The 57,671-nt window shown below is 74.9% G+C and carries 37 protein-coding genes (1 of these 37 running past the window's edge); 23 read left to right on the top strand and 14 right to left on the bottom strand.

Features of this window, described 5'->3' with window-relative positions:
* The 4 genes from ACZ6O2_RS26120 to ACZ6O2_RS26105 form a co-directional block, all read left to right on the top strand.
* Positions 1 to 960: the end of a type I polyketide synthase gene (locus tag ACZ6O2_RS26120; protein WP_466024672.1), read on the top strand. 4,515 nt of this gene lie to the left of the window's left edge; the window shows 960 of its 5,475 coding nt (coding positions 4,516–5,475); its start codon lies off the left edge, out of view; its stop codon occupies positions 958 to 960.
* 86 nt (positions 961 to 1,046) lie between these two features.
* Positions 1,047 to 2,099, top strand: coding sequence for an ABC transporter ATP-binding protein (locus ACZ6O2_RS26115; protein WP_350711461.1), 1,053 nt, complete (start codon positions 1,047 to 1,049; stop codon positions 2,097 to 2,099).
* Positions 2,096 to 2,935, top strand: a complete 840-nt coding sequence (locus ACZ6O2_RS26110; protein ID WP_350711463.1) for an ABC transporter permease — start codon at positions 2,096 to 2,098, stop codon at positions 2,933 to 2,935. The genes ACZ6O2_RS26115 and ACZ6O2_RS26110 overlap by 4 nt, the downstream gene beginning before the upstream one ends.
* Before the next feature lie 476 nt (positions 2,936 to 3,411).
* Complete coding sequence (locus ACZ6O2_RS26105; RefSeq protein WP_466024671.1) at positions 3,412 to 4,827, top strand: glycosyltransferase; 1,416 nt, start codon at positions 3,412 to 3,414, stop codon at positions 4,825 to 4,827.
* Between the two features lie 62 nt (positions 4,828 to 4,889).
* Here ACZ6O2_RS26105 and ACZ6O2_RS26100 read toward each other — a convergent pair whose 3' ends face one another.
* Positions 4,890 to 7,706, bottom strand: a complete 2,817-nt coding sequence (locus tag ACZ6O2_RS26100; RefSeq protein ID WP_466024670.1) for a helix-turn-helix transcriptional regulator — start codon at positions 7,704 to 7,706, stop codon at positions 4,890 to 4,892.
* A gap of 540 nt (positions 7,707 to 8,246) precedes the next feature.
* The gene (locus ACZ6O2_RS26095; RefSeq protein ID WP_466024669.1) at positions 8,247 to 11,093 is read right to left on the bottom strand and encodes an AAA family ATPase; all 2,847 of its coding nucleotides are present in this window, start codon (positions 11,091 to 11,093) and stop codon (positions 8,247 to 8,249) included.
* Between the two features lie 1,422 nt (positions 11,094 to 12,515).
* On the opposite strand from ACZ6O2_RS26095, the gene ACZ6O2_RS26090 reads away from it, so the two are divergent.
* On the top strand, positions 12,516 to 13,898 hold the full coding sequence (locus ACZ6O2_RS26090; RefSeq protein WP_350711470.1) for an AMP-binding protein: 1,383 nt from the start codon (positions 12,516 to 12,518) through the stop codon (positions 13,896 to 13,898).
* 104 nt (positions 13,899 to 14,002) lie between these two features.
* Here the strand turns inward: ACZ6O2_RS26090 and ACZ6O2_RS26085 are convergent, their stop codons facing one another.
* Positions 14,003 to 14,464: a cold-shock protein gene (locus ACZ6O2_RS26085; RefSeq protein WP_350711472.1), complete on the bottom strand. Its 462-nt coding sequence runs from the start codon at positions 14,462 to 14,464 to the stop codon at positions 14,003 to 14,005.
* A gap of 168 nt (positions 14,465 to 14,632) precedes the next feature.
* Here ACZ6O2_RS26085 and ACZ6O2_RS26080 point away from each other — a divergent pair, with 168 nt between their 5' ends.
* Entirely contained in the window at positions 14,633 to 15,292 is a 660-nt protein-coding gene (locus ACZ6O2_RS26080; RefSeq protein ID WP_466024668.1) for a 4'-phosphopantetheinyl transferase family protein, read from the top strand.
* Between the two features lie 37 nt (positions 15,293 to 15,329).
* Here the strand turns inward: ACZ6O2_RS26080 and ACZ6O2_RS26075 are convergent, their stop codons facing one another.
* Positions 15,330 to 16,739 carry an acyl-CoA synthetase gene (locus ACZ6O2_RS26075; RefSeq protein ID WP_466024667.1) on the bottom strand — a complete coding sequence of 470 codons (1,410 nt, stop codon included), beginning with the start codon at positions 16,737 to 16,739 and terminating at the stop codon, positions 15,330 to 15,332.
* Between the two features lie 220 nt (positions 16,740 to 16,959).
* Here ACZ6O2_RS26075 and ACZ6O2_RS26070 point away from each other — a divergent pair, with 220 nt between their 5' ends.
* The 5 genes from ACZ6O2_RS26070 to ACZ6O2_RS26050 all read left to right on the top strand — a co-directional run bounded on the left by ACZ6O2_RS26070 (position 16,960) and on the right by ACZ6O2_RS26050 (position 20,499).
* Entirely contained in the window at positions 16,960 to 17,673 is a 714-nt protein-coding gene (locus ACZ6O2_RS26070) for an HAD-IA family hydrolase (RefSeq protein WP_466024666.1), read from the top strand.
* Between the two features lie 249 nt (positions 17,674 to 17,922).
* A complete protein-coding gene (locus tag ACZ6O2_RS26065) occupies positions 17,923 to 18,864 on the top strand; it encodes an ABC transporter ATP-binding protein (RefSeq protein ID WP_466024665.1) in 942 nt (313 codons plus the stop codon).
* Complete coding sequence (locus ACZ6O2_RS26060; RefSeq protein WP_350711481.1) at positions 18,861 to 19,598, top strand: ABC transporter permease; 738 nt, start codon at positions 18,861 to 18,863, stop codon at positions 19,596 to 19,598. The genes ACZ6O2_RS26065 and ACZ6O2_RS26060 overlap by 4 nt, the downstream gene beginning before the upstream one ends.
* 250 nt (positions 19,599 to 19,848) lie before the next feature.
* Positions 19,849 to 20,094 carry a DUF5988 family protein gene (locus ACZ6O2_RS26055; protein WP_466024664.1) on the top strand — a complete coding sequence of 82 codons (246 nt, stop codon included), beginning with the start codon at positions 19,849 to 19,851 and terminating at the stop codon, positions 20,092 to 20,094.
* Positions 20,095 to 20,115: 21 nt separating this feature from the next.
* Positions 20,116 to 20,499 carry a VOC family protein gene (locus tag ACZ6O2_RS26050; protein WP_466024663.1) on the top strand — a complete coding sequence of 128 codons (384 nt, stop codon included), beginning with the start codon at positions 20,116 to 20,118 and terminating at the stop codon, positions 20,497 to 20,499.
* Between the two features lie 256 nt (positions 20,500 to 20,755).
* Here the strand turns inward: ACZ6O2_RS26050 and ACZ6O2_RS26045 are convergent, their stop codons facing one another.
* The 8 genes from ACZ6O2_RS26045 to ACZ6O2_RS26010 all read right to left on the bottom strand — a co-directional run bounded on the left by ACZ6O2_RS26045 (position 20,756) and on the right by ACZ6O2_RS26010 (position 32,243).
* Positions 20,756 to 21,589, bottom strand: coding sequence for a glycosyltransferase family 8 protein (locus tag ACZ6O2_RS26045; protein WP_466024662.1), 834 nt, complete (start codon positions 21,587 to 21,589; stop codon positions 20,756 to 20,758).
* Between the two features lie 382 nt (positions 21,590 to 21,971).
* The gene (locus ACZ6O2_RS26040; protein ID WP_466024661.1) at positions 21,972 to 23,702 is read right to left on the bottom strand and encodes a hypothetical protein; all 1,731 of its coding nucleotides are present in this window, start codon (positions 23,700 to 23,702) and stop codon (positions 21,972 to 21,974) included.
* Between the two features lie 5 nt (positions 23,703 to 23,707).
* Positions 23,708 to 25,159, bottom strand: coding sequence for a VWA domain-containing protein (locus ACZ6O2_RS26035; RefSeq protein WP_466024660.1), 1,452 nt, complete (start codon positions 25,157 to 25,159; stop codon positions 23,708 to 23,710).
* 35 nt (positions 25,160 to 25,194) lie between these two features.
* Positions 25,195 to 27,363 carry a serine/threonine-protein kinase gene (locus ACZ6O2_RS26030; protein ID WP_466024659.1) on the bottom strand — a complete coding sequence of 723 codons (2,169 nt, stop codon included), beginning with the start codon at positions 27,361 to 27,363 and terminating at the stop codon, positions 25,195 to 25,197.
* Positions 27,360 to 28,229: a hypothetical protein gene (locus tag ACZ6O2_RS26025; protein WP_466024658.1), complete on the bottom strand. Its 870-nt coding sequence runs from the start codon at positions 28,227 to 28,229 to the stop codon at positions 27,360 to 27,362. Before ACZ6O2_RS26025 ends, ACZ6O2_RS26030 begins: the two co-directional genes overlap by 4 nt.
* Positions 28,230 to 28,242: 13 nt before the next feature.
* Entirely contained in the window at positions 28,243 to 29,277 is a 1,035-nt protein-coding gene (locus ACZ6O2_RS26020) for a transporter substrate-binding domain-containing protein (RefSeq protein ID WP_466024657.1), read from the bottom strand.
* 50 nt (positions 29,278 to 29,327) lie between these two features.
* On the bottom strand, positions 29,328 to 30,719 hold the full coding sequence (locus tag ACZ6O2_RS26015; RefSeq protein ID WP_466024656.1) for a hypothetical protein: 1,392 nt from the start codon (positions 30,717 to 30,719) through the stop codon (positions 29,328 to 29,330).
* Between the two features lie 285 nt (positions 30,720 to 31,004).
* A complete protein-coding gene (locus ACZ6O2_RS26010) occupies positions 31,005 to 32,243 on the bottom strand; it encodes a PucR family transcriptional regulator (RefSeq protein WP_466024655.1) in 1,239 nt (412 codons plus the stop codon).
* An 84-nt stretch (positions 32,244 to 32,327) separates the two neighbouring features.
* Between ACZ6O2_RS26010 and ACZ6O2_RS26005 the strand changes: the two genes are divergently transcribed.
* The 11 genes from ACZ6O2_RS26005 (at position 32,328) to ACZ6O2_RS25955 (ending at position 56,240) form a co-directional block, all read left to right on the top strand.
* Positions 32,328 to 33,416, top strand: coding sequence for a ferredoxin reductase (locus tag ACZ6O2_RS26005; RefSeq protein WP_466024654.1), 1,089 nt, complete (start codon positions 32,328 to 32,330; stop codon positions 33,414 to 33,416).
* 14 nt (positions 33,417 to 33,430) lie between these two features.
* On the top strand, positions 33,431 to 34,573 hold the full coding sequence (locus ACZ6O2_RS26000) for a fatty acid desaturase family protein (RefSeq protein WP_350711502.1): 1,143 nt from the start codon (positions 33,431 to 33,433) through the stop codon (positions 34,571 to 34,573).
* 262 nt (positions 34,574 to 34,835) lie between these two features.
* Positions 34,836 to 35,336, top strand: coding sequence for an alanine--tRNA ligase-related protein (locus ACZ6O2_RS25995; protein WP_466024653.1), 501 nt, complete (start codon positions 34,836 to 34,838; stop codon positions 35,334 to 35,336).
* A gap of 5 nt (positions 35,337 to 35,341) precedes the next feature.
* A complete protein-coding gene (locus ACZ6O2_RS25990; RefSeq protein ID WP_466024675.1) occupies positions 35,342 to 35,959 on the top strand; it encodes an IS607 family transposase in 618 nt (205 codons plus the stop codon).
* Positions 35,956 to 37,374 (top strand): RNA-guided endonuclease TnpB family protein, encoded by a 1,419-nt coding sequence (locus ACZ6O2_RS25985; protein ID WP_466024652.1) that lies wholly within the window; start codon positions 35,956 to 35,958, stop codon positions 37,372 to 37,374. Before ACZ6O2_RS25990 ends, ACZ6O2_RS25985 begins: the two co-directional genes overlap by 4 nt.
* A 50-nt stretch (positions 37,375 to 37,424) precedes the next feature.
* The gene (locus tag ACZ6O2_RS25980; RefSeq protein ID WP_466024674.1) at positions 37,425 to 38,090 is read left to right on the top strand and encodes an alanine--tRNA ligase-related protein; all 666 of its coding nucleotides are present in this window, start codon (positions 37,425 to 37,427) and stop codon (positions 38,088 to 38,090) included.
* A 249-nt stretch (positions 38,091 to 38,339) separates the two neighbouring features.
* Positions 38,340 to 40,136 carry a non-ribosomal peptide synthetase gene (locus ACZ6O2_RS25975; protein ID WP_466024651.1) on the top strand — a complete coding sequence of 599 codons (1,797 nt, stop codon included), beginning with the start codon at positions 38,340 to 38,342 and terminating at the stop codon, positions 40,134 to 40,136.
* A complete protein-coding gene (locus ACZ6O2_RS25970) occupies positions 40,133 to 43,282 on the top strand; it encodes an AMP-binding protein (protein WP_466024650.1) in 3,150 nt (1,049 codons plus the stop codon). Before ACZ6O2_RS25975 ends, ACZ6O2_RS25970 begins: the two co-directional genes overlap by 4 nt.
* A complete protein-coding gene (locus tag ACZ6O2_RS25965; protein WP_466024649.1) occupies positions 43,218 to 44,039 on the top strand; it encodes a hypothetical protein in 822 nt (273 codons plus the stop codon). The genes ACZ6O2_RS25970 and ACZ6O2_RS25965 overlap by 65 nt, the downstream gene beginning before the upstream one ends.
* Positions 44,036 to 44,380 (top strand): phosphopantetheine-binding protein, encoded by a 345-nt coding sequence (locus tag ACZ6O2_RS25960; protein ID WP_466024648.1) that lies wholly within the window; start codon positions 44,036 to 44,038, stop codon positions 44,378 to 44,380. Before ACZ6O2_RS25965 ends, ACZ6O2_RS25960 begins: the two co-directional genes overlap by 4 nt.
* The gene (locus tag ACZ6O2_RS25955; RefSeq protein ID WP_466024647.1) at positions 44,373 to 56,240 is read left to right on the top strand and encodes an amino acid adenylation domain-containing protein; all 11,868 of its coding nucleotides are present in this window, start codon (positions 44,373 to 44,375) and stop codon (positions 56,238 to 56,240) included. The genes ACZ6O2_RS25960 and ACZ6O2_RS25955 overlap by 8 nt, the downstream gene beginning before the upstream one ends.
* A 117-nt stretch (positions 56,241 to 56,357) precedes the next feature.
* Here the strand turns inward: ACZ6O2_RS25955 and ACZ6O2_RS25950 are convergent, their stop codons facing one another.
* Entirely contained in the window at positions 56,358 to 57,110 is a 753-nt protein-coding gene (locus tag ACZ6O2_RS25950) for a hypothetical protein (protein ID WP_466024646.1), read from the bottom strand.
* Positions 57,111 to 57,211: 101 nt separating this feature from the next.
* Here ACZ6O2_RS25950 and ACZ6O2_RS25945 point away from each other — a divergent pair, with 101 nt between their 5' ends.
* Entirely contained in the window at positions 57,212 to 57,364 is a 153-nt protein-coding gene (locus tag ACZ6O2_RS25945) for a hypothetical protein (RefSeq protein WP_466024645.1), read from the top strand.
* A 100-nt stretch (positions 57,365 to 57,464) separates the two neighbouring features.
* On the opposite strand, the gene ACZ6O2_RS25940 is transcribed toward ACZ6O2_RS25945, so the two are convergent.
* Positions 57,465 to 57,671: zinc ribbon domain-containing protein (locus ACZ6O2_RS25940; protein ID WP_466024644.1), on the bottom strand; the 207-nt coding region annotated here is incomplete at its 5' end.

Raw genomic sequence — 57,671 nt, 5'->3', positions numbered from 1 at the left:
CTGTCCGCCACCCTGCTCTTCGACCACCCCACCCCGACGGCGCTGGCCCACCACCTGCTCGGCCAGCTCGTCGGCGCGGACGAGGCCGAAGCCGTCCCGGACGCTGCCGGGGAGCCCGCCCCGGGAGGCGCCGGCGGTGGACTGCTCGGTGGGCTGTTCAACCAGCCCAAGGCGCGCGAGGATCCGGCCGGGTACGCCGAACTCCTGGTCAAGCTCGCCCAGTTCCGGCCCAGCTTCAGCGAACCCGCGCAGCTCACCCGCCCGGCCGGCATCCTCCGGCTGGCCGGGGGCGGCGCCGGGGCGCCGCTGGTGTGCTGCTGCACCATGTCCCTGCTCTCCGGGGCCCACGAGTACGCCCGACTCGCCTCCGGTTTCCGTGGAGTGCGGGATGTCTGGGCCCTGCCCAACCCGGGCTTCGGGGTGGGCGAGGAACTGCCCGCCGACCTCGACGCCCTGCTGCGGGTGCACGCCGACACGGTGCTGCGCACGGTCGGCGCCGGCCCGTTCGTGCTCGCCGGCCACTCCGGCGGTGCGATGGTGGCAAACCTGCTCGCCGGCGAGCTGGAACGCCAGGGCCGATCGCCGGCCGCGGTCGTGCTGATGGACACCTACCCGGCCAACAGCGAGGTGCTCGGCCGGTGGGTGCCGCAGCTGCTCGACGGGATGATCGACCGGGACAGCGCGTACACGCCGATGGACGACTGGCGGACGACGGCCTGGGCCGGATACCTGCCGCTGTTCCTGGACTGGCAGCCCGCCCCGATGGCGGCGTCGACGCTGCTGGTCCGGGCCAGCGAGCCGCTGGGGGAGTGGGACGGCGAGGAGGGCGGCTGGCGGTCCCGCTGGCCGTACCCGCACGAGGCGGTGGACGCGGCCGGTGACCACTTCAGCATGGTCGCCGACCGGGGGCCGGAGCTCGCCGGCACGGTGCAGCGGTGGCTGACCGGGCAGCGCCTCTGACGTTCCCGCCCCTGGCGTGCCCCTAGCGCCCCCTATCGGCGCACGCACATCTATCGGATCCACGAACAGGACGGGAGCATGACGACGTGGACGAGGCAGTGGTGGTCACGGAGCTGGTCAAGCAGTACCAGCCCAACATGCCGCCGGCGGTGGACGGACTGAGTTTCTCCGTCGCCGCGGGTGAGGTGTTCGGTCTGCTCGGGCCGAACGGCGCGGGCAAGACGACGACGATCGGGGTGCTGACCACACGGGTGCGGGCCACCTCCGGCCGGGCCACCGTGTGCGGCGCGGACGTGATCGGCGCCCCGGCTGTAGCCCGACAGATGCTGGCGGTGGTACCCCAGCGGGTGAACCTGGACCGGGCGCTGACCGTCCGGCAGAATTTGCTGTTCCACGCGGCGTACCACCGGGTGCCCCGGGCGGAGCGCATCCGCCGCGCCGACGAACTGCTGGAGCAGATGGGGCTGAAGGAGTTCGCCAACTCCCGCACCGACTTCCTCTCCGGCGGCCTCGCCCAGCGCACCATGATCGCGCGGGCGCTGATGCACTCGCCCCGGGTGCTTTTCCTCGACGAGCCGTCCGGCGGCCTCGACCCGCAGTCCCGGCTCTTCGTGCACGACCGGGTCGCCGAGTTGAAGCAGGCCGGGGTGACCGTGGTGGTCACCACCCACGACATGGACGAGGCGGAGAAGCTCTGCGACCGGGTCGGCATCATCGACCACGGCAAGCTGCTCACGTTGGACACCCCCGCCGCGCTGACCCGTACCCTGCCCGGCAGCAGCACGCTGACCCTCGTAGTGACCCCCGGTGCCCCCGCCGAGGAGGTGCGGGTCGCACTGGGTGCCATCCCGGACGTGGAGCAGGTGGAACACTTCCAGGTGAAGAACCCCGCCCCCGCCGCGGCGCCGACATTCCCCGGCATGCCGGCGATGCCGTTGCCGGCACCGGCCGCGGAGGCGCCCGCTGATCCGGACGCCCCGCTCTCCTTCCGGGTCTACACCAGCACCCAGCCGGCAAACGCGATTCCAATGGCGATGAAGATCCTCGCCGACCTGGGATGCGAGGTCCGGGACCTCAACATCGGCCAGCCCAGCCTGGAAGACGTCTTCATCCACCTGACCGGAAGGGAACTTCGGTGAGCGTCACCGCCCCCGCCACCCCGTCCGCGCCGTCGACGGCCGCGGCGCCGCCGCCGGTGCGCGCGATGGACCAGTTCGCCACGTTCCGCGCGGTGCTCTCGCGGGACCTGTTCGTCACCGGCCGGGAACTGGTGGGCTTCCTGCTCCAGGTCTTCATCCAGCCGCTGTTCATGCTGCTGATCTTCGGCAAGGTGCTCGGCGACCTGGGGTACGCCAGCGACGACTTCACCAACGTGCTGCTGCCCGGCGTGATCGCGCTGAACGCCTTCCTGATCGGGCTCGAGAACACCGCGCTGCCGATGGTGATGGACTTCTCCTTCACCCGCGAGATCGAGGACCGCCTCCTGTCGCCCATGGCGATCCCGCTGGTGGCCTTGGAGAAGATCGTCTTCGGCGGCATCCGCGGGCTGATCGCGGGCGTGGTGCTGATCCCGGTCGGCATGCTCATGCTCGACGTCACCTGGCCCTGGGCGGTGGTACTCAAGGTGATCGGGGTGCTGGCGGTCGGCGCGCTGGTCGGCGCTGCGGTGGGCCTGACCTTCGGCACCCTGGTCCCGACGCAGCACATCCAGATCATGTTCACCGTGGTGATGACCCCGCTGATGTTCACCGGCGCGACGCAGTTCCCGCTGCTCGGCCTGGACGGGCTGCGCTGGTACCAGGTGATCTGCTCGCTCAACCCGCTGACCTACATCAGCGAGGCGACCCGGTCGCTGGTCGCCCCGCCGGGGGTCGAGTCCGTGCCGCTCTGGCTGTGCATGACCGTCCTCGCCGGTGTCTTCGTGGTGTTCTCGGCCATCGGCATGCGCGGCTTCATGAAGCGCTCGATGGACTAGTTGTCCTTCTCCGCCGATGATCCGGCGGTGACCGCGAGGTGGTGGGAGACCTCCGGGTGGGGTGGGGCCTGTCAAGGCTCCGCCCCACCCGGAGGTCTTTCGTGTTTCCGGAGGCCGTAGGGCCGCGCCTCCGCGTTGCCGCGCGGACCGGGCCGATTCGCCCGGACAAATCAGTGTGGACCGCACCGCCACGCCATCGTCTTCATGTAAGTTATGACTATCTATATAGATAGCGGTAACAGAGGGTGCCGGGCTGCCAAGGAGTGGTAAACCCTCGCCTCGACGCTCCGCCGACCCGTGTGCCGCATCGACACGCCTTGACAGCCGACCCCGCTCGCCTGGCTGAACGGCTCCACCATCAGCCCGCCTGTGCCCGACCGCACGCGACCGCACCGTGTGCCGCCGGGAGACCGCCGAACGGCGGCCCAGGTAACGGGACGGCGCGAGCCGCCAGATGGCGGGAAGGAGTGCTGGCGATGGTGGTCAGAACCGGAGACGACCGCGGCCGAGCCGTGCTGGTGGTCGCCTACAACAGCGCCGGGCTGTTCAACCCGCTGCTCAGCATCGTGGGCGAGTTGAAGGCCCGGGGCGTCCGCAACGTGTGCTTCGCGTCCACGGAGGACCGCCGGGCGGACGTGGGGGCGCTGCCCGGCCCAGGCGAGGTCTCGTTCGTCTCGCTCGGGCCGGCCCGCCCGCAGTCGTCACCGCACGCCTGGGACGACGCGACGTACCGGGCGCTGACCACCGGCGACCGGGTGGACAGCTTCGCGCGCTACGTCGATCTCTGCACCGACTACGACTACCTCCAGCAGCTCTACCGGCGCTGCCTCGACATGATCGACGAGATCGGGCCGGCGCTGGCCGTGGTGGACAGCCTCGCCACCTATGCCATGGACGCCGCGCAGACCCGGCAGGTGCCCTTCGTGGTCAGCATCTCGCTGCCGCCGTCCAACTTCCTCCAGGAGTTGCTGCCACCCCGCTATCCCACCCCGTTCTCCGGGATGCCGGAGCGGATGACGCCGCAGCAGCAGGCGACCAACGCGCGCTTCCGCAACCGGCTGGTCCGGGCGCTGACGCGGCCGGAGCGGTTGCGGCGGAACCTCGCCGCTGTGGCCGCCCGCAGGGCCGCCGGCCTGCACAACCCGGAGATGCGGCCGGCGCTCTACGCCGAGGCCGCCGCGGCGCTCATGTCGTACACGGTCTTCGGCTTCGAGTACCCGTTCCCGACCGCCCCGGCGACATTGCGGATGCTCGGTCCGGTGGTGCCCCGGGAGCTGCCGCCGGCCGACGGGGACGACGAGCTGACCCGGTGGCTGGACGACCACCCCTCGGTGGTCTACGTGGGGTTTGGCACGATCATGCGACTGTCTCCCGGGCAGGTGAGGGCGATCGTCGAGGTCGCCGACCGGCTCGGGCCCGAGCACGCCGTGCTGTGGAAACTGCCCGCAGGCCAGCAGCAGTTCCTCCCGCCCGCCGAGCGGCTGCCGGGCAACCTGCGGGTGGAGGCGTGGCTGCCCTCGCAACTGCGGGTGCTGGCCCACCCGCACGTGCGCGCCTTCTTCAACCACGGCGCCGCCAACGCCGTCCACGAGGGCGTCCACTTCGCCACGCCGCAGCTGGTGATGCCGTTCTGGCTGGATTGCCCGGACGGCGCGGCGCGCGCGGTCGACAGCGGCGTGGCGCTGGCCGTCGAGCACACCGACGCCCTGGACGTCGAGGACATCGTCGCCAAGCTCACGCGCCTGCTGCGCGAGGACTCGTTCCGGGAGCGGGCCGAGCTGTGGAGCCGGCGGATGCGACGGGCCGGCGGGGTCGTCGCCGCCGCCGACCTCGTGCTGCGGCACCGCGACGAGGCCCCGGCCCGCCGACCCGCCGGGGTCGCCGTCGGCTGAGCCTGCGGCTGTCGTACGCGCCGAGGGGCGCCGTGCGTGGGCGCGGCGCCCCTCGGCGTGGGTCAGGAGGCGGCGCCCTGCGTCTCCTCGGCCAGCCCCTCCGCGTACGCGACGAGCCGGGACGGCAGGTCGGTGCGTCGCTTCACGTCGAGCTTGCGGTAGACCCGCGTCAGGTGCTGCTCGACCGTGCTCACGGTGATGAACAGTTTGCTGGAGATCTGCCGGTTGGTGTGCCCCTGGGCAGCCAGCGCGGCCACCCGACGCTCGGCGTCGCTCAGCCCGTCGTCCGGCTCCTGCATCTCGGCGGCCGTCGGGTACGCCGGCAGTCCGCTGCCCGGCTCCCGCCGGATCAGGCGCTGGGCCAGCACCGACGCGCCGCAGTCCTGGGCCAGCTGGTAGGCCCGGCGGACGAGTAGCCGGGCGCGGGCGGAGTCGCCGGCCCGTTGCAGCGTCTGGCCGGTGTCGCCGAGGGCTCGAACGAGCTCCAGGCGGTCGCCGCTGGACTGGAGCAGGTTGACCGCTTCGGAGAGCAGCTTGCGCCGGTGGTCCGGGGCGGCGGTGGTGGCGAGCAGCCGCAGCGTCCGACCCCGGGTCCGGTCGTCGACCCCGTGCGGCACCCGCAGCTGTTCCTGGAGAAGCTGCGTGGCCTGCGCCTTGTTGCCGACGCTGAGTTGCACCCGGGCAAGCTCCAGCCGCCACGGCACCAGCCCGGCGGCGTCGATGCCCCAGGTGCGCATCAGCTCGCCGCACCGCCGAAGGTCGGTGATCGCGGCGTGGGGCCGCCGTACGGCCAGGTGGTGCCGGGCGCGGGCGGCCAGGTAGTGCAGTCCCAGCGGGGTGCGGAACATGCCGGGCGGAACCGGGTGGGCGAGCCACCGGTCGGCCTCGGACAGCCGCACCGCCTCGGTCGCGCAGGCGATGAGCGTGGCCAGCGGGCCCGCGACCGCCACACCCCATGCCGGAGCGGGGATGTCCTCCAGCGCCGTGCGGGCGTGGTGCTCGGCGCCGGGCAGGTCACCGACGCGCAGCGCCGCCTCGGCCCGGACCGCCCGGATGACGGCCCGCCACACCGGAGCGTGCCGGGCGGCCGGCCGGCCGAGCAGGACGTCACCCCAGGCGGCGGCCCGGTCGGACCGGCCCGCCCACAGCAGCGCCAGCAGGGGGGCGGTCAGCAGACCCAGCGAGCCGTCGTCGGTGTGGTGACGCTGGAGGAGCTGCTCGGCGGTCGCCACGGTGTCGTTCTCCGCGGCCGGGGTCAGCGCGGTGTGCAGCACCGTCACCGCCTGCAACAGCGGGCTGATCGTGGCCGGCGCGCTCGCCGCCCGGCTCCACGCCGTCGGAGCCTCCCGCACCGTGGCCAGGTGGTCCGGGTGGGAGAGCGCGACCAGCAGCTGCATCATCCGCAGCCGCGTCGCCACGCCGCCCGGGCCGTGCTCGTCCTCCGTGGAGAAGCCGCTGACCGCCTCGGTGGCCTCCTCCACCCGACCCTGCCAGAGCAGGTAGGGCACGGCGGACAGGCCGACATCGCTGGACCACCCGGCGGCCCGCGCCGCCTCCACCAGCTCGCTGAGGTGTCCGTTCACGGCGAGCGGGTTGACCTGCCAGCGGGCGCTCACCAGCATCTCGGTGGTGGCGGCCCGTTGCCGCTCGTCCACGCACACGCGGGAGACGAGGCGCAGGCAGGCGGCGGCCACGTCGGGGCGGCCCGAGGCCAGGGCGTGTCCGGCGGCGTCCTGGAGCACCGGCACCACCCACGGCGCGTCCGCCCCGCCGGCGGCCACCAGATGCTCGGCGACCACGCTCGGCTCGGCGCCGTGGTCGTGCAGCACCTCGGCGGCCCGCTGGTGCAGGCCCCGCCGCTCGTCGGGTGACATGTCGCCGAGGATCGAGTGCAGGATGCGCGGGTGGCGCAGCTGGTCGGCCTCCATCAGGCCGGAGGTGCGCAGCACCCGCACCGCCGGGACCGTGGCCTCGGGTGCCACGTCGAGGAGGTGACCGAGCAGCTCGGTCGGGGCGGGCCGGTTGAGCACCGCCAGCGCCTGCGCCACCCGGCGTACCCCGGGCTCGTGCCGGTAGAGGCAGCCGAGCACGGCCTGGTCGAACGCGTCGCCGACGGCCGGGCCGTCGCCGTCGCCCGTCCCGCCGCTGGCCCGCTCCTCGAGCAGCGCCCGGGTGAGCAGCGGGTTTCCGCCGGTCATGTGCACGCAGCGTTCCGCCGTCTCCCGGGCCTCGGCGGTCTCGGTGTCGCCGCCGACGAGCCGGGCGATGGCGTCCACGGTCAGCGGCGGCAGGGTGATCCGGGCGAAGTGCGGCTGGCTGAGCAACTCGGCCCGGAACAACGGGTGCGGCGGGCGCAGCGTCGATGCCTCGGCGAGCACGACCATGATCCGGGCATGGCGCAGCCGACGGGTCACGTAGAGAAGGCAGTGCAACGAGGCCGGGTCCGCGTGGTGCACGTCGTCGACGACGAGGACCAGGGGCCCGGTGCCGGTCAGGTCGAGCAGGGTGGCGAAGAGGCCGTGCAGCAGGGGAGCCCAGGCCCGGTCGCCCTCGGCGGCCTCGCCGCCGGGCTCGGGCAGGGACATGGCGAAGGTGGCGTCGCCCATCAGCTTTTCGACCCGGGCCGCCGCGTCGGGCGCGAGCCGTGCACTGTGGAACAACTGCCCGATCACTCCCAGGTGGAGCCCGCGCTCCGCCCGGGAACCGGCAGCGCTCATCACCTGTCCGCCGGTGGCGGCCGCCCACTCGCCGAACGCCTCCAACAGACTGGTCTTGCCGCTCCCCACCGCGCCGGTGACCAGCGCGACGTGTCCTCGCTGCTGCTCCTCACACGCGCGGAACGCCCGCCGGAGACGGGTCGTCTGCTCCTCCTGCTGCACCAACACCAGCGTGTCAGCCCTTCTCGTACGCGGTGCGGAACCGGAACCCCGGCGCTGCCCGACACCGCTCCCCCTTGCCGGACGGCCGCCCCTCCACCGCGCCTACCGGGGGTAGGGGTGGAGCGCACCGGGCCGCCGTGCCGGATGGACCTGGAAATTTGTCGCCGGACCGCGCCGTTCAGGGGACGGTCCGTGCGACCAGGCGAGTCTGGCATCGGGGGGGTGGTGCGACAACGGGCGCGAGACCCCATCGTTTCGCGCGCAAACCTGCGGATCTTGTCCGTCATTAGGGGTTGCGCATGGCGCCGCAAGGGGTGTCGGGATTGGCCGGACAGCCGGAGATGACCACACCGTGAACGCCCGGTTTCGGTGGTACGCCTCGACGGTGCCACACCGCGGTTCTTTGGGGCAGGCCGGACGGCCGGAGTGTGACCCGATGAACAGCCGTCCGCTGTCGGTGGGCGCCGGCCGCCCGCCCGCCGGACCTTGCCGCAGGGAGGCGGTCAGGACGGGACGGCGAGCGCGGACGGCGGGTGACGGTCAGCGGAACCGTGGCCCGCGTGGACGGCCCCCCGGTTCGCTCTGCCCTGGGGGCGGCGGGTGCAGCAGGGTCGCGCCGGGCCGGTTCAGCCGCAGCCGGGCGGCCAGTTCGTTGCGCGAGTTGACGTGCAGCTTCCGGTAGATCCGGGTCAGCCGCTGTTCGATGGCGCTGACCGTCAGGAAGAGTTTCTCGGCGATCTCGCGGTTGGTGTGGCCCTGGGCGGCCAGGGTGGCCACCTGGGACTCCGCGTCGTTGAGCCCGTCGACCACCACCGCCGTGCCGGCGGGGCCTTCGGCCGAACCGGAGCCGGTGGTGGCCGTGCTGGCGCGCAGCAGCGGGATGCCGCACTCCTCGGCGAGGGCCCGGGCCGCCCGGGCCGCGGCGCGGGCCTCCCGCCGGTCGCCGGCCTGCTGGTAGGCGTGGCCGAGGTCGGTCAGGTTGTGCGCCAGCTCCACCCGGTCGCCGCACTGCCGCAGCAGCCGGGCGGCGCTGCGCAGGTGGGTGATCCGGTCCGGCCCGTCCTCCGCGGCGGCCAGCACCCGCAGTGCGGCGGCCCGGCAGCGCAGCTGGGCGGGTCGCAGCCGGGCCAGCTCCTCCCGGACCAGCTTCCCGGCCTGCTGGCGGCGGCCCATCCGGAGCAGCGCCCGGGCGGACTCCGTACGCCACGGGACCAGACCCGAGTGGTCCAGCCGCCACGAGGTCATCAACTGCCCGCAGAGCTGGAAGTCGGCCAGCGCGCCCTCGGGGCTTCCCGTGGCGAGAGCGTGCGTCCCGCGGGCGTGCAGGTAGTGCAGCCCGATCGGGGTCTTGAACATCGCCGGCGGGACCGGCACCTGGAGGCAGGCGGCCGCCGCGTCGAGCTCGTGCATGAAGGTGAGGGCCCGTAGGCGGACGGCGAGCGGCATCCCGATCGCCACCCCCCAACCCTTCGGCGAGAGCTGGCCCAGCGCCTCGTCCGCGAGCCGCTCCGCGCGGGGCAGGTCGCCGAGCCGGCCGCTGACGGACGCCCGGAGGACCGCGAGGGTCGCCGATGGCGAGGGGTGGCGTCGGGCGGCCGGAGTGCGCCCCAGCCGGTCGCACCAGTCGCCGGCCAGGTCCAGCCGGTCGGCGTAGATCATGGCGATGATGGCGCAGACGCTGGTCCACATGCTCGACTCGTCGTCCAGCCCGCCGGTGGACAGAGCCCGCTCGGCGTCGTCGACCACCGTGGCGTCACCGCGTTCGAGCGCGGCGGACAGCAGGGAGGCTCCCTCGAGCCCGCGCCTGACCTTGGCCATGGTGAACGGGTCCCGGGAGGCGGTGGTGGGCTTGGGCCGGCCGACCGTGACCCCGGGATAGAGGGTGGACATCCAGCCGGTGGTGACGAGCAGCTCGGCCGCGGACCGCGGATCCGCGCTGTCGGCCCGGTCGTTCAGGTGCTGGACGAGTTCGACGGCCTTGTCGACCTCACCGTGCCATAGCAGGTACTGGATCGGCCCCGCCGCCTGCTCGCTGCCCAGGTGCCCGGCGCGGACGGCGGTGGCGACGCCGATCAGGTGGGGGACCGCCGCCTGCGGGTCGAGCTGCCACTCGGCGCGGGCCAGCGCGGAGCGGATCCGCGCCCGCAAACAGTCGCCGACGGCGTTCCGGTTCGCCCGGCGCAGGTACCGCAGGGCGGTCTCCACCTCGCCGTCGACCAACGCCTGCTCGCCGGCGTCCAGCAGGCTCTGCGCCATCCAGGGCTCGGTCAGCTCGTCGAGCTTGACCAGGTGCGGCGCGACCCGTGCCGGCGGTGCGCCCTCGTCGTGCAGCAGGCAGGCCGCCTCCAGGTGCAGCCGGGCGCGTTCCTCGGCGGTCATCCCGTCGAGCACCGCCTGGCCCACCGCCGGATGCCGAAGCCCCGCCTCGGTGACCAGCCCGGCGCTGGTCGAGCCGTCGACGGCGCCCAGCGCGGACCGCGACCGGGCGCCGACGAGCTGGGACAGCAGGTTGCCGTGCAGGGGTTCGCCGGTCACGGCCAGCACCCGGGCAGCCTCGAGCACCGGGTGCTCGCAGCGGTACAGGCAGCTCAGCACGGCTTCCCGGAACGATTCGCCGGCGACGGGGTGGTCCGCGGGCCGGGGCGCGGCGGCATGGTCGTCGGCGAGCGCGTGCACCAGCAGTGGGCTGCCGCCGCTGATCCGGTGGCTCTCCTCGGCGATGGTCCGGGCAACCGGGACGCCGAGGCGGTGGGCGAGCACCTGGAACGTCCCGTCGACGGTGAGCAGCGGGAGCCGGATGCGGTGCAGCCTCGCGGGTTGCAGCAGCTCGGTGTAGACCTCGGGGCGCCAGGGCCTGGTGCGCGGCGCCTCGGTCAGCAGGACCAGCACGGGCAGGCCGGCGATCCGCCGGGCGATGTAGTCGAGGCACCGCAGCGACGCCACGTCGGCGTGGTGGACGTCGTCGACCGCGATGACGAGCGGGCCCCGGGCGGTCAGCTCGAGCAGGGCCCCGCCGATCGCGGCGGTGCTGCGGGCCGTGTCCTCGTCGTCGGTGCCGTCGACGTCGGCCCAGGCGAGGGAGCCCGCGTCCAGCAGCCGCCCGACGCGGGCCCGGTCGTCGGGATCCAACGCAGCGGCCCGGACGAGTTGGCGGACGACCTCCAGCGGGACGGTGCGTTCGGCGCGGGACGCGCTCGCGCCGAGGACGCGCGCCCCGGCCTCGCCGGCGCGCCGGGCGAAGGTCTGCAACAGCGCGGTCTTGCCGGAGCCGACCGGGCCGGTCAGTACGGTCACCGTCCGGCCGGTGGGGGTGCCGCCGGCGGCGATCAGGTCCGCGAGCCGGCGCTCCAGCAGGTCGAGCTGGCACGACCGCTCGGTCAGCTCCATCGACGCGGCCCCCGGTGGAGCGGGCGGCCCGCGGTCACCGGGCACGCCACCTGCCCTGCGCGGCCCTGGAGCTCGACGAAATCGGAGACCGGCAATTCTCGACCCATTCCAGTTTTGGTTATATAGATCGCCGTCGAGGAGCGACGGGCAACCATCGACCGACTTGACCGACTGGCGGCTCCGAGTTGCGGCCCACCAGTGCCGGCGATAATTCCCCAGCCCCTCTTGGTCGGCCCTCCTATCGACCGCCGTGATGGTGGGAGTATGGCAGTTCGGCAATTGGGCGGCAAGCCGAGGTTTGTAAAGGATAGGCAAACATCGGTTCGGTGCCCTTGCTGCCGCCATCACGCGTCCGGCGCGGGGTCCACAACAGAAAGTCGCCACCTGATCCCGTAACGTGAGCGGCGTTGCGCCGGTCGTCGAGGTCGCTTTTTATGACGATGTTGGCCATTGGTTGTCGCGCCTTCCCGTGCTAGGTGTGCGCGAGCCGCCCGCGAGCCGCGAGCGAGGGTTCGTCCCCGCCCGGCCCGGCTGGCCGTGTCGTCATGCCACTCGGGACCTGTCCGGTCGGTCGTCGCAGGGGTGGGCGGAATCTGGTGCCGGTCGGATGTGGGCAGTTCACCCCGGTGGTGGCGGCCAGGCTGGGGCGAGCGTTTGCCCCCGCCCGGTCGGTCCTCACGAGCGTCGTGCGACGCCCCGCGCTCAGGGTTCTGGTCGCGTCGCCGGTCGGTGGTCGGCCGGCTCATCCCGGGCCGGTTTCCAGGGAGGTGCCGGATGCCTGGTGGGCGGGGGAAATTATGAGAGATCCTCTGTTTGCCTTGCGAGGTAATGCGTCCCCCGCCCCGATGGCGTGACCCTCCGGTGGTCGCATCGGCCGGAAGGGAAGGGGCTTGCGTCGCGGCATCGTCCCAGGCGTGCCCGATTCGGACCTTTGGGAACATTAAGCGATTATGTTGTTAAAAATGAATTATGCGCCCAGCGGCTGTCGGGAGCGGGTGCCGCCGCGGGTGTCGGGCCTGTTCAAAATTGAAATAGATTGGCTTGTGGAATTGATTTCCCGTCGCTCCGTCCGGTGGTCGCCCGACAATTTCGCCGTCGATGCGGCTCCATTGTCGACCGCTCCTGCCGGACGGAATTCACTCCACTGTGTCGCGGGCGAACCAGAACGGTCCGGCCGGCCATCGCCAAGGCGACGCCACATCGCGTCCTACCTGGCCCGCCGTCCTCGGGCAGGGGACCTGGCCGGGCGGCTAGGGGTTGTGCCGGACCATTGCGCAGCCTAATTTCGGGGCACCCCGCGTCGATGGCGGGATGGCCGGATATGGGGCTGCTCGAACCCCATGACGTGAAGGGTCCTGTGGCCGTCGTGATGTCCCAGTTGCTGCCGCGACTCGTCCACGTCCCTGGCAGGGGATAACGGGGATGACACTGCTGCCGGCGCTGTGGGGATCGGGCGCGGACCGGGCCGATGCGGTCAGGATGGCCGGCGGCACGCTCTCCAGCGAGGCACTGCTCGGCTGCGTCAACGCGGTCGCCGACCGGATCAAGGGCGCGGGCGTGGTCGCGGTCGACGCCACGCCGACCCTGGAGACGGTCGTGGGCATGCTCGGCGCCGTCCACGCGGGCGTTCCGCTCGTGCCACTACCGCCCGGCGTCGGGCAGTGCGAGCGGAACCGCATCCTGCGGCAGTCCGGGACGACGGTGATCCTCGGAGCGCGCCTGCCCGGCGGCAACCGGCTGCCCACGGTTCCCGTCGACCTGCGCCAGCGTTCCTCGACGCACCATCCCGAGCCCGAGCCGGGCGCCGATGCGGTCATCCTCTACACCGGAGGAGCCGCTGGGCCGTCGCGCGGGGTGCGCATCTCGCGTCGCGCCATCGCCGCCGACCTCGACCTGCTGGCCGCCGCCTGGTGCTGGAGCGGGGACGACGTCGTGGTCCAGGGCGCGCCGCTGTTCCGGGCGTACGGCCTGGTCGTCGGTCTGCTCGGCGCGCTGCGGGTCGGCAGCCGCCTCGTCCACCTCGACCGGAACGCCTGCGCGGGGCCGACCGGCACCATGTACCTGGCGCTGCCCACGCAGTGGGGGAGAATCGCGCGGGACGGCCCGCTGGCCCGGTCGCTGGCCGCGGCGCGGATCCTGATCTCCGCGGACGCCCCGCTTGCCGCCGCCGTGGCCGAGCGGCTCCGGCTGCTCACCTCGCACGCACCGGTCCAGGCGTACGGCACGACCGAGACCCTCATCGCGCTGACCGGTCGGGCCGGCGACCCGCCGGTCGACGGAGCCGTCGGCACCCCCCTGCCCGGCGTGGAGACCCGGGTGCTGGACCGCGATGACCGGCCCGTGCCGGTCGACGGCGAATCGGTGGGCGAGCTGAGCGTCTGCGGGCCGACGCTGTTCAGCGGCTACGTCGGCGGCGGCGGGCGGAGCGCGGCCGGTCCCTGGCACGCCACCGGTGACCTGGCAACCGTGGCCGCCGACGGGTCACACCGGATCATCGGACGGCGGGGGCTCGACGTGGTGCACAGCCGGGGCCGGCGGGTGCACGCCGGCCAGGTCGAGGAGGCATTGATGAGCCATCCCGGCGTCCGGGACGCCGCCGTCGTCGGCACGCCGCACCACACGCTCGACGAACAGGTCACGGCCTACGTCGTCGCCGCCGAGGGCGTGACCGCGCAGGTGCTGATCGACCACGTCGGGCGGCACCTCTCGGCGGCCCAACGCCCCCGGCGGGTGCACTTCGTTGACGAGCTGCCCCGCACCGCGCTCGGCCGGATCAGGAAGTCCCTGCTGGTCGACGCCGGCTGACCCGGCCGCTTCGCACCGTGCGGCCTACTGCGCCCTGCGGCCGATCGGCGTGCGCCGGCCCGCCCCCGCCGTGGCCGGACGCTCCGGCCCGAAACGGGCGGCGGTCAGCCCTCCACCCAGCCGTGCCGTCGGGCCAGGGCCAGCATCCGGGCGCGTACCGCCACGATCTGCGCCCCGGTCAGGTCCGGCACGGAGGTCACCAGCGCCTCGGTGGTCTCGGCGTAGAACGCCCGCTCGGAGAGCACGTCGCAGAGGCCCTCCTCGTCGTCCGCGCCGCCCGCGACCTGCCCGCTCTCCCGACCCCGCCCGCCGGCAACCGGCACGCCGGCCCGGGCCGTCCCGGCCCGCTCCACTGCCGCTGCCGCGCCGACCACCCGCACCAACACGGCCTTGGGGCCGCGGTCGGTCTCCACCGCGTCATACTCCACCGGGACACCGGGCGTCAACGCCCACTTGTCACCGTCCAGCATGTTCGCGTGCACGAACACGTCGTCGCTACCGTCGTCCGGGGCGATGAACCCGTAGCCCCGCACCTCGTCGAACCGCACCACCTTGCCAGTGAGCATCGCTTTCCCGCATCCATCCGACCAATCCGCGTGCCCCGCCCGTGGGCGGGGCACCCCCCAGACTGGCAGCCGCCCGCGCGGCCCGGCACCCGTACCCGACCCCTATGGTGCACCCTACGGCCGGCGTCGGGGCGGTGCCGGCCGCCGCAGCGCCTAGCATCGGCGACCGTGATCGAGCAGATCCTGCCCTCCACCGTGGCGGTGGCCGAGTCGTTCGCCGACCCCGCCGGCCTGACCCTGTTCCCCGAGGAGGAGGCGCTGGTCGCCGCATCGGTGGAGAAGCGCCGCCGGGAGTTCACCACCGTGCGGCACTGCGCCCGCCGGGCGCTCGGCGAGCTGGGCTTCCCCCCGGTGCCGATCCTGTCCGGCGTACGGGGCGCCCCGGTCTGGCCGGACGGCGTGGTCGGCAGCATGACGCACTGCGAGGGCTACCGGGCGGCCGTCCTCGGCCGTACGGCGGCCTTCGCCACCCTCGGGGTGGACGCCGAGCCGCACGCGCCGCTGCCCGACGGGGTGCTCGACGCGATCGCCCTGCCGGCCGAGCGGGCCCGCACCGCGGTGCTCACCGCCGCCGACCCGTCGATCTGCTGGGACCGCCTGCTGTTCAGCGCGAAGGAGTCGGTCTACAAGGCGTGGTTCCCGCTCACCGGCCGGTGGCTGGACTTCGCCGAGGCGGACATCGTGTTCGATCCGGCCGGGACGTTCACCGCCCACCTGCTGGTGCCCGGCCCGGTGCTCGGCGGGGTGCCGGTGACCGCCTTCGCCGGCCGGTTCCTGGTCGGCCGGGGCCTGGTGGTCACCGCGATCAGCATCCCGGCGGCCGTCTGACCCGCTCGCCCCCACCGGGGTCGCCGCGGCCGACCGGTCAGTCCGCCAGCAGCCGGTTCTTCTGCACCTTCCCGAGGGCGTTGCGGGGCAGCGCGTCGACCAGGCGCACCTCGCGCGGCCGCTTGTGCGCGGACAGGTGCCGGGCCACGAAGTCCACCAGCTCCGGCCCGTCCACCCCGTCGCCCACCACGTACGCGGTGACCTGCTGGCCGAGGTCCGGGTGCGGGATCCCCACCACGGCGGCCTCCCGCACCCCCGGGTGCGCCAGCAGGGCGTCCTCCACCTCGCCGGCGCCGATCCGGTAGCCGCCGCTCTTGATCAGGTCGGTGGACGCCCGGCCGACGATCCGGTGCCAGCCGTCGGGGTCGACGGTGGCGATGTCGCCTGTGCGGAACCAGCCGTCCGGGGTGCTGCTCGCCGCGTCGGCGTCCGGACGGTTGAGGTACCCGTCGAACAGGGTGGGCCCGCTGACCTGGAGCTCGCCCATCGCCGCCCCGTCGGCGGGCAGCGTCGCGCCGTGCTCGTCGACCAGCCGCGTCCGCACTCCGGGCAGTGGCAGCCCGACGGTGCCCGGACGGCGTGGACCGTCCGCCCGGGCGCTCACCGTGATCAGGGTCTCGGTCATCCCGTACCGCTCGACGACCCGGTGGCCGGTGAGCGCGGCGAGGTCCGCGAAGACCGCCGCCGGCAGCGCGGCGCTGCCCGAGACCAGCAGCCGCGCCGGGCGCAGCGCCCGCGCCGCGTCGGGGTCGGCGGCGATCCGGGACCACACCGTGGGTACGCCGAAGTACATCGACCCCTCGGCGGCCGCGTACCGATCCGGACGCGGCCGGCCGACGTGGTGCAGCCGGCTGCCCAGCCGCAGCGGCCCGAGCACACCGAGCACCAGCCCGTGCACGTGGAACAGCGGCAGGCCGTGCACCAGCAGGTCGTCCGGCGTCCAGGCCCAGGCGTCGGCCAGACCGTCCAGGCACGCGGCGACCGCGCGGCGGGAGATCACCGCGCCCTTCGGCGCGCCGGTGGTGCCGCTGGTGTAGAGGATCAACGCGGTGCGGGCCGGGTCCGGCTCGGGGTGCGTGGCGTCCGAGCGCCGGGTCAGGTCGATCGGCACGACGGCCCGGCCCGCGCCGTCGGCCGGGCGCTCCGCGCCGGCCGGGACCAGCAGCGCCGTCGACCCCGAGTCACGCAGGATGTGGTCGCGTTCCATGGGCCCGGCGTCCGGCGGCACGGGCACGACGGCCGCCCCGGCGGTCAGCGCGCCGACCACCCCGACCACCGTCTCCAGGGTCGAGGTCGCCTCGATCGCCACCCGGTCGACGCCGCGCAGCTCGTCCGCGACCGCCGCGGCCAGGCGGCGCAGCTCCACCCCGGACACCGCCCGGTCGTCGACGCGGATCGCGTCCGGACGCTCGTCGGTGCCCTCCGACAGCCAGCTCAGCAGCGGCATGGTGCGACCCTTCTCCAGCGGCTCGGGCCCGGCGTCGGATCGGCCGTGCCGTGACCCGGCGCCGGACCGGGGGCCCGGGGCGCCGGTAGGGTCGGCGGTGCGCCGGTGGATCCGGGCGGGCGTCGCCCGGCCGGCAGGCCCGGGACGACGATCCCGACCGTAGTCGGGGCGTCCCCCGGCCTGCCACCCCTACCGGCCGGCGCGGTCGGACGGGCGGGAGGTGGCGTCGGTGGTTGGGGAGACGACGGGACGGGTGCCGGCGTCCGCGGGCGTCCGGGCGGTGGTGCTCGACCTCGACGGGGTGCTGGTCGACAGCCTCGCCGTGGCCAGGGAGGCGTTCACCCTCGCGTACGCGGAGGTGGTCGGCGACGGCGTCGCCCCGGTCGAGGAGTACTGCCGCCATTCGGGCCGGTACCTGCCGGAAGTGCTGGAGCTGATGGGCCTGCCGGCGGCGCTGGCCGAGCCGTTCGTCCGGGAGAGCAACCGCCTCGCGCACCGGGTCACCCCGGTCGACGGGGTGCCGGAGCTGCTCGGCACGCTGCGGCGGCGGGGGATCGGGCTGGCCGTGGCGACCGGCCGCAGCGGCGTACGGGCCCGGGACCTGCTCGGCCGGCTCGACCTGCTGCCGCTCGTCGACCACGTGGTGGGCTCGGACGAGGTGCCCAGGCCCAAGCCCGCACCGGACATCGTGCGGCGGGCGCTGCGGCTGCTCGGGGCCCGGCCGGCGGAGGCGCTCATGGTCGGCGACGCGGCGAGCGACCTGCTCAGCGCGCGGGCGGCCGGGGTGGTCGCGGTGGCCGCGCTGTGGGGCGAGTCCGACGAGGAGACCCTGCGCGCCGCCGGCCCCGACGTCGTGCTGACCCGGCTGGACGAGCTGCTGCCCCTCTGCCCGGCGCCCGGCCCACCCCGGCGCGCCGACGGACACAGCGGGTAACCGGTCGACACCCCTGTCCCCGGTGCCGAGCCTCCGGTCGACACCCCTGTCCCCGGGTGGTATCCCGTTCGATACCCCCGATTCGTCAACTGATCGATTGATTCGTACCTCCGATGGACGGATGATGTCCGGCGTCGGCCGGCCTCGCGGGCGTGCCGGCGCCGGCACGCCACCACAGCCGACGCCGCGATCAGCCGAGGGGTTCCGCCCTTTCCGACGGCCGCCCGCACGCGAAGGAGGACCACGCCCATGCCGGTCATCGAAGTAGATCATCTGCAGAAACGGTACGGGGAGAAGGTCGCCGTCGCGGACGTCTCCTTCACCGTCGAACAGGGCGAGATCTTCGGCGTGCTGGGCCCCAACGGAGCGGGCAAGACCACGACCGTCGAGTGCGTGCAGGGGCTGCGTCGGCCCGACGGTGGCACCATCCGGGTGCTCGGGCTCGACCCGGTCCGCGACCGCACCGAGGTGCGCCAGCGCGTCGGCGCCCAGCTCCAGGAGAGCCAACTGCCCGACAAGGTGCGGGTATGGGAGGCGCTGGACCTGTACCGGTCCTTCTACCGCAACCGGGCCGACATCGACGAGCTGCTGACCGACCTCGGCCTGGCCGAGCAGCGCAACACCTACTTCCAGAAGCTCTCCGGCGGGCAGAAGCAGCGGTTGTCGGTGGCGCTGGCCCTGGTCGGGCGGCCCGAGGTCGCGATCCTCGACGAGCTGACCACGGGGCTCGACCCGCAGGGCCGCCGGGACACCTGGGACCTGGTCGAGCGGATCCGCGACCGGGGCGTCACCGTCGTGCTGGTCACCCACTTCATGGAGGAGGCGGAACGCCTCTGCGACCGGCTCGCGATCATCGACCAGGGGCGGGTGGTGGCGATCGACAGCCCGTCCGGCCTGCTCGACCGGGTCGGCACCGACCACCGGGTGCACTTCCGGCCCGACGAGCCGGTCGAGGACGCGCTGCTGCTCGCGTCGCCCGACGTGACCGGGGTATCCCGCTACGGCGCGGAGGTGGTGGTGACCGGCACGAAGGACGTCCTCCAGTCGGTCCTGTCCGCGCTCAACGGGGCCGGCATCCGCTACACCGGGCTCCGGGTCGAGCAGCCCAGCCTCGACGACGCGTTCGTGTCCCTGACCGGCCGTGGGAGCCGGACCGCCACGCAGTCCCCGATTGACGAGAGGTCATCGTGAGCGCCCTGACGAAGCTGATCGCCGTCGAGACGAAGCTGTTCCTGCGGGAGCCGGTGTCGTTGTTCTTCGTCTTCGCCCTGCCGATCGGCCTGATGCTCGTCTTCGGGCTGCCGCAACGCGCCGGCACGGCCGCCGACACCGGGCAGCACGCCGAGCAGACCTTCCTGCCGTCCCTCGCCCTGGCCCTGACGATCGGCATGCTCGCGCTCTTCACCCTGCCGATGGCGCTCGGCATCTACCGCGAACGCCGGGTCCTGCGCCGCCTGGCGACCACCCCGGTGCAGCCCGCCCTCCTGCTGGTGGCGCAGGTCGTGGTCAACCTCGTGATGGGCGTCCTCGGCGCCGTGGTCACCGCGATCGCCGTACGGTTCCTGCTGGACCAGCCGGCGCCGGCCAACTTTCCCGGTTTCGTGCTGGCGTTCCTGCTCGGGGTGGCCTGCCTCTTCGCCGTCGGGCTGCTGATCGCGGCGCTGGCGCCGTCCGCCCGGGCGGCGCAGTCGATCGGCCCCGCGCTGTTCTTCCCGCTGCTCTTCCTGGCCGGCGCCTGGCTGCCTCGTGACCGGATGCCGGCCGTCCTGGCCTTCATCGGCGACTACTCGCCGCTGGGCGCCACGGTGGACACCATCGGCGCGGCGTGGGCGGGTGCCAGCCCGGAGTGGGGGCAGCTGCTCGCCCTGGCCGTGACGGCCGTGCTCGGCTCCGTGGCGGCCACCCGGTTCTTCCGCTGGGAGTGAGCCGACCGGTGGCCGGCGCCCGGGGCATCGTCGCTGCCCAGGGCCGGTCCTAGGGGTCCGCTAAGGGTGTTCGGCCGATGTGACCTGGATTACGTTCGGTGCGGAACGGGCGGCCGGCCACCGGAACAACGACGTTCGACCCGGAGCGTCCGTTCACCCCGGCAACGGGTGTCGTCAGACCTGTGTGGACGCGTCCGCCGGCCAGCGGCGGGCCCGTCCGAGGTGTGCGGAATGCGACGGAGGTCGTGCCATGAAGGACTTTTCGCAAGCTGATCCGGTCGCCCGGGACGTCGCCGGCATCATCGACGTCGTCCTGGAGGGCGGCCCGGCCGACCTGCCGGCCGACCTGCGCAGCCACCGGGTGGCGCGGGCGGAGGAGAAGATCAAGGTCCGGCACTACGGAGGGTACGAGCACTTCGAGCGGGGCTCCGCCCCGGAAGCGGCTGACGTACCCGTGATCTTCCGCTGGACCGGTCGAACCCGGATCGCCGAGTAGCGGAAGGGCGGCACGAGTCTCATGAGGGCAGCGAACGACCGGCCGGGGCCCCACCTCACGGTCGGCGACACGGCCGAAGCCATCGCCTTCTACACGGACGTCTTCGACGCCGTCCAGCTCCAGCGGGAGTGCCTGCTCGACGGCCGCGTCCTGCGCGCGGAACTGGCCGTCGGAAGCCACCACCTGACCGTCAGCGAATGGGACGAGGCGCGGCCCTCCGCCGGGGGCGACAGCCGGGACGACGACGTGTTGACCATCGAGCGGGCCGACCCCGAGTCGGTGCTGCGGCGCGCGGTGGCCGCCGGTGCCCACGTCGAGACTCAGGCGGACGCGTCGCCCCACGTGACGCTGCGCGATCCGGCCGGTCTGTGCTGGACCGTCGTCGGACCGCGGCGGGTGGCATAGGCGACCCTGCCGCCGCCGACGGCCGACGGCCGGGACGAGGACGCACGAAGGGGCCGCGCTCACCGAGCGCGGCCCCTTCGCCGTTCCCTCGATCTCCCCGCGCCCACGGCGCGTCCGACGTGGCGCGTGGCACCGACGACCGACGTCCCGCGTCGAACAGCTTCCGGGCCGAACAATCCGGATCCGGTGGTTCACGACAAAAGAGCGTCCGCGTCAGCGGCGGTGACGGTCACCTGCGCCTCGAAGGGCGCCGTCCTCAACGTCGCACTGTCTGCAGGAGGCCGCCGTTCAGCCGACGGTGCTTCCAGTACAGGTCCCGGCGGGCGCCCTTCGGGAAACCGGGCTTCCAGGGCTTTATCGGACCTGCCGGATGAATGATCGCCGCGTCGGACAACTTGCCGCCGAATTCCGGCTCCAACCGCCATGCCATGAGGTCGTTCCAGCGCCGGGGAAGCCTCAGCCAGTTGCCGTAGACGGCGTAGTTCAGGGCGTCCTGATCCGGATAGCGGGATTCGTGCGCGTGGCGGGCGAGGTAATTCAGGCTCGTCTCGGTTACTTTGGCCTCTTTCCAGCGCGGGACGTCAATGAGAAGCACCCCCGAGTTGAAATAGTCGGCGCGCGGGTCCAGTTCCTTGTACGACGCGAGGCCGGGCAGACCCCCCATGTCCAGCAGACGCCGGTTGAACGGATCCCGCACGGCGCCGAGGGGTGCCGTGCCCATGTCGATCTCGAACAGCGGCTTGAGCGAGTTGGTGCACATCACGTCGCAGTCCAGGTAGAGCACCCGCTCGACATCGGCCGGAAGCGCTCCGGGAACCAGCAGGCGCAGGTACATCGCGGGGGAGAGGTACTGCAACAACGGGTCGGACCCCCTAGGCAGCCTCATCACGGAGGTGTCCACGTCCAGGAACGAGACCGTCGCGTTGGGCCCCGCGGCGCGGCCCAGGATCGTTCGCGCCCGACCGTCGACATCGTCGGCAGTGATGACCCAGTAGCGCAGGTCCTCGTCCGGCATGGCGTCCGCCACGGTCGCCATGACCACGGCTGCGTGAGCGGAGTAAGCGGCGTCGAAAGTCAGAGTGAGATCCACAGGCTCTCCTCGCGGAATTCGAGCGTTGTCCATGAAGCTTGCCCGCGAAGCGGGGCGATCGCAAGAGAGGAATGCGGCGTGGGACGCATTGTCGGCATCACCCCTGGCGTCCAATGTCGCTGTGGAATGGGTCCTTATTCGACCCTTTCCGATAGGCGGTCCGGGTTTTCCGTTCCTCGGCGCCGGCCAATGAAAGCAGGGCGCCCGGATGCGCGCCTTACGGAACTCGGCATCCAGGCTGGCCCGGGACCGGAAAGCTCAGGCCGGGCTGTTTCACGAAACGCCGTCGGTCGTGGTGAATGCCTGTTCGCAGGCGTTGCCCTGGTTCGGCTGGCGCGTCGCGGGCGCCGGGCAGGTCAACGGCGACGGCTGTCCATAGTGGTCACGTTGTCCGCGGCGGACGGGCGTTGCGCTTGCGTACGGCGAAGAAGAGCGCCGCGGCCCGGCGGACGTCGCCCGGCCGTCGTGGATCCGTGGCGACGTCGTGCAGCAGGTCCCGGTCGGCCCGGTCCGCGGCCAGCGTCATGAGCAGCGAGAAGCACTCCCGCGCGGCGTCCCGGCCGGCGGGGCGGTCCGCGCCGCCGGCCCAGTGCGTCAGCAGCGCCGCGAGCACGTCCGCCCGGAACGGGAGTGCGCCGGCCCCGCCCGTCCCGGCGCGGCTGGCGAGCAGGTGACCGGCGGCGATCGCGCCGTCCGGCTCCGCCAGACGGTCCCGCAGGAAGGCCGGCGCGACGGCGGCCCGGCTGATCGCCTGCAAGGCGACGAACCGCGTCGAGCGGGTGTTCATCAGCGTCACCCACTCGTCGGGCCGCCAGTCCCGGGCCAGCGGCCCCGCCGCCAGGTAGTCCACCAGGCTGGGCCAGACCGAGGCCAGGGTGTGCCGGTCGGCCCGGAAGAGGTTCGTGGCGAGCAGGATCTGCCGTACGTGGGTGGGCCAGTCGGGCAGCGCCCGGGCCGGGGGAGCCGGCGCGTGCGCCGCCGACCAGTCCACGACCGCCGCCACCGGATCGCCCCCGGTGACCGCGGCGGTCGCCGCCACCTCGACGAGTTCGGTGTGCCGCGCCATCAGCCAGGCGGCGATCGACTCGCCCTCGGGCGGGCAGCGCAGCAGCGCCTCGCAGGCGGCGTCCAGGCTGTCCCGGCCGCCGCGCAGCAGGGCGCGGACGAACTCGTCGAGCAGGGCCGCCGGGCCGGGCTGCGGGGCCGCCTCCGTCTGCCCGCCCTCCCACACCAGCACGGCGATGGTGGCGGTCAGCGGGTTGTGCACCGGGCCGGTGATGCGCTGGGCGTGGGCCCAGTCCAGGAACCGGCGCGCCGTGGCGTCGTCCGGGAACCACCGGGCGGCCAGCAGCGCGACGTCGGCGTCGGTGAAGTGCGCCAGGTGGTACGCCGCGTAGCCGTCGCCCAGCACGGCCAGCTCGTCCTCGGCCAGGTGCCGCGTGGTCACCAGGAGGCGCCACGGCTTCGGCGCGGCGGCCGGGGCGGGGGAGCGGGCCAGGGTGGCGAGGCGGTTGAGCACGACGGCCCGCTCGTCCGGGTCGGCGACGCCGTCGACCCCGTCGACGCAGACCAGCCACCGCCGCCCGGGAGCGGGCGGCTGCTCCACGTCGAGCGGGGCGCCCTCCCGCGGGTACGCCTCGGCGAGCGCGGCGGGCAGCGGCTGGTGCACCAGGGCGGCGGCCGGCAGGCTCACCAACACCGGACCGGGCGGGGACCGTCGCCGCCGGCCGCGTCCGGCGAGCCAGCGCTGCGCCGACCGGGCGCTCTCGTAGCGGACGAGCGCCGTCTTGCCGCTGCCCGGCTCACCGATCAGCAGCACGTTGCCGGCACCGGTGAGCAGGTCCGCCACGTCGACGCCGTCGCCGGCCGGGGCGAGTCGGGGCACCACCCGGCGCGGCACGTACACCTCGGACAGCGGCTTCACGTACCCGCCGAACCGGTGCGGGTGCACGATGCCGGCGTCCGCCTCCCGCTTCCAGACCGGGCTCAGCGCGGACCACCAGCCGCGCCGGTCCCGGTCCCGGGTGTACCGGCGGACGGCGAGGACCGCGCCGGCGAGCGCCAGCGTGCCGCTGACGACTCCGGCGACCTGGTTGGGGATCTCCAGGTCCATCGGCGTCAGGGCCGGCCGGCGCCGGGCCGGTCCGCCGCCAGGTGGTGGGCCCCGCACCCCTCGCAGTAGGCGCCGGTCTGCGTCTCGCCGCAGTGCCGCCACGGCGCGGGCGGGCCGGCCGGCGCGGACCGCTGCGCCGGCGGCTCCTGCGGCCCCCACCGCGAGGTGTGGTGGGACACGACCAGGGAGGACTGGGTCAGCCGGGCGTCCACGTCGGGCTTGAGGCGGACCCGGCCGCCGGCGGCGTCCAGGACGTCCACCACCCGGGCGAGCAGGACCACGTCGTCGTCGCGGCCCGCGGCGTGGGCGAGCGCGACCGCGCGGCCCAGGTGCTCCTCCGCCTCGCCGGTCCGGCCCGCCCGGGCGGCCGTCAGCCCGCGCTGGACCGCCGCCGCGTAGTCCTGCTGCCGGGTGTAGTGGGCGACGCTCTCGTTGATCTCCGAGTACCGCAGGGCGTCCTCGGTCCACTCCACGGTGATCGGCGCCTCGACCGGCTCGCCGTCCGCGTCGGCGTGGACGCTCACCCAGCCGACCCGCCGGCGTGCCCCCGGCGCCATCGCGTCGACCTCCAGGGCGACGTGGTAGTCCCGCTGGTCGTGCGGGCTCCACGCGCCGACCGGGTAGTCGGTGGTCAGCTCGCCGGCCGGCTCGCCGCGCCCCGTGAGGTCGGCGATCGCCGGGTGTACCTGCTTGACGAAGCGGACCCGGGTCAGCCCGGTGGTGCGCACCCGGAGCCGCACGCCGGCGACCCGGCGGGACATCGCGCGCCTCAGCACCGCCCGGAACTCGTCGGCGAGCCCGGCGAGGTCCTCCACCGGCACGACGGGGTTGGCCCCCAACGCCTCCGCGATGCCCAGCAGTTCCGCCGCGTCCCAGTCGTGCACGCCGTCGGCGGAGCCGATGGCGCGGCAGTCGACGGTGAAGCGCCCCACGCAGTCGTCCACCGCCGCCCGCAGGTCGGCCGGGCGCTGGGACTCGTTGCGGCCGTCGGTGAGCAGGATGACGTGCCCGATCGCGTCGGGCCGCGTGGCGAGCAGCCGGCGGGCCAGCAGCAGCCACGTGCCGATGGCGGTGCCGCCGTGCGGCGCCACGCGCCGCAGCGCGTTGCGGGCGGCGGCGCGGGTGCTCTCGTCGGCGACCGCCAGCCGCCGGTCGCCCGGGTAGACCATCGTGGCGTTGGCGGTGCCGGCCACCACCGCGAACGCGACCCCATCCGACAGGGCGTCGATGGCGGCGGCGGTCGCCTGCCGGGCGGCCCGCATCTTGGCCTGCGGCGCCCCCATCGAGCCGGAGGAGTCGAGCAGGATCACCTCGGCCAGGCCGTCGTGGCGGACGTCCCCGTCCTCCGGCTCCGCGCCCTGGACGGTGGCGACGACGTCGACGACCGCCCCGTCGGCGGGCACGTACTCGGTGTGGTGCACGCTCAGGCGCAGCGGCAGACCGTTGGCGGGGGGCACGGGTGACCTCTTTCCGTCGGGGCCGGCGGCCGGGCTCACCACCACGTCACCGGCCGGTACGCGTTGGCAAGGTCGACGAGCGCGATCCGCTCGCGCCGGTCGGCGGTGCGCCGGGCCCGGGACCGGCACCGGCGCTCGAACGCGCCGCGCAGGGCGTCCTCCTCCAGCGGGTGGCCGAACAGTCGCCGCCCGGCGTGGCGCCCGGCGGCCAGGTCGCAGTCCAGCGCGATCCGCAGGATGTGCGCCTCGACCTGCTCGCGTTCGTCGAACGGGGGCAACTTGTCGACCATTGCCGCGGCGTCGAGCGCGGCGTCGAGCCGGTGCCCGTCGTCCGGCACGTCGAGCAGGATCCGCACCGCGCAGGTCACCGCCACCGTCGAGGCCCGGGACGACTCCGGCACCTTCAGCAGCGCGTCGGCGGCGCTGCGCGGGTCGGCCGTCGCCAGCAGGCAGCGGGCCAGCCCGAACGCCGCGCCCACCACGCCCGGGTCCGTGTCCCACACCCCCCGGTAGTGGTCGGCGGCCGTGCGCGGGTCGCCGTCAAGCTCGCAGGCCACCGCGTACGCGAGCCGGGTGGAGACCTCGCCCGGCAGCCACCCGTAGACCTGCGCGAAGCGGCGGCGGGCAGTGCCGAAGTCCCGGCCCACCAGGGCCACCAGGCCGCGGTGCCACCACAGCGACCAGTCCCGCAACTCCTCGGGGAACTCGGCGAGCAGCGGCCCCGCCTCGTCCGCCCGGCCGGCGGCGAGGTGTGCCCGGACGGCGCGGTAGGTGACCTGCGCCGTCCGCTCCGGGGCGGTCTTCAGTAGCTCGATGAGCTCCGCCGGGTCGGCCGGGCCGAGCGAGGCGAGGAAACCGGCGGCCGGGTCGGCGCCGTCGACCAGGGGCGCGGGCAGACCGAGCATGATCTCCACGACGTCGAGCGCGTCCCCGTCGGTGTGCAGGCCGAACGCGCACGCGGAGGGACTGAACAGAGTGGACCGGATCGGCCGGGGCACGCCGTCGCCCGCCGAGGCGACCTGCCGCCGGACCCCCCGGACCTGCTCGCGCATCTCGGCGGCGGAGGCGAACCGGTCGTCCGGCTCGGCGGCGGTGGCGCGGGCCAGCAACCGCAGGAACGGGTCGAGCCGCGCCGGCACGGGCAACCGCAGCAGGTCCGGTCCGGGCGGGATCCGGGTCACGTCGACGGACCGGGGCACCAGGGTCAGCGCCGCGAGGGTCCGGCCGACGGTGTAGAGGTCCGACCGTACGCTCGGGCCGGCCGGCCCCAGGCGTTCCACCTCCGGGGCGGTGAAGCCCGCGGTGCCCCAGGCCGGGCTCACCGTGTTGTCGATCCGGCGGGCGGCGCCGAAGTCGACGAGCTTGATCGGGTCGTTGGCGCCCTGGCCGCCGACCCGCATCACGTTCTCGGGCTTCAGGTCGCAGTACAGCCAGCCCTGGTCGTGCAGGTACTCGAAGGCGTCGAGGATCTGCATGCCGTACCCGAGCGCCTGTGCCACGTCGACGGCGCAGGAACCGCCGCCCGGCCCGGCCGCGCTGCGCGCCTCCTCGAGGGTGCCCCCGTTGACGTACTCCATCACCAGGTAGCCGGCGTCCCGGTCGGACTCGGGCCGCAGCGCGTGGGTGATCGTGACGATGTGCGGGTGGTTCAGGGCGATCAGCGCCTGCCGTTCGGCGACGAACGCCGCGACGGCCTCCCGGTCCTCCGGGTTGCGCTGCCCCTTCAGCACCCGCCACGCGCCGTCCATGTCCTCGTCCCGGGCGAGGAACACCCAGCCGACCCCGCCGTTGCCCAGGCAGCCCTCGATCCGGTAGCGCCCGGCCCGCAGGTCGCCGTTGGCCAGCGGCGGGGTGAAGGAGTACCGGGTGCCGCAGTCCGGGCAGTATCCGGCGACCCGGGGCAGCCGGCGCCGGCAGGTCGTCTTCGCGCAGTAGCGGGAGTGCTCGGGGACGACCGGCTGCGACACCAGCGCCGACAGCGGGTCGTGGGGCCGGGCGGTGGGCAGCACGGCCGGCTGCTCCCACGGCCGGGACGCCGTCCGCGCCGGGCGCCGGTCGAGGTCGGGGCCGGGGCCGGGGCTCGGCCCCGGGCCGGTGGCGGCGCCGGCCCCGGCGCACTCGTGCCCCCACAGCCGGCAGAACCCGTCGGAGTCCACGCTGCCGGGGCAGTTGCGCTCCGCGCAGCCGCGGCTGACCGCCGTCATCGCGTACCCCCGTTCACGGCCTGCTGGTAGGCCCGGACCGCCCGGCTGGCGCCGGTCACGTCGAAGACGTCGGGGCGCAGCGCGGCCCGGGCGTCCCGGTAGCTCTCCTCGACGCCGGGATGCTCGGCCCGGCCCACGTCGGCGGCCTTCTGCCGGTACGCCTCCAGCCGCCCCGTGAGCTCCAGGTGGCACCGGCGGCGCAGCCGGCGCCGCGCGGCGTCGGTCAGCTCGACCGCCCGGTCGACGGCTTCGGACAACGTCCCGTCGTCCCCGTCCGGCCCGGCGTCGCCGCGCAGCCACCGCCCCCGGCCCGCCGCCTCGACGGCGGCGACCTGCTCCAGCAGCCCGTCCACCGCGAGCCCGGCCACGGGGTCGGCCCCGTCGCCCAGGCCCTCGGCGGCGGCGTCCGCGGCGAGCCGCCGGAGCCGGTCCAGGGAGGAGCGCAGCCGCTGCCCCCGGACCGCCAGCCGGTCGCGGCCGTGCGCGTCCACGATCCGGCGGATCCGGGCCACGTGCTCGCAGGCCGCCACCACGACCTGCTCGACGGTCATCTCCTCCAGGCGGACCGGCTCGCCGGTCGCCGCGGTGAACCGGACCCGGCAGGGGCCGGCCAGCAGCCGGGCCAGCGCGTCCGCACCGGCGGGCGTGGACCGGTCGACGCCGTCGAGGTCGTCGACCAGGCGGTCCAGGGCCAGCGACAGGCAGCCGAGCCGGTGCAGCAGGTCCCGGGCCTCACGCGCGGACGCCGCGGCGGGGCCGGTCGGCTGCCGGAAGGCGTCGGTGACGAGCTGCTGCACCTCGAGCAGGCTCTCGCACACCCAGGCGTGCGCCGCCAGGGTGGCGTCGAGGCGTTCCCGGTGGGACATCAGGCGCCGCCCGTCAGTCGGTCGGCCGCGGCGTGACCGGCGGCGGGTCGGGGGGCGGCCACACCGTGGTCGGCGGCTCGGGCGACGGCATGCCCCTGTCCCGGTGCCCGGCGAGCCACCGGTCGTGGGCCTGCCGCCACACCGTCGCGGTGCGCGGCGACGCCAGCACGTGGTTCACGTACGCGGCCAGCTCCCGGCCGTGGTCGAGGTGGAACGCGAAGGCGTGCGGCTCGTCGGTGAACCAGGTGCAGTCGGAGTCCCGGTGGTACGCGCAGAACTGCCGGTCGCGGCGTGGCGGCTCGGTCACCAGCATCGTGTCCGGGGCCATCTGGGCGAAGCCCAGCAGGATGTTCTCGTCGGTGCTGACGCCCTCGACCTGGCCCTGGCGCAGCATGACGATGCAGTCGACCGAGTGGATGGCCTGCACCGGCACGAGCCGCTCGCCCGCCAGGGTGCGGTAGCTGGAGATCATCGCGAGCGAGGTCGTGTTCGCGCCGGCGCAGACCCGCTTGCCGCCGAGCTGCTCCATGCCGGCGTACTCCGGCACCCCGTCGGCGCGTTCGCGGACCAGCACGCTCTGACCGGAGTCGAGGTAGTCGTTGGAGAAGACGACCCGCCGGGCGCGTTGGCACGTCGCCGTCAGGGAGGTGGCCACGACGTCGATCTCGCCGTTCTCCACCATGGTGAAGGCGCCCTGGCCGGGCGGCACCACCTTGAAGGTGAGCCGCTCGCGCGGGTCCTCCGTCGGCCAGAGGGCCCGGGCGACCGCCAGCATCAGCTCGATGTTGAAGCCCTCGAACCGCTGGGTGCGGGCGTCCCAGTGGCTCATCGTGGCGTCGGACGGGTCGACGCCCACCACCAGCTCGCCCCGGTCGAGGATCCGGGACGGTGGGGTCGAACTCGCGGGAAGGCTGCGGCGTACCGGGCAGATCGCGTCCGCCCCGTCGGTCGGGACCGTCGCCACGCCCTGCGGCCGCGCCGGGGGCGCGGGAGGCGGCGCCGTCGGCGCGGTGCACCCGGCGAGGGCGGTCAGGAGCGCGGCGACCATCGCCCCCCGGCCACCGCGTCGCGTCGTCGTCGGAGCCCTCCGGGTCGCGTTCACTGGTACTCCAGGTAGCGCTGGCGCAGCCCGGCGACCACCCCGGCGGCGGCGAGCAGCGTGACCCAGGCGGCCGTGCCGCCGAGATGGCGTGGCGCCTCGGGCAGGTCGGTCACCATCCGGGAGACCTCCTGGTTGCGGGCGGTCAGGTCGGCGAGGAGGTGGCCCTCCGCGGTGACGAACGCCCGGCCCGCCGAACCGTCGCTGAGCACGGTGTCGACCGCGTTGCGGAACGCGTCGGGTGTCCGGCTCTGCCGGGCCGGCCAGACCGCCTCCGTCAGGGCGGTGCAGTCGATCCGGTCCCTCGGGGGCTCCTGCCCGGCGGGATCGGCGCAGAGGTCCCGCCGGTCGAAGTCGGCCTTGTGCCCCGCCGGGTCGACGCTCGCCCCGAGCCCGAGGTAGACGTCGGCGCGGCCGGCCAGCAGGGTGCCGAGCCGCTGCTGGGTGGCGCTCTGCGCGTCGACCGCCCGTTCCAGCTCGGGGAACCTCCGGTCGGCGTCCGGCCAGTGCCACCACGACGAGACCAGCATGGCCAGCGCGGCCGCGGTGCCCAGCGAGGCCAGCAGCAGGCCGGCGTTCAGCCGGCGCCGGGTCTTGCGGCGCAGCCACACCTGCACCACCACCAGGGCGGCGAGGGTGCCCAGCGGCACCAGCACGGACGCGGCGAGCCACGGCCGCGCGTCGGCGCGGGCCTCGAGCAGGCGCCGGGTGTCGTAGTTCCACAGGCCCTGCGCCGCGGTGAGCAGTTCGGTGGACATGTAGTGCGACGCCTCGCGGGCGTAGGCCGAGGCGAGCACGGCGCGGGCCGCCGCGTCGTCCGTCCCGGTCTCCGCCGTCGTCGTCTCCGACGGCGCGCAGGGGCGGCGCTGCTCCGCGCCGGGAAGCGCGGGGAGGGGGCCGGCCACCCGCAGCGCGGCGCAGACCACGTCCCGGTAGACCTTCAGCCGCGCGGCGATCGTCGCCAGCCGGGTCAGCCGGTCGGGGTCGTCGACGGCGTTGCCCATCGAGTCGGTCAGCGTGCGCTCCACCTCGTGCACCGCCGCGTCGTACGCGCCGACGAGCGACGCGCGCCGGCCCTCGGTGGGCGGGAGCAGGAAGACGGCGCTGGCGGCGACGTCGGCGTCGGCGAGGCCCTGGTAGATCTCCCGGGCGGTCGTGCTGGTGCGCACGGCGGTCTCGGCGGACCGCTCGCCCAGCGTGGTGGCGGACGCCCGGGACTGCACGGCGACGGCGGCGGTCGCGGCGAGCGCGGCGACCAGCACGGCGCCGCCGACCACGATCAGCGCCGGGGTCGTCCGCAGGGCGTCGCGGAGCCGGCCCGCGCGACGTCTCCGTCGGGTGGCCGGGGTCGACCGGTCGGCCCCGGGTCCGTCCCCCGTCTGCGGCGCCATGCACGTCCTCTCGCTCGCCGGGCCCCGCCCGACGGCCCTCCTGGTGCGGGCGTCGCGGTGTCGGAAGCAGCCCCGTTCCGCCCCGCCGCGCGGCGACCACCGGCCTTGCCGGCGGCCGACGTGGTGATCGCGGGCGAGGAGGGACCAGGGTGCCAGACGACGTCGGCCGGCGATACGGGTATGTCCGGTATCTGACCTGATAGTTCCCATGCGGCGCGCCACACCCGGCGCGTCCCGTCGCCGATCCCCGGGGCGGGGCCGCGTCCACGAGGGCCGACGGGCCGATCAGGACGGTGAGTCGCCGGCCCGGTCGCCGGGCGGGAAGGCCAGGGCGAGGGTGAGGTCGAGGACGGTCCCCGGGTCGGTCAGCCGGTCGCCGTACAGTTCGCGGAGCTTGCCCATCCGGTAGCGCACGGTCTGCGGGTGCACGAAGAGGTCGGCGGCGACGTCGTCGCGCCGGCCGTGGTGCAGCAGCCAGGAGCGCAGCGTCTCGGCGAGGCGGTCGGCGGTGGCGGGCGGCAGCGACGCCAGCGGCGCCAGGACCCGGGCGCGCAGGTCGGCGATCCCCTCCGGGTCCGTGCTCAGTGCCAGCTCGGCGAGGTGCTGCTCGGTGTCCAGCGCCGCGCCGTCGTCGGCGGGGTGGAGGCCGAGCGACAGGGCCCGGGTCGCGCGCTGGTAGGAGGAGGCCACCCGGGTCCACGGGCGGGCGGGGCCGAGCACCGCGCGCCGCCCGCGCAGCACCCGGGCGAGCTGGCGCCGCCGGTCGCCGTGCGTGTCGGGCACCAGCAGCACCGCGAGGTCCTCGCCCGCCGCGGTCGCCGGCAGCTCCTCGCCGCTCTCCAGGGTGTGCGGGTGCAGCAGCGCGAGCGCCGCCCGGAGGTTGGCCCGCGGCAGCAGCACGACGGTGAGGGTCTGCGGCGGCGGCCAGTCGGCCCGGTCGGCGCTGCGCAGCAGCACCTCCTCGGGCTCGCCGGCGAGCAGCCGCTGGGTGAGCCGTTCCAGGTTGCGGCGCCGGGCCCGGCCCACGCTGGCCAACTCGTCGGCGTGCCCGGCCACGCTGGCGGCGGAAAGTTCGTCGATGTACGCGAACATCAGCTCAGCGAACTCGGCGACGGTGGCCGCGGACGACCCGCCCTGCACCGTGGTGGTCGACATCTCCCGCCACGAGACGCGGGCGCCCACCCGGTACGCGGCCAGCAGCGCGTCCATGCTCCGGCCGGAGCGCGCCTCGCCGCTGCCGAGGGCGTACGCGGCCTCCAGGGCGCCGACCAGGGGCGTGCTCGGGTCGGCGCACTGGGAGCGCTCGATGAGCTGGAGGAACGTGCCGAGGGCGAGCTGCACCGCGGTCTCGATCTTCTCGCGCATCTGGCCGGTGAGGGTGCCGGAGTAGCTCGGGACCTCGGCGGTGATCGCGGTGATCGTCCGCTCGGCGAGCAGCGGCAGCCGGTCGCGCAGCGCGGCCGCGACCCGCACGTCCAGTTCGAGGCCGGCCGCACGCCGGGTGGCCTCGGAGCGTTCCGACACGTTTGTTCCCTCCGCACAAAAAGCCTGGATCGGTTCACCTTCGCAGGCCAAGATTTTATGCCAGGCCGCCGCGACCATCGAATCATGACGACCACCGTCCCGCGCCCACCCGCGAAGGCGTCCCTGCGGGGCCGCATCCTGCGGCTGGCCGCGTCGGTCACCACCCCGCTGCTGCCCGACGACTACCTCGACCTGGTGGCCCCGCTGCGCTCCGGGGCGGACCTGCGCGGCCGGATCGTCGCCGTCCGCCCCGAGACCGCCGACGCGGCGACACTGGTGATCCGGCCGGGCCGCGACTGGCGGGGCCACACCCCCGGCCAGTACGTCCGCCTCGGCGTCGACGTCGACGGCGTGCGCCTGTGGCGGGCGTACTCGGTCACCTCGGCCCCGACCGCCCGCGGACCCATCTCGATCACCGTCAAGGCGATCCCGGACGGCGTGGTCAGCAACCACCTCGTCCGCCGGGCGCAGCCCGGGACGCTGGTCCAGCTCGACCAGGCCCAGGGCGACTTCGTGCTGCCGGGCCGGCCGCCCGCCCGGGTGCTCTTCGTGACCGCCGGCAGCGGGGTCACTCCGGTGATGGGGATGCTGCGCTCGGGCGTACTGGCCGGCGCCGACGTCGTCGTGGTGCACTCCGCGCCGACCCCGGCCGACATGATCTTCGGCGCCGACCTGCGGAACCTCGCCGCGCAAGGCGCGATCCGGCTGGTGGAGCGGCACACCGACGCCGACGGGCTGCTCACCGTGGCCGACCTCGCCGGCCTCGTGCCCGACCACCTCGACCGGGAGACCTGGGCCTGCGGCCCGGTCGGCCTGCTCGACGCGCTGGCGGAGCACTGGACGGCCCAGGGTCGCGGCGACCGGCTGCACACCGAGCGGTTCCGGCCCACCGTCATCTCACCCGGGGAGGGCGGCACCGTCACCTTCGCCCGCTCGGGGGTGACCGTGGCGGCCGACGGCGCCACCCCGCTGCTCGACGCCGGCGAGAACGCCGGGGTGCTGATGCCCTCGGGCTGCCGGATGGGCATCTGTTTCGGCTGCGTCCTGCCGCTGCGCCAGGGCGCGGTCCGCGACCTGCGCAACGGGGACCTGACCACGGCGGTGCCCGGCGACGGCGTCCTCATCCAGACCTGCGTGTCGGCCGCGGCCGGCCCCTGCGACATCGACCACTGACCGGAGTACCCGACGTGACCGTGATCCAGAACAAGCCCGTCAACCCGATCGCCCACCTGACCGCCGAGGACATCGAGACCATCGGCAAGGAACTCGACGCGATCCGCGACCGGGTGATCGCCGACCGGGGCGAACGGGACGCCGCGTACATCCGCCGGGTCATCTCGACGCAGCGCAAGCTGGAGCTGGGCAGCCGGGTGGTGCTGCTGTTCTCGCTCTTCCCGCCGGCCTGGATCGTGGGCACCGCCGGCCTGACCGTGGCCAAGATCCTGGAGAACATGGAGATCGGCCACAACGTCCTGCACGGCCAGTGGGACTGGATGCGGGACCCGAAGATCCACTCCACCACCTGGGAGTGGGACCACGTCTCGCCGGCCGACCAGTGGAAGCACTCGCACAACGAGCTGCACCACCGGTACACGAACGTGATCGGCAAGGACAACGACCTCGGCTACGGCATCATGCGCGTCGACGAGGACCAGCGGTGGCAGCCGTTCCACCTGGGCCAGCCGCTGTGGAACTTCATCAACGCCTGCTTCTTCGAGTACGGCATCGCCGCGTACGACCTGGAGCTGGGGCGCAACCTGCGCAAGGGCCGGCACAAGAAGCCGGAGTTCCGGGCCCGGGCCCGCGCGGTGGGCCGGAAGATCCGCCGGCAGGTGCTCAAGGACTACGTCCTGCACCCGCTGCTGTCCGGCCCGTCGTTCCTGCACACGCTCGCCGCCACGTTCACCGCCAACCTCCTGCGCAACCTGTGGAGCCACTCGGTGATCATGTGCGGGCACTTCCCGGAGGGCGTGGAGACCTTCTCCCGGCGCTCGATCGAGGGCGAGACCCGCGGCGAGTGGTACCTGCGGCAGATGCTCGGCTCGGCCAACATCAGCGGCAGCCGGCTGCTGCACATCATGACCGGAAACCTGTCGTACCAGATCGAGCACCACCTCTTCCCTGACCTGCCCAGCAACCGCTACCAGGAGATCGCCCCCGAGGTGCGGGCCCTGTTCGACCGGTACGGGCTGAAGTACACCACCGGCTCGCTGCCCCGGCAGGTGTTCTCCGCGTGGAAGAAGGTCTTCCGGCTGTCCCTGCCCAACCGGAAGACCCCGGACCCGGTCGACGACCGTCCCGCCCCGGCCCTCGCCTCCGTGGGCGCCTGACCATCCCCGACGCCGCCGCCCGGGCGCGAAACGCGCTGGGCGGCGGCGTCGCCGTCCGCGTACAGTCGGGGGCATGGAGATCAGGCGTTCCTTCGCCGCCGCGGCCGCGCGAGCTTCGCGCTCGTCGGTCGCCGCCGCCTGACCTCACCACCTCCCGCCGGCGACCGGAAACGGTCCGCCGGCGGACTTCTCCGTCGTCCCGGCCCGCCGGTTCCCGGCGGTGGACCCTATCCGGCCGCCCCACCCGGAAAGGCCGTCCGCCATGACGTACGACCCCATCAGCCGCACCTTCGTCGACTTCTTCCGCCAGCGCGGCCACGAACTCGTGCCCGACGGCTCGCTGATCCCGCCGCCGGGCGACCCGGTGCTGTTCACCACCTCCGGCATGCACCCCCTGACCCCCTACCTGGAGGGCCGACCCCACCCCCTGGGCCGGCGCCTGGTCAACGTGCAGCGCTGCCTGCGCACCACCGACCTGGACGAGGTCGGCGACACCACCCACCTGACCGTGTTCCGGATGCTGGGTTCCTGGTCGCTCGGCGACTACGGCCTCCCGCAGAGCCTGCGCTGGGGCTACGAGCTGCTGCACGACGGCTTCGGCGTCGACCACGACCGGCTGCGCGTGACGGTCTTCGGCGGCGACGACCAGGTCGGCCCGGCCGAGTCCTCGTTGCGCACCTGGGGTGAGCTGGGCCTGCCCGTGGAGCTGACCGGGGAGGAGCTACTAGTGGTTGCTGTCCTTTCTAGAGCTGTCCATAATTGACTGTCGTGGGGAGTGTCTATCGGATCGGCGAGTTTGCCGAGCGGGTGGGTCGCTCGGTGAGCACGGTGCGCCGGTGGGAGGTGGAGGGTCGGATCACGGCTCGTCGTCTGCCGTCGGGGCAGCGGTATTTCGACGATTCGGATGTGCGCAGGGTTTTGCAGCCGGGCTTCGCCGTCGACCGGCGGAGGGTTGTGGTGTATTGCCGGGTTTCGTCGTCGGGTCAGAAGTCTGACTTGGCGTCGCAGGTGGCGGCGATGCAACAGTTCTGCCTCGCTCGTGGTCTGGCCGTGGACGAGTGGATCAGCGAGGTCGGCGGCGGGATGGACCTTCGCCGCGAGAAGTTCCTGGCGTTGCTGGACGCCGTCGACCGGGGTGAGGTCGCCACGTTGGTGGTGGCGCACAAGGACAGGTTGGCCCGGTTCGGGTTCGACTTGGTGGAGCATCTGGCGGCGCGGGGCGGCTGCGAGATCGTCGTCGCCAACCAGGAGTCCCTGTCCCCGCGGCGGGAGCTGGTCGAGGATTTCCTGGCCGTCGTGCACACCTTCTCGTGCCGGCTGCACGGTCTGCGCCGCTACGAGAAGGAGTTGAAACGGACGGACTTGACCATGGAGGGTGACCGGTGAAGGTCACCCGGATCGCCTACTCGGCCCGACTGAATCCGGGCAAGTACGTCGCACTGGTGGAGCAGGCCCGCCGGTTGGGTCGGGTGCGTAGTGAGGTGTGGCAGCGTTACGGCTCGACCAAAGGTGTCGGGTCCGGGTGGAGAGACCGGCAGGTGCGGGACCGCTGGTTGGCCGACGGCACGCACGTGCAGTTTGGTGTGTTGGCGAATGCGTGGAAGGAAACGGTCCGCGACGCCATCGCCGACATCGCAGCGAACATGGAGGCGGCCAAGGCCGACGTCCGGCGAGCGATCAGCCGACGCACCAACGATCCGGGCGAGCGTAAGCAGATGTTCATCGCGCTGCGGGCCGACCAGTGGGCCAGTGACCCGTTCCTGGCCCGGCAGATGCGCAAGCATTGGAAGCGGGGCCGCAACCGCACCCACGATCAGATCGTGGTGCGCGCCGACAAGTACAACACCGCCGTCGATGGGCGGGGCCGGTTGTGGCTGGCGGTCCCGGGCCTGGAGCCCCGCAGGATGGTCAGGATCCCGCTGTCCACGACGGTCACGCCGACGGGTACCTTGCGGCTGATCCTGCGCAGCGGCCGGGTCGAGGTGCACTACCAGATCGACGCGGCGCAGATGCGCTCGTCGCAGCGGCCGTGCGGCGACCGCAGGCTCGGTGTGGACAAGGGCTACACCGAAACCCTGACCGACTCCGACGGCCAGCCCCACGGTGAACAGCTTGGCGTGCTGCTGTCCAGTGAGTCGGACCGGTTGAAGGAACGTAACCGGCGACGGGCGAAGCTACGCTCCATCGCGAACACCGCCGCCCAGCGTGGAGACCACGCGAAAGCGCACCGGATCACGGTCAACAATCTCGGCACCGTGAAGCGGGACCGGCAGGCCGCCCGGCATCGGGCGCGGGTACGCACGGAGATCTTCACCGCCGTGCACAAGGTCGTGGACAAGGCCGCCACCGTGATCGCCGAAGACCTCACCACACGCTTCACCAGCCGCAAGAAGCATCCTAAGAACATCAACCGGCGCCTCGCCGCGTGGACCAAAGGAGTCACCGCCGAGGCCCTGAAAAGCGTGTCGGAGCGTAGAGGTTCTACGCTCGTTCCCGTCAACGCCGCCTACACCTCACAAACCTGTCACCAATGCGGCGCCTTCGGCCGCCGTAGCGGGGACCGGTTTCACTGCACCCGGTGCGGGGTGGTGTGGCAGGCCGACGTGAACGCCGCGATCAACATCCTGCACCGAGCCGGCGACCCCGACATCGCCCTGCACACCCCACACCACAAGGTGAAGCAGATCCTGCAGGACCGGACCGATCGCCACCGGACCAGACTGCCGGTCCAGGACTCCAGCCCCGCCACCACAGGGCGGAGAGCGAAACATCCGAACCGCTCAGCTAAGAGCAACGAGTAGGAAGCAGGAGAACTGGTGGTCCAACCGGGCCGTGCGGGCCCGACACGGAGATCTTCGTCTGGACGGGGGACGGGCCGCCCCGGGGCACCCCCGGCACCGACGACCGGTGGATGGAGGTCTGGAACCACGTGCGGATGCGCTACCGCCGGCACCCGGACGGGAGCCTGACGCCGCTGCGGCAGCCCAACGTGGACACCGGGATGGGCCTCGAACGCCTGGAGATGGTGCTGCGGGGACACCGCTCCGTCTTCGAGACCGAGGGGCTCGTGCCGTGGGTCCGCGGCGTCCGCGACGTGTGGGACCTGCGGGACGAGCCGCTGCGCCTGGTCGGCGACCACCTGCGGTCGAGCGTGGTGGTGGTCGGCGACGGCGTCCGGCCGTCGAACACGGGTCGCGGGTACGTGCTGCGCCGGCTGCTGCGCCGCGTACTCACCACCCTGTGGCGCGACGAGCCGTCCCGCAGCCTGTCCGACCTGCCCACCGGGCCGGTGCGGCACACCCTCGACGGGTTCCGGCAGAGCGTCACCGTCGACGAGGTGCGCGAGGTGCTCTCCGGCGAGGAGCGGCGGTTCCGGGAGCTGCTGCGGCGCGGACGCCCGGTGGTCCGGCGCCGTCGGTCCCGGGGTCCGCTGACCGACGAGGACTACCGCGACCTGCACGACACCCACGGGCTGCCGCGCGACCTCGTCGACGGGCTGCTGAGCGAGGTGGGGTGAGCCCGCCCGCCCCGGCCCCGCGTCGGGTGCGGCCGCCGGGTCACCGTGGGTTTCCCGCCGGCTTCGTTTAGCGAAGCCGGCATCCGCGCGTCAATAGACCTACGTGCATGAAAATGGAGGCGAACGCCGTTCCGGCCCGTCACCGTCGATGATGGTCGTGACACGTGCCGTGGTGCCAGGATGACTTGCGTAACAAGCGTTGACGTGCTGTTACGCACCCCTGCCGCCGCGCGACCTGGAGGCGCTGTCGTGACCCCGACCCTGCGGGGAGCCGTGACCGCCACCGCACGTGCCGGTCAGCACCGCCCCGCCACCGTCCCCGCCCAGGTGCTGCGCGCCGCCCGGACGCACCCCGATCGGCCGGCGGTCGTCGACAGCCACGGCACGCTGCGCTACCGCGACCTCGTCACCGCCGCCACGACGCTGGCCGGGGCGCTGGCCCCGACGCTGGACGCGGGCGACGCCGAGGGGCGGGTCGTCGCGGTGCTGCGGCCGCGTACCGCCGACGCCGTCGTCGGGCAGCTCGCGGCCTGGTTCTGCGGCGCCGCGTTCCTCCCGCTGGACCCGGCGCTGCCGGCGGCCCGCGTCGCCCGGATCCTCACCGACGCCGGCTGCCGGGTCGCCGTCACCGCCGAGGAGCACGGCGACCGGCTGCCCGCCGGGGTCACCCCGGTCCGCGCGGGCCGGGCGGAACACCTGCGGCTGCCCGACGCCGACGACCTGGCGTACCTCATCTCCACCTCCGGCTCCACCGGCCGGCCCAAGCAGGTCGAGGTCGCCCACCGCAGCCTGTGGACGGTCCTCGACTGGTACGCGACAGCCTTCCACCTCGGCCCCGGCGTGCGGACCGCCGCCTTCGCCGGGCTGGCCTTCGACGCCGCCCTGCTCGACCTCTGGGCGCCACTGATGCGCGGCGCCACGGTGCTGCTCGCCGACGAGTCGGTGGCCCGCGACCCGGAGCGGGTGGCGGCGACGGTGCGCGAGGCCGACCACTGCTTCCTCACCACCCCGCTCGCCGAGCACCTGCTGCGCGCCGGTGCCGACACCGGCCGGCTGCGCAGCCTGGCCACGGGCGGCGACCGGCTGCGCACCTGGCCACCGGCCGACTTCGGCGCCGCCGTGCACAACCTCTACGGCCCCACCGAGGCGACCATCCTGGTCACCGCCACGTCGGACCTGCGCCGGCACACCGACCGGACCGGTCCGCCGCCGATCGGACGGCCGGTCGCCGGTGCCCGGCTGACCCTGGCCCCGACCGGCCCCGGGGACGGCGACGAGCAGGGTGAGCTGCTCGTCGCCGGGCCGGTGCTGGCCCGTGGCTACCGGTCCGCGCCCGCCGAGACCGCCGCCGCCTTCGGCGTCGCCGACGGGGAGCGGCGCTACCGTACCGGGGACGTCTGCCGGCGCGACCGCGACGGCGAGCTGCACTTCGTCGGCCGCGGCGACGGCCAGGTCAAGATCCGCGGCCACCGGATCGAGCTGCGGGAGGTGGAGTTCGCCCTGCTCGCGATGCCCGGGGTCGGCCAGGCCGCGGCCGGCACGCTCGACCGGGACGGGCAGACGCTCCTGGTGGCCTGGGTGGTCGGCGCGGTCGACGCCGACGGCGTGCGGGACTGGCTGCGTTCCCGGCTGCCCGCCGCGATGGTGCCGCACCTCGTGGAGCGGTGCGACGCCCTGCCGCTGACCACCAACGGCAAGCTCGACCGGGCCGCGCTGCGCGCCGGCACCGCCCGGCGGCTGGCCGGCGAGCGCGGGGACGGCCGGGACGCGCCGGGGGACCGGCCGACCGAGGCCGGGACGGCGGTCGCCGAGGCGTGGCGGGCCGTGCTGGGCGCCCCGCCCCGCCCCGACGACGACTTCTTCACCGTCGGCGGCGACTCGCTGCTCGCGGTGCGGCTGACCGCCCTGGTCCGGCAGGGCCTGCGGGTCGACGTGCGCGCCACGCTGCTCTACGAGCACCGGCGCTTCGCCGACTATCTCGCCGCCGTCGAGGCGCTGCGCGCCGCCGCGCCGGTCGCGCCGGACGGGGTCGGGGCGGCCCGGTGACCGCCACCCTGCTCAGCCGCCTGCTCGCCGCCGCCGACCGGCGGCCGGACGCGCTCGCCGTGCACGCCGAGGACGCCGTCGTCACGTGGGCCGGCCTGTGCGACCTGGCCGGCCGCTACGCCGCCGGCTACGCCGCGCGCGGTGTCGGTCCCGGCGACCGGGTCGGGGTGCTGCTGGAGCCCGGCGCGCACGCCGTCGCCGCCGCCGTCGGCGCGTTCGCGGTGCGGGCGGCGTACGTGCCGCTGGACCCGCGCCAACCGCCGGCCCGCGTCGCCGCGCTGCTCGACGTCGCCGAACCGGCGCTCGTGGTGGCCGGGTCCGCCCCGCCCGGGCGGCCCGTCCTCGCGCCGGCCGCCGTCGGGGCCGGGCCGGCCGCGCCCCTCGCCGACACCGGCGAGCCGTCCGACGTGGCGTACGTGGTGCACACCTCCGGCTCGACGGGCGCGCCGAAGGCCGTGCAGGTGGAGCACGGCAACCTGCTCAACCTCCTCGCCGACCTCGACGACCGCGCGCCGGCGCCGGACGGGCACACCGGGACGTGGTGGACCCGCCCCTCCTTCGACGTCGCGGTCTGGGAGTGCTTCGCCCCGCTGGTGCGGGGCGGGACGGTGCGGGTCGTGCCGGACGGGGCCCGGCACGACGGCGCCGCGCTCGCCGGGTTCCTGGACGCGGCGGGGGCGGGCAGCGCGTACGTGCCGCCGGCGTTCCTGCCCGAGTTGCGGGCGCTGCTGCGCGCCGAGCCGGGGGCGCTGACCGGGCTGCGGCGGCTGCTGGTCGGCGTCGAGCCGATCCCGCGCCCGCTGTTGCAGGACATCGCCCGCAGTCGGCCGGCCCTGACCGTCGTCAACGGGTACGGCCCGGCCGAGGCGACCGTCTGCTGCACCCTGTACGTGGTGCCCCGCGACGGTGCGGTGGCCGGCGAACGGACGCCGATCGGCACCGCCGTGCGGGGCACCCGGCTGCTGCTGCGCCAACCCGACGGGTCGTGCCGCCCGACGGGGACCGGCGAGGTGGTCGTCACCGGTGCGGCGGTGGCCCGCGGCTACCTGCGGGACCCGGGCGGGGAACCGGCGTTCGGCGTGGCGGCCGACGGCGCGCGCAGTTACCGGACCGGCGACCTGGCGCGCACCCTGCCCGACGGCAACCTGCTCTTCCTCGGCCGCGTCGACCGGCAGGTCAAGCTCCGCGGCTTCCGGATCGAGCCGGCCGAAGTGGAGTCGGTGCTGCGCGGGCTGCCCGGTGTCCGCGACGTGGTGGTGGCGGCCCGGCGGTGGGACGGGCTCGGGGACGTGTTGGTGGCGTACGTGGCGGCGGAGCCGGGGGCCGGGCTGACCGAGCGGGCGGTACGGGACCACGCCCGCGACCGGCTCCCCGGGTACGCCGTGCCGGCGGTGGTGGCCCTGCTGCCCCGGCTGCCGCTCACCCCGCACGGCAAGTACGACCACGACCGGCTCGCCGCGCTGCCCCTGCCCGCCGCCGGGTCCCCGGCCGGCGTGGCCAGCCCGGTCGACGTGCCCGACCCGGCCGGCGTGGCCGGTCCGGCCGGCGTGCCCGACCCGGTCGGCGTGGTGCTCGACGCCTGGCGGCGGGTGCTGCCGGCCGGGGAGATCCGGGCCGGCGACGCCTTCCTGCCGCTCGGCGGCACCTCGCTCGCCGCGGCCCGGGTGGCCGCCCGGCTGACCGAGCGCACCGGCGTGCGGGTGACCCCCACCGACGTTCTGCGTGCCCCCGACGCGGCGGCCCTCGCCGCCCGGCTCCGGGCGGCGTCGACCGAGCGCCCGCCCGACGCCGCCGGGCGGGCCGCGTCCGACGGTCCGGCGGTCGTGGGCGCGCCCCTGACGACGGCGACCGCGGGTGCGCCCCCGGTGGGCGCGCGGCGCGCGCCGCTGACCCCCGAGCAGCTCGGGCTGTGGCTGCACGACGAGCTGAACCCGGGCACCGACCTCTACGTGGAGCCGGTCTGGTTCAGCACGACCTCCCCGGTGGACCGGCCCCGGCTGGCCTCCGCGCTGCGCCGGGCGGTCGCCGCCCACCCCGCGTTCGGCGCCGGGCTGCGGCTCGTCGACGGCCTGCCCGAGCTGGTGCTCGACCGGCACCCGCCGGCCGTGGAACTGGTCGACCTCGCCGACGGCCCGGCGCTCGACGCGGCGGTGCGGGAGCGCGCCCGCCGCCCCTTCGACACGGCGGCCGAGCCGCTGCTGCGCTGCGCCGTGCTCGGGTCCGACGACCGCACCGACCTGCTGCTGGTCTGGCACCACCTGGCGGTCGACGCATGGTCGCTGCGGCTGTTCCTGGCCGACCTGGCCCGCTGCCACGACGACCCGGCCTGGTCGCCCCCGCTGCCCGCCACCACGCTGGGCGACCTGAACCTGCGTCGGTCGGCCCGGGTCGCCGACGCCGCCGTCCGGGAGGCCGTCCGCGCCACCGCTGCCCGGGTGCGCGGGATAGCCGAGCCCGCCCCGGTGCCCGGCGGCACCGGCCGGACCGTGGTCGCCCGTCCGGTGCGCGCCACGGCCCGGGCGCTGACCCGGGCGGGCGACGGCACCGCGACCGAGCTGGCCGCCGCCGCGTACGCGCGGGCACTCGGCGCGCTGCTCGACCGGGACGCGGTGGTCGTCGGCTGCGCCACCACCACCCGCCGGGCCGCCGACGAGTTCGACGTCGCCGGGTACGCGGTCAACACCGTGCTGCTGCCCTGCACGGACCTGCGGGCGTCCTGGCCCGACACCCTGCGCCGGATCCGGGCGGAGCTGCGTCGGGCGGTGGCCGAGCAGGCCCCGTTCCGGGAGGTGGCCGGCGAGGTGCTGCGGGGCACCGGCGCGCCGCCGGGCGCGTACCCGACCTGCTACCTCGACTCGGTGGAGGAGCCCGAGCTGCTCACCGGCGCGGTCACCTGGCGGCGGCGGGAACTACGCCGCGCCGCCAACCGCTTCCCCATCTGCCTGACCCTGCGTCAGCACCCGGGCGGGTCGCTGTCCGTCCTCGTCGAGGCCGACGGGCGGGCGCTCACCCCGGACGCCGCGGCGGCGCTCGCCGCCGCCGTCACCGACCAGCTCGACGCGTACGCACAAGGAGACCCCGATGGCACGGACGATCGCGTTGCGGCAGGTCAGCGAGGGACGGTCCGGGTGCCTGCTGACGGTTGAGTTCGCCGGCGACTCCGCCGGCCCCGGCCTCGCCGCGGCGCTCGCGGCAGCCGAGGCCGCCGGAGCGGCGGGCTCGGGCGGCGACCTGCCCGGCCCGCTCTACACCGAGCCGGACGTCCAGCACGAGATCTGGCGGCTCGACCCGGTGACCAGCCTGGAGCTGGACCCGGGGCTGCCCGGCCACCGTGCCCTGGCGGACGCCTGCGCGGCGGAGTTCCTCCGGCTGCGCCCAGCCGACGCCGGCCCGGTGACGGTCGTCGGCTACTGCAGCGCGGCGGTCTTCGCCCACCACCTGGTCCGCGCCCTCGCCGACGCCGACGGTCCACCGGTCCACCTGGTCCTGGTCGCCGCGACCGTGCCCGACGAGGAGACGGTCCGCCACGAGTACGCGGTGCTGCACCGCAAGCTCACCGGCGAGCCCGCGCCGGCCGACCCGACGCCGCTGCTCGCCGACCCGGCGGCCACCGTGGACCGGCTGCGCGACGAGCTGACCCGGCTCGCCCGCGCCTTCGTCACGGACCACGGGTTCGACCCGGCCGAGGCGGGGACGGCGGCCGACGAGATCGCGGGACGGTACCTGGCCTGGCTCTGGTTCCTGCTGGACGCCGCCGGCACCGGCCCGGTCCGGGTGCCGTTCCCGGTGCACGAGGCCGCCGACGACGAGGAGGCCATCGACCTGCTGCGGGTGCGGATCTTCGATTTGGGGATGGAAGCCGGCGCCACCGCCGCCGGCGTGGACGACGGGGGGACGCGATGACGACAGGCGGGCCGCGCGACGGGGGCGATCCGGTCGCGGAGGTGGTGGCGGACGCCTGGCGCGGTGCGCTGTCGGTCGACCACGTGATGGCGCAGGACAACTTCTTCGTGCTCGGCGGCGACTCCCTGGTGGCCGCCCGGATGGCGGCCCGGCTGCGCGCCGCCCTCGACGTGCGGGTGCCGCTGGCCGCCGTCTTCGAGCACCCCACGCTGGGCGAGTTCACCGCCGCGCTGCGCGCCGAGCACGGTCCCGCCGTGGACGAGGCCGCCGCGCTCTACCTCAGCGTGCTGGCCTGCTCGGACGCCGAGGCCGAGACGATGCTCGGGCGTCTCGATGACTGACGTGCTCTCCCCGCGCCAGGCCGCGCTGCTCGCCGCCCTGCGCGCCCGGCGTGCCGCCGCCGACGGGGGCGCGGCCGTCCCCGGCGCGGACGCGATCATTCCCGGCGGCGGGGCTGCCGACCGCGTCGCCTCCGCCGGGCAGCGGCAGATGTGGTATCTGGCGCAGGCCGACCCGGGCGACCCGGCGTACCTGGCGCCGGTGGCGTGGCGGCTGAGTGGCCCGCTGGACCTGCCCGCCCTGAGCGCGGCGCTGGACGCGGTGGTCGCCCGGCACGAGCCGCTGCGCACCACGCTGAGCGTCGACGGCGACCAGGTGGTGCCGGTGGTCGCCGAGTCGCCGACCGGCCTGCTGGCCGTGCTGGACCTGACCGGGCTGGCCGCGTCCGCGCGGGAGGACGAGCTGGCCGCCCGCCTCGCCGCCGAGGCGGCCACCTCGATCGACCTGGGCGGCGGCCCGGTGCTGCGGGCCCGCCTGCTGCGCCTCGCCGACACCGACCACGTGCTGGTGCTGACCGCGCACCACGTGGCGGTGGACGAGTGGTCGCTGCGGATCGTCGCCGACGAGCTGTCCGAGACGTACGCCGCCCGGCTCGCCGGCCGGTCCGCCGAGCTGCCGGCGCTGCCCGTCACGTACGGCGACTACGCGCGGTGGCAGCAGCGGTGGCTGGCCGGGCCGGAGGCGCAGGCGCAGCGGCGCTGGTGGCGGGAGCGGCTCGCGGCGCCGCCGGTGCTGGAGCTGCCCACCCCCGGCCCCCGGCCCGCCGCGCCGTCGCATGCCGGCGCCACCGCCGCGTTCCCGCTGGGCGTCCCGCCCGACGCGCTGCGGGCGCTGTGCCTGCGGCTCAACGTCACCCCGTACCTGCTGCTGCTCGCCGCGTTCCAGGTGCTGCTGGCCCGGTGGACCGGCCGGTACGACGTGCTTGTCGGCACCCCGGTGGCCAACCGCGGCCGCCCGGAGACCGAGCCGCTGGTCGGCCTGTTCGTCAACACCGTGGTGATCCGGACCGACCTGACCGACGACCCGACCTTCGCCACCTGTGTCGCCCGGGTCCGGGCCGAGGTGCTGGCCGCCCAGGAGCGGCAGGAGCTGCCCTTCGGGAGCGTGGTCGAGGCGGTGCGCCCGGCCCGGCACGCCGGGCACAGCCCACTGTTCCAGGTGATGTTCGTGCACGCCGACGCGCCCGCGCCGCTGCGGCTGCCCGGGATCGACGCGACCTGCGTAGAGGTGCCGACCCACACCGCGAAGTTCGACCTGACCGTGGCCGTACGCCCCGGCGCGGACGGGCTCGACGCCGTGGTCGAGTACCGCACCGACCTGTTCGACGCGCAGACGGTGGCGCGGCTCGCCGGACACTTCCGGACCCTGCTGGCCGACCTGCTCGCCGACCCCGACACGCGGATCCGCGACGCCCGGCTGCTCGCCGCCGAGGAACGTCGACGGATGCTGGTGGACTGGAACGACACCGCCACCGCCGCGCCGCCGGACGACCGCGTCCACGCGCTGGTCGGCCGGTGGGCCCGGGAGCTGCCCGACGCCCCAGCGGTCGCCGACGACACGCGCGCCCTGAGCTACGGGGAACTCGACGCCCGCGCCGACGCGCTGGCCGCGACGCTGCGCGCCGAGGGGATCGGCGCGGGCGACCTCGTCGGCGTCCTGCTGGAGCGGTCCGCCGCGCTGCCGGTGGCGCTCCTCGCGGTGCTGAAGGCCGGGGCCGCGTACGTGCCGCTGGACCCGACGCACCCGCCGGCCCGGCTGGCGTACCTCCTGGCCGACAGCGGCGCGCCGGTGGTGCTCACCTCCGCCCGGCTGCGGCACCGGCTTCCCGCGGGGGAGGCCCGGCCGGTCGAGGTCGGCCTCGACGCGCCGCCGACCGGGACGACCCCGGCGTCCGCGCGGACCGGCCCGGACGACCTCGCCTACGTCATCCACACCTCCGGCTCGACCGGCCGCCCCAAGGGCGTGATGGTGACCCACCGGGGCGTGGTGAACTACCTGCGCTGGGCGGGCGCCGCGTACCGGCTGGGCCCGGGCGACGAGGTGCCGGTGCACTCGTCGATCGGCTTCGACCTGACGGTGACCAGCCTGCTGGTGCCGCTGGCCGCCGGCGCGACCGTCCGGCTGCTCCCCGACGACCTCGGGCCGGAGGGGCTCGGCGAGGTGCTGCGCGCACGGGGCACGCCGTACGGGCTGGTCAAGATCACCCCCGCCCAGTTGGAGATCGTCAACCGGCAGGTCGGGGAGACCGGGGCGGCGGGCCGGACCCGGGCGTTCGTCATCGGCGGGGAGAACCTGCGCGCCGACCAGGTGGCGCTGTGGCGGGACCACGCCCCCGGCACCCGGCTCGTCAACGAGTACGGCCCGACCGAGACCGTCGTCGGCTGCGCGGTGCACGAGGTCGGCCCCGACACCGCGCGGACCGGCTCCGTGCCGATCGGCCGGCCGATCGCCAACACCACCCTGTACGTGCTGGACGACCGGCTCGACCCGGTCCCCGTCGGCGTCACCGGTGAGTTGTACGTCGGCGGCGCGGGTGTGGCCCGCGGCTACCTGAACCGGCCCGGGCTGACCGCCGACCGGTTCCTGCCCGACCCGTTCGCCGCCGAGGGCGGGCGGCGGCTCTACCGCACCGGCGACCTGGCCCGGTGGCGCGCCGACGGCGTCCTGGAGTTCCTGGGCCGCGCCGACGGGCAGGTCAAGCTGCGCGGCCACCGCATCGAGCCCGGCGAGGTGGAGGCGGCGCTGCGCCGGCTCCGGCCGGACAGCGACGTCGCCGTCGTGCTGCGCCGCGACGACCCCGACGACCCCCGGCTGGTCGCCTACCTCACCGGCGACCCGGACCCGGCCGCGCTGCGCGCCGGGCTGCGGGCGGAGCTGCCCGCACACCTGGTGCCGGCCGCGTTCGTCGGCGTCGACGCGCTGCCGCTGACCGGCAACGGCAAGCTCGACCCGGCCGCCCTCCCGCCGCCCCCGGGCGGCAGGCCGGAGCCGGCGGGCCCGGCGGTCGAGGCAGGGGGCGTCGACCCGGCGGACGGGGCGGGGCGCGCGGGACCGGCCGGCCCGCTGGTGGAGCCGGCGGCGGACCGGCCGGCCGGGGCCGCGCCGCCGCCGGTCGGCGACGTCGCGGCGGCCGAGCGGCTCGTCGCCGAGGTGTGGCGGGAGGTGCTCGGCGTCGACCGGGTCGGCGCCCGGGACAACTTCTTCGACCTGGGCGGGCACTCGCTGCGGCTGCTGGCCGTGCACCGGCTGCTCGTCGAGCGGCTCGGCCCGGTGCTCACCGTCACCGACCTGTTCCGGCACACCACCGTCGCCGCGCTGGCCCGGTTCCTCGCCGGCGTCGCCGCGTCGCCGGCCGTCCCGGCGCCCCGCGCGGCCCCGGCCGCCACGCGTACGGGGGTGCCCGGGGACGCGATCGCGGTCGTCGGCATGGCCTGCCGCTTCCCGGGCGCCCGCACCCCGGAGGAGTTCTGGCGGCTGGTCCGCGACGGCGTGGAGGCCGTCCGCGAGTTCCGCACCGAGGAACTGCTCGCCGACGGGGCCGACCCGGAGCTGCTCGGCGACCCGGCGTACGTGCGGCGGGGCACCGAACTACCCGACGTGGACCGCTTCGACGCCGAGTTCTTCGGCTTCACGCCGCGCGAGGCGCAGGTGCTCGACCCGCAGCACCGGCTGCTGCTGGAGTGCGCCTGGGAGGCCCTCGAACGCGCCGGCCACGACCCCGAGGCGTACGCGGGGCAGATCGGGCTCTTCGCCGGCTCCGGCCGGGCCGACTACCTGTCGGAGCACCTGCGCGACGCGCCCGAGGAGATCCGGGCGCTCGGGGAGTACCAGCTCGCGCTGAGCAACGACAAGGACTTCCTGGCGACCCGGGCGTCGTACAAGCTGAACCTGACCGGGCCGAGCGTCAGCGTCGGCACCGCCTGCTCCACCTCCCTGGTCGCGGTGCACCTGGCCCGGCAGAGCCTGCTCGCCGGCGAGTGCGACCTGGCGCTGGCCGGCGGGGTGAGCGTCTTCCCCGCCCAGCGGCAGGGCTACCTGCACCACGACGGCGGGATCTTCTCCCCGGACGGGCACTGCCGCCCGTTCGACGCCGACGCCCGCGGCACCATCGCCTCCAGCGGCATCGGCATCGTGGTGCTGCGCCGGCTCGCCGACGCCCTCGCCGACGGCGACCTGGTGCACGCGGTGATCCGCGGCTCGGCGGTGAACAACGACGGCGCCCGCCGGGCCGGCTACTCGGCCCCCGGCGTCGCCGGCCAGGCCGAGGTGGTCAGCCGGGCCCTCGCCGTGGCCGGGGTGGACCCCCGCACGGTCGGCTACGTCGAGGCGCACGGCACCGGCACCAGCCTCGGCGACCCGATCGAGGTCGCCGCGCTCACCGAGGCGTTCCGCCGCGGCACCGCCGACACCGGGTTCTGCGCGCTCGGCTCGGTCAAGGCCGCCATCGGGCACACCGACGCCGCGGCCGGGGTGGCCGGCCTGATCAAGACCGTGCTGGCCCTGCGGCACCGCACCCTGCCGCCGCTGGTCAACCTGCGCCGGCCCAACCCCGCCATCGACTTCGCCGCCAGCCCGTTCCACCTGCCGACCCGGGCCCGACCGTGGCCGGGCGACTCCGGGCCGCGCCGGGCCGGGGTGAGTTCCTTCGGGATGGGCGGCACGAACGCCCACGTCGTGCTGGAGGAAGCCCCGCACGCCGCCGCCGCGCCCCAGGCCGTCGCGCCGCCGGCCGGCCCGCACCTGCTGGTGCTCTCCACGCGTACGCCCGCCGCGCTGGACCGGGCCACCGACGCGCTGCGCGCGCACCTCGACGCGTACCCCACGCTGCGGCTGGCGGACGTGGCCGCGGGCCTGGGCCGGCGGCGGCAGATGGCGCACCGGCGGGCCGTCGTCTGCGCCGACCGGGCCGACGCCCTCGACGCGCTCGGCGACCCGGCGCGGCTGCTCACCGCCGCGACCGACGGCGACGCCGGCCTGGCCTTCGTCTTCCCGGGCCACGGCGCGCAGCACGTCGGCATGGGCGCCGGCCTGTACCGGGCCGAGCCCGGCTACCGGGCGGTCGTGGACCACTGCGCCGAGCTGCTGCGCGAGCCGCTCGGGGTGGACCTGCGGGCGGTGCTCGACCCCGCGCCCGCCGACCGGGCCGAGGCGGAGCGCCTGCTCGCCGAGCCCCGGATCAGCCAGCCGGCGCTCTTCGTCACCGAGTACGCGCTGGCCCGGCTGCTGGTCGAGCGGGGCCTACGCCCCGACACGGTGGCCGGGCACAGCCTCGGCGAGTACGTCGCCGCCTGCCTCGCCGGGGTGTTCTCCCTCGCCGACGCGCTGCGGCTGGTGTGTGCCCGCAGCCGCCTCGCGCAGGGCACCGGGCCGGGCGCGATGCTCGCCGTCGCCCTGCCGGAGCCCGAGGTGGGCGCGCTGCTCGGCGACGACCTGGCGCTCGCCGCGGTCAACGCGCCCGGCCTGTGCGTGGTGTCCGGCCGGCCCGACGCCGTCGCCGCCCTGCGTCGGCGGCTCGACCGCGACGGGGTCGAGACCCGCCCGCTGCACGCCGACCGGGCCTTCCACTCCGCGCTGCTCGACCCGGTGCTCGACGACTTCCGCGTCGAGGCGCGGCAGGTCGGTTACGCCGAGCCGACGACGACGTTCCTGTCGAACGTCACCGGCGCCACGGTGGGGCCCGGGGAGGTCACCGACCCGGAGTACTGGGTGCGGCACCTGCGCGGCACGGTCCGCTTCGCCGACTGCGCCGCGCTGCTGGCCGACCGGGGCCTGGTCGTCGCGGAGGTCGGCCCCGGGCACACCCTCGGCGGGCTGCTGCGCCAGGGCGGCGCGCGGCCCGACCGCGTGGTGCAGGTCATGCGCCACGTCCGCGCCGACGCCGACGACCACCGCGTGGCGCTCGACGCCGTGGGCCGGCTCTGGCTCGCCGGCGTACCCGTCGACTGGTCCGCCTTCCACCCCGGGCCGCACCGCCGGGTGGAACTGCCCACCTACCCGTTCGAGCGGCAGCGGCACTGGGTCGACCGCACCGTCCCCGCCCCGCGCCCTGCCCCGCCGCCCGGCGCGGAACCCGCCGTGCACGGGGTGGAGCCCGTGCCGTCGTCCGGCACGGCGGCTGCGTCCCCTGCGGACGGCGGCAGCGTCCCGTCCGGCGTGGACTCGCCGGAGCGGGGCAACCGGCCGGCGCTGACCACCGCCTACCTCGCCCCCCGCACCGAGGCGGAGCGGGCGGTGGCGGAGATCTGGTCCGAGCTGCTCGGCGTCGCGCCGGTCGGCGCGCACGACGACTTCTTCGCCCTCGGCGGCCACTCGCTGCTCGCCACCCAGGTCGTCGCCCGGGTGCGCGCCCGGCTCGGGGTGGCGCTGCCGATCGAGGCGGTGTTCGCCCGGCCCACCGTCGCCGGGGTCGCCGCCGCCCTGCCGGCCGCCCCGGAGCCGGCGGTGCCGCCGATCCCGCGCGCCACCGACCCCGGGCCCGTCCCGGTCTCCTCCGGGCAGCGCCGGCTGTGGTTCCTGGAGCAGGTGCACGACCAGGTCGCGTACGCGGTGCTCACCGCCCTGCGGCTGCACGGCGACCTGCGGGTCGACGTGCTCGCCGCCGCGCTGACCGAGCTGGTGCGCCGGCACGAGGTGCTGCGCACCGTGGTCCGCCCGGCCCCCGACGGCGGCGACCCGGTGCAGGTGGTGCTGCCCGCCGCGCCGGTCGACCTGCCGGTGGTCGACCTGGCCGCCGAGGGCGCCGACGACGCGGCCCTCGCCGAGCGGGAGCGCGTGGCGCTGGTCGCCGAGGCCCGCCGGCCGTACGACCTGGAACGGGGGCCGCTGTTCCGGCCCGTCCTGTTCCGCTCCGGGCCGGGGCGGCACGTGCTCTGCCTCGCGATGCACCACATCGTCTCCGACGGCTGGTCGCTCGGGGTGATCCGGGCCGACCTGGGCGCCCTCTACGACGCCTTCGCCGCCGACCTGCCCTCGCCCCTGCCCGACCTGCCGGTCCAGTACGCCGACTACGCCCGCTGGCAGCGGGAGCGGGCTGCCGCCGACTCCGCCGACCTGGCGTACTGGACCGAGCGGCTGACCGGCGCGACGGGCGCCCTGGAACTGCCCACCGACCGGCCCCGGCCGCCGGTGCAGACCTTCGACGGGGCGGTGGCACGCCTGACCCTGCCGCCGGCGCTGACCGAGCGGGTCCGCGACCTCGGCCAGCGGCACGGCGCCACCCTCTACATGACGGTGCTCGCCGCCGTGCAGGCGCTGCTGTTCCGCTACACCGGGCAGCGCGACATCTGCGTCGGCTCCCCGGTGGCCGGCCGGGTCCGCGCCGAGCTGGAGCCGATGGTCGGCTTCTTCCTCAACAGCATCGTGCTGCGCACCACGCTGGACGGCGACTGGAGCGTCGCCCGGCTGCTCGACGAGACCCGCCGCACCGCCCTGGCCGCGTACGACCACCAGGAGACGCCCTTCGAGCGGGTCGTCGACGCCCTCGACGTGCCCCGGGACCTCAGCCGCAACGCCCTGTTCCAGGTGATGGTGAACCTGCTCAACCTGCCCGAGCAGGACCTGACGATGACGGGCCTGCGGGTGGAGCAGCTCACCGTCGAACCGGGCACCGCCCAGGTCGACCTCGCCCTGTACGCGTACGACCGGCCGGACGGGCTGCTCTGCTGCCTGGAGTACAACACCGCGCTGTTCGACCCGGGCACCGCCGAGCGGATGCTGGCCCACCTGGAGACGCTGCTGACCGCGTTCGTGGCGGACCCCGACGGCCGGCTCGCCGACGTGGAGATCCTGACCCCCGCCGAGCGCCGCCGGCAGCTGGGGGAGTGGAACGCCACGGACGCGCTGGTCCCGGCGGTCGGGCTGGCCCGGCTGGTCGAGGAGCAGGTGGCCCGCACCCCGGACCGCCCCGCGGTCACCTTCGCGGGCCGCACCCTCAGCTACGCCGAACTGAACGTGCGCGCCAACCGGCTGGCCCGGCGGCTGCGCCGGGTCGGCGTCGGGCCGGACGTGACGGTCGCCGTGTCGATGGAACGCTCCGCCGACCTGCTGGTGGCGCTGCTCGGCGTGCTCAAGTCCGGTGGTGCGTACGTCCCGCTGGACCCGTCGTACCCGCTGGACCGGCAGCGCTGGGTGCTGGACCACAGCCGCGCGGCGGTGCTGGTCACCGAGCCGGCGCTGGCCGACCGGTTCGCGGACTTCGCCGGCCCGGTGCTGCGCGTCGACGACCCGTCCCTGGCCGTCGAGTGCGCCGCCGACCCCGATCCGGTCACCACGCCCGGGCACCTGGCGTACGTGCTCTACACCTCCGGCTCCACCGGCCGACCCAAGGGCGTGCGGGTCAGCCACGCCTCGGTGGTCAACCTGCTCACCGCGATGCGGCACGCGCCGGGCCTGACCGCCGACGACACCCTGGTCGCCCTGACCACCTTCGCCTTCGACATCTCCGTGCTGGAGCTGTTCCTGCCGCTGGTGGTCGGCGCCCGGGTGGTGGTCGCCGGCCGGGACGTCGGCTACGACGCCGCCGGGCTGGCCGCGCTGCTGCGCGCCGAGGGGGCCACCGTCGTGCAGGCCAGCCCGGCCACCTGGCGGCTGCTGATCGCCTCCGGCTGGACCGGGATGCCGGGGCTGAAGGCGCTCTGCGGCGGCGAGGCGCTGCCCCCGCCGCTGGCCCGCGACCTGGCCGCCCGGGTCGGCGAGCTGTGGAACATGTACGGGCCGACGGAGGCCACCATCTGGGCCACCACGGCCCGGATCGCGCCGGACGCGCCCGAGGTCACCATCGGCCGGCCGATCGCCAACCTGCGGGCGTACGTGCTCGACGAGGCGCTGCGGCCGGTGCCCGTCGGGGTGGTCGGCGAACTCTGGCTCGGTGGCGCCGGGGTGGCCCGCGACTACCTCGACCAGCCGGGCCTGACCGCCGACCGGTTCCGCCCCGACCCGTACGCCGACCGGCCGGGCGCCCGGCTCTACCGCACCGGCGACCTCGCCCGGTGGCGTCCCGACGGCACCGTCGAGTGCCTCGGCCGCAACGACTCCCAGGTGAAGGTGCGCGGCCACCGCATCGAGCTGGGCGAGATCGAGGCGGCGCTGCAACGGCACCCGGCGGTGCGGGAGGCGGCCGTCGTGGTGCGCGACATCGACGGCGAGCCGGCCCTGGTCGCGTACCTCGCGCCGCGCCCCGAGCCGCCGGACGACGGGGCCGGCCGGTGGCGGACGTTCCTGCGCGACTGGCTGCCCGACTACATGGTCCCGACGACGTACGTGCCGCTCGACGCCCTGCCGTTGACCGACAACGGCAAGGTCGACCGCCGGGCCCTGCCGGCGCCCGAGCGCGGCGGGCCGCGCGGCGACGTCGGCGCGGCGCCGGCCACCCCGCTGCAGGCCGCCCTCGCCGAGCGCTGGGCGCAGGTGCTCGGCTACGACCGGGTCGGCATCGACGACGACTTCTTCGACCTCGGCGGGGACTCGTTCACGGCGATCCGGGCGCTCAGCGGCATCGAGCCGCCGATCAGCGTGCTGGACCTGTTCCGCCACCCGACGATCCGCGGCCTGACCGGGCACGCCGCCGCCGCGGCGGGCGAGCCCGACCGGCTGCTGCACGAGCTGACCCCGCCCCGGGCGACCGCGCCGGCGGTGACGGTGCTCTGCGTACCGTTCGCCGGGGCCGGCGCGGTGACCTACCAGTCCCTGGCCGCCGCGATGCCCGCGCACGTCGCGCTCCACGCCCTGCAACGCCCCGGGCACGACCTCAACCGCCCCGACGAGCCGGCCCTGGGCATGACCGAGCTGGTCGATCGGTGCGTGGCCGAGGTGACCGCCGGCATCTCCGGGCCGGTGCTGGTCTACGGCCACTGCATGGGCGGCGCCACCGCCGTCGAGCTGGGCCGGCGGCTGGAGGCGGCCGGAGTCGACGTGCGCCGGGTGGTCGTCGGCGGACACTTCCCGGCACCCCGGCTGCCGGGCCGGTTCGCCCGCTGGTTCCGTCGCGCCTTCCCGATGGAGCGCTGGACCTCGAAGCGGCACGCGCTGGACTTCCTGCGGGCCATGGGCTTCTTCACCGACGTGCTCGACGAACGGGAGAAGGACTTCCTGATGGGGGTCTTCCTGGCCGACACCCGGGTCGGCGAGGACTACTACACCGACGTCTACGCCCAGGGGCTGCCCCGGCGGCTGGGCGCCCCGATCGTCTGCGTGGTGGGCACCGGTGACCGCGCCACCGAGCTGTACGAGGAGCGCTACCTGGAGTGGGGATACTTCTCCGACTCGGTCTGCCTGCGCACCATCGAGGGCGCGGGGCACTACTTCCAGAAGCACCAGGCAACGGAGCTGGCGGACATCATCCTGGCCGACCCGCCGGACGTAGCCGTCCCCGCGCCGGACGCGGCGGTCCCCGCCGCTGTGGCCGTCCCCGCGCCGGCTGTGCCCGTGCCGGCTGCCGTTCCCGCGTCGGCCGTTCCCGCGTCGGCCGTTCCCGCGTCGGCCGCTCCCGCGCCGGTTCCGCCGGCCCGCTCCGGGCTGGCCACGTTCTTCCTGGTCGCGTTCGGGCAGCTCGTGTCGCTGGTCGGCACGGGGCTGACGGGGTTCGCCCTGTCGCTGTGGGTCTACCAGCGCACCGGCTCGATCTCCTGGTTCGCGCTGGCGTCGGTGCTGGCGCTGTTGCCGGCGGTGGTCCTCTCACCGATCGCCGGCGCGCTGGCCGACCGCTGGGACCGCCGGCTGATCATGGTCTGCGCCGACTCCTTCGCCGCCTGCGGCACGGTGGTGCTGGCGGTGCTGCTCTGGACCGGCCGGGCGCAGCTCTGGCACGTCTTCGCGGCGCTCACGGCCAGCGCGCTGGCCACCGCGTTCCAGCAACCGGCGTACCTCGCGGCGGTGACCCAGCTCGTGCCCAAGCGATACTACGGCCGGGCCAACGGCCTCATCTCGCTGGGCACCGCGACCAGCACCGTGCTCGCCCCGCTGGTCGGCGGCGCGCTCGTGGTCGCGATCGGCCTGCGCGGCATCGTCCTGATCGACCTGGTCAGCTTCGCCGTCGCGGTCGGCGTCACCCTCGCCGTACGCTTCCCCGACACCCTGTTCAAGCGGCGGGAGGAGTCGTTCGGGCAGGAGGTCCTCGGGGGCTGGCGGTTCATCGCCCGCCGGCACGGCCTGCTCGCGATGATCGTGCTGACCGCCCTGCTCAACTACTTCTTCGCCGTCGTCGAGGTGCTGGCCACCCCGCTGACCCTCTCCTTCGGCGACCCATCCGTGCTCGGCGTGGTGCTCGCCGCCAGCGGCGCCGGGTTGCTGTTCGGCAGCATCCTGATGGGCGTGTGGGGCGGCACGGCGCGGCGGACCACCGGCATCCTGACCGGCGTGGTGCTGCTCGGCGTCGCGATGCTGATGGTCGGGCTGCGTCCGGACCCGGTCTTCCCGGCGGTGGGCCTGTTCGGGCTGGGGCTCGCCTCGGCGCTGGTCAACACGCACTGGCTGGCCATCGTGCAGGCCAAGGTGGGGCTGGAGTTGCAGGGCCGGGTGCTCTCCACCACGCTGATGCTCTCCTGGCTGATGGTGCCCGCCGGGTTCCTCACCGCCGCGCCGCTCGCCGAGGGGGTCTTCGAGCCGCTGATGGCCTCCGGCGACGGCGTCGCCGGGTCGATCGGCGCGGTGATCGGGCACGGGCCCGGCCGGGGGATCGCGCTCACCGCCGTCGTCGCCGGGCTGTGCACCCTGGCGCTCGCCGCCGCCGGGTGGGCGTACCGGCCGATCCGGCGGCTGGAGGACGAACTGCCGGACGCCGACCCGGGCACGGTGATCGTCAGCGACAAGGACCGCATCCAGGAACTCGCCGACCGGCGGCTGGCCGAGCTGACCGGCGCCCGCTGACGGAGCCGCCCGGGACGGGACCGGTATCGGCTGCGTCGATGCCGTACCGGCAGCCCGGCGCCGCGTCGCGTGGCGAGTGTGCGAGCAGCGCCCGCAGCGGGTCGTCGGCGGGCACGTTCAGTGTGGGCTTGCTTCCCGGCCGGTCACCGCGCGGCCGAATCGTTCGGCGACGTCCTGGATCAGCAGGTTCGACGGGGTGCGGAACTCGTCGAAGCGACCGTCGATCGACCGGTCGAGCAGCGGCTTGTGCCGCTCGGACGGTAGGCCCGCCAAGCCGAGGAACCAGCCGAGCACCTGCCGGCAGTGCCACTCCCAGCCGCCGTCGGCGCAGGTCCGGTCGACCACCACGGTGACCAGGTGTGCCACCGCCCGTTCCCAGGCGGCCGGGTCGGCGCGGTCGGCGGCGATCAGCGGCAGGAACCGGTCGAAGCGCTCGGCCAGTTCCTCCAGCCACCCCCGCCACTCGACCAGCGCCTCGGTGACCACGTCGAGCGTCTGCTCGGGGTCACCCATGCTGTCGGCGGGGCAGCACCAGGCGTGGACGGGGCCGCCGCCGAAGTCCGCCTCGCCGACGCCCCACCGCCAGCCCGATGCCCAGTGCCCGTAGTGACCGACGATCGCGAAGCTCATCTCGTCGGCCCACCGGGTGCCCTGCCGCTGCCCCCACTCGTGCACCTCCGGTCGGCCCGACCGGCCGGGTGGTCGGGTGGGAACAGCGGCGGCCGGCGGCAGCGACCGGACGACGGCGGGGGCGGAGACCGGATCGAACGGCTGCCGGGACGGCTCCACCTCCGCCCAGGTCAGGTGCCAGGGCACGATCATCGGGTCATAGCTGGGGAGATAGGGCTCGGCGTCTGGCGCGTCGGGCAACGAGGCGTCCTCCGGTGGCTCGCGGTCTGACCCGCCCACCCTAGTGGGCCCGGCCGCGGCGCCGCTGTCAACGCCCGCCTTGATCTGGCGGCGCCCGGCCCGTGGGCTACCGGGGCACCACCAACACGCTGCTGAACTTCGGCGAGGGCGTGCACCGGCCGGGCGGGCGCCCCGGCGCGGTCGGCTACCTGGTCGGCGAGCCGCACCAGGGCCTGCCGCAGATGTTCCACCTGTTGACATCTTCCCGGCCTTGAAGGGCGGGATTCCCCCGGTTGCCGTGGGGGTTTCCTGCTTCGTCGCCGACTGCCCGCCCGGAGGAGTCCGTTGAGGTCTTACACCAGCTCCACAGGCGTTTTACCTGTCCGCCAGCCCGGCGGCCAGGAGGTTCCTCGCTGCGTTGATGTCCCGGTCATGGGTCACACCGCACGGGCATTGCCACGACCGGATGTTCAGCGGCAGGGATTCGGTCAGTTGCCCGCAGTTCGAGCACAGCTTGGACGACGGGAACCAGCGGTCCACCGTCACCAGGGTGCGCCCGTACCAGGCGGCCTTGTACTCCAA

Source organism: Micromonospora sp. NPDC048040 (assembly GCF_055587185.1).
Note: the sequence above shows the minus strand (reverse complement) of the source record. Positions and strands in the feature narration are given on the sequence as shown.

What these genes read in the sequence shown, in the direction of transcription:
- ACZ6O2_RS26015 (WP_466024656.1), bottom strand. Translation starts at nt 30,719, where the DNA reads ATGGCGCCGCAGACGGGGGACGGACCCGGGGCCGACCGGTCGACCCCG.
- ACZ6O2_RS25955 (WP_466024647.1), top strand. Translation starts at nt 44,373, where the DNA reads ATGACTGACGTGCTCTCCCCGCGCCAGGCCGCGCTGCTCGCCGCCCTG.
- ACZ6O2_RS25960 (WP_466024648.1), top strand. Translation starts at nt 44,036, where the DNA reads ATGACGACAGGCGGGCCGCGCGACGGGGGCGATCCGGTCGCGGAGGTG.
- ACZ6O2_RS26075 (WP_466024667.1), bottom strand. Translation starts at nt 16,739, where the DNA reads ATGCCGCTGCTGAGCTGGCTGTCGGAGGGCACCGACGAGCGTCCGGAC.
- ACZ6O2_RS26020 (WP_466024657.1), bottom strand. Translation starts at nt 29,277, where the DNA reads ATGGTCGCCGCGCTCCTGACCGCCCTCGCCGGGTGCACCGCGCCGACG.
- ACZ6O2_RS26050 (WP_466024663.1), top strand. Translation starts at nt 20,116, where the DNA reads ATGAGGGCAGCGAACGACCGGCCGGGGCCCCACCTCACGGTCGGCGAC.
- ACZ6O2_RS26055 (WP_466024664.1), top strand. Translation starts at nt 19,849, where the DNA reads ATGAAGGACTTTTCGCAAGCTGATCCGGTCGCCCGGGACGTCGCCGGC.
- ACZ6O2_RS25965 (WP_466024649.1), top strand. Translation starts at nt 43,218, where the DNA reads ATGGCACGGACGATCGCGTTGCGGCAGGTCAGCGAGGGACGGTCCGGG.
- ACZ6O2_RS26005 (WP_466024654.1), top strand. Translation starts at nt 32,328, where the DNA reads ATGACGACCACCGTCCCGCGCCCACCCGCGAAGGCGTCCCTGCGGGGC.
- ACZ6O2_RS26105 (WP_466024671.1), top strand. Translation starts at nt 3,412, where the DNA reads ATGGTGGTCAGAACCGGAGACGACCGCGGCCGAGCCGTGCTGGTGGTC.
- ACZ6O2_RS26095 (WP_466024669.1), bottom strand. Translation starts at nt 11,093, where the DNA reads ATGGAGCTGACCGAGCGGTCGTGCCAGCTCGACCTGCTGGAGCGCCGG.
- ACZ6O2_RS26025 (WP_466024658.1), bottom strand. Translation starts at nt 28,229, where the DNA reads ATGTCCCACCGGGAACGCCTCGACGCCACCCTGGCGGCGCACGCCTGG.
- ACZ6O2_RS25995 (WP_466024653.1), top strand. Translation starts at nt 34,836, where the DNA reads ATGACGTACGACCCCATCAGCCGCACCTTCGTCGACTTCTTCCGCCAG.
- ACZ6O2_RS26090 (WP_350711470.1), top strand. Translation starts at nt 12,516, where the DNA reads ATGACACTGCTGCCGGCGCTGTGGGGATCGGGCGCGGACCGGGCCGAT.
- ACZ6O2_RS26040 (WP_466024661.1), bottom strand. Translation starts at nt 23,702, where the DNA reads ATGGACCTGGAGATCCCCAACCAGGTCGCCGGAGTCGTCAGCGGCACG.
- ACZ6O2_RS26085 (WP_350711472.1), bottom strand. Translation starts at nt 14,464, where the DNA reads ATGCTCACTGGCAAGGTGGTGCGGTTCGACGAGGTGCGGGGCTACGGG.
- ACZ6O2_RS26030 (WP_466024659.1), bottom strand. Translation starts at nt 27,363, where the DNA reads ATGACGGCGGTCAGCCGCGGCTGCGCGGAGCGCAACTGCCCCGGCAGC.
- ACZ6O2_RS26065 (WP_466024665.1), top strand. Translation starts at nt 17,923, where the DNA reads ATGCCGGTCATCGAAGTAGATCATCTGCAGAAACGGTACGGGGAGAAG.